The sequence below is a fragment of the Cellulomonas sp. P4_H4 genome (genome assembly GCF_056400865.1).
In genome coordinates this window covers 1-57,671 of sequence record NZ_JBFUKL010000006.1, presented here as the reverse complement: position 1 = coordinate 57,671, position 57,671 = coordinate 1, and the positions used below count along the sequence as shown (strand labels likewise).

Annotated in this window: 44 protein-coding genes; 11 read left to right on the top strand and 33 right to left on the bottom strand. The window is 67.7% G+C overall.

Features of this window, described 5'->3' with window-relative positions; all coding sequences use genetic code 11:
* Nucleotides 1–67 precede the first annotated feature (67 nt).
* From AC1DPN_RS16515 to AC1DPN_RS16465, 11 genes are all read right to left on the bottom strand, one after another.
* Nucleotides 68–1,243, bottom strand: a complete 1,176-nt coding sequence (locus AC1DPN_RS16515) for a hypothetical protein (RefSeq protein WP_477085863.1) — start codon at nucleotides 1,241–1,243, stop codon at nucleotides 68–70.
* Between the two features lie 171 nt (nucleotides 1,244–1,414).
* The gene (locus tag AC1DPN_RS16510) at nucleotides 1,415–3,355 is read right to left on the bottom strand and encodes a DUF262 domain-containing protein (RefSeq protein ID WP_477085862.1); all 1,941 of its coding nucleotides are present in this window, start codon (nucleotides 3,353–3,355) and stop codon (nucleotides 1,415–1,417) included.
* Nucleotides 3,352–4,665: a DUF262 domain-containing protein gene (locus tag AC1DPN_RS16505; protein WP_477085861.1), complete on the bottom strand. Its 1,314-nt coding sequence runs from the start codon at nucleotides 4,663–4,665 to the stop codon at nucleotides 3,352–3,354. The genes AC1DPN_RS16510 and AC1DPN_RS16505 overlap by 4 nt, the downstream gene beginning before the upstream one ends.
* 1,300 nt (nucleotides 4,666–5,965) lie before the next feature.
* Nucleotides 5,966–6,937 carry an ArdC-like ssDNA-binding domain-containing protein gene (locus AC1DPN_RS16500; RefSeq protein ID WP_477085860.1) on the bottom strand — a complete coding sequence of 324 codons (972 nt, stop codon included), beginning with the start codon at nucleotides 6,935–6,937 and terminating at the stop codon, nucleotides 5,966–5,968.
* A gap of 2 nt (nucleotides 6,938–6,939) precedes the next feature.
* Nucleotides 6,940–8,154 (bottom strand): transglycosylase SLT domain-containing protein, encoded by a 1,215-nt coding sequence (locus AC1DPN_RS16495; RefSeq protein WP_477085859.1) that lies wholly within the window; start codon nucleotides 8,152–8,154, stop codon nucleotides 6,940–6,942.
* A complete protein-coding gene (locus AC1DPN_RS16490) occupies nucleotides 8,151–9,908 on the bottom strand; it encodes a type IV secretory system conjugative DNA transfer family protein (RefSeq protein ID WP_477085858.1) in 1,758 nt (585 codons plus the stop codon). Before AC1DPN_RS16490 ends, AC1DPN_RS16495 begins: the two co-directional genes overlap by 4 nt.
* A gap of 44 nt (nucleotides 9,909–9,952) precedes the next feature.
* Nucleotides 9,953–11,044 carry a DnaB-like helicase N-terminal domain-containing protein gene (locus AC1DPN_RS16485; protein ID WP_477085857.1) on the bottom strand — a complete coding sequence of 364 codons (1,092 nt, stop codon included), beginning with the start codon at nucleotides 11,042–11,044 and terminating at the stop codon, nucleotides 9,953–9,955.
* Nucleotides 11,041–12,357, bottom strand: coding sequence for an ATP-binding protein (locus tag AC1DPN_RS16480; protein ID WP_477085856.1), 1,317 nt, complete (start codon nucleotides 12,355–12,357; stop codon nucleotides 11,041–11,043). Before AC1DPN_RS16480 ends, AC1DPN_RS16485 begins: the two co-directional genes overlap by 4 nt.
* Nucleotides 12,354–13,775: an SCO6880 family protein gene (locus tag AC1DPN_RS16475; protein WP_477085855.1), complete on the bottom strand. Its 1,422-nt coding sequence runs from the start codon at nucleotides 13,773–13,775 to the stop codon at nucleotides 12,354–12,356. The genes AC1DPN_RS16480 and AC1DPN_RS16475 overlap by 4 nt, the downstream gene beginning before the upstream one ends.
* The gene (locus AC1DPN_RS16470; protein ID WP_477085854.1) at nucleotides 13,772–14,902 is read right to left on the bottom strand and encodes a hypothetical protein; all 1,131 of its coding nucleotides are present in this window, start codon (nucleotides 14,900–14,902) and stop codon (nucleotides 13,772–13,774) included. The genes AC1DPN_RS16475 and AC1DPN_RS16470 overlap by 4 nt, the downstream gene beginning before the upstream one ends.
* Nucleotide 14,903: 1 nt before the next feature.
* On the bottom strand, nucleotides 14,904–15,212 hold the full coding sequence (locus AC1DPN_RS16465; protein ID WP_477085853.1) for a DUF6112 family protein: 309 nt from the start codon (nucleotides 15,210–15,212) through the stop codon (nucleotides 14,904–14,906).
* Nucleotides 15,213–16,426: 1,214 nt separating this feature from the next.
* Between AC1DPN_RS16465 and AC1DPN_RS16460 the strand changes: the two genes are divergently transcribed.
* The 3 genes from AC1DPN_RS16460 (at nucleotide 16,427) to AC1DPN_RS16450 (ending at nucleotide 19,968) form a co-directional block, all read left to right on the top strand.
* A complete protein-coding gene (locus AC1DPN_RS16460) occupies nucleotides 16,427–17,590 on the top strand; it encodes a TRAFAC clade GTPase domain-containing protein (protein WP_477085852.1) in 1,164 nt (387 codons plus the stop codon).
* Nucleotides 17,591–18,130: 540 nt separating this feature from the next.
* The gene (locus AC1DPN_RS16455) at nucleotides 18,131–18,751 is read left to right on the top strand and encodes a hypothetical protein (RefSeq protein ID WP_477085851.1); all 621 of its coding nucleotides are present in this window, start codon (nucleotides 18,131–18,133) and stop codon (nucleotides 18,749–18,751) included.
* Nucleotides 18,752–18,828: 77 nt separating this feature from the next.
* Nucleotides 18,829–19,968, top strand: a complete 1,140-nt coding sequence (locus AC1DPN_RS16450; protein WP_477085850.1) for an SPFH domain-containing protein — start codon at nucleotides 18,829–18,831, stop codon at nucleotides 19,966–19,968.
* A gap of 185 nt (nucleotides 19,969–20,153) precedes the next feature.
* Here AC1DPN_RS16450 and AC1DPN_RS16445 read toward each other — a convergent pair whose 3' ends face one another.
* From AC1DPN_RS16445 to AC1DPN_RS16385, 13 genes are all read right to left on the bottom strand, one after another.
* A complete protein-coding gene (locus AC1DPN_RS16445) occupies nucleotides 20,154–23,105 on the bottom strand; it encodes a LysM peptidoglycan-binding domain-containing protein (RefSeq protein ID WP_477085849.1) in 2,952 nt (983 codons plus the stop codon).
* Nucleotides 23,102–23,557, bottom strand: coding sequence for a pilus assembly protein TadG-related protein (locus AC1DPN_RS16440; RefSeq protein ID WP_477085848.1), 456 nt, complete (start codon nucleotides 23,555–23,557; stop codon nucleotides 23,102–23,104). Before AC1DPN_RS16440 ends, AC1DPN_RS16445 begins: the two co-directional genes overlap by 4 nt.
* Complete coding sequence (locus AC1DPN_RS16435; RefSeq protein ID WP_477085847.1) at nucleotides 23,554–23,982, bottom strand: TadE/TadG family type IV pilus assembly protein; 429 nt, start codon at nucleotides 23,980–23,982, stop codon at nucleotides 23,554–23,556. Before AC1DPN_RS16435 ends, AC1DPN_RS16440 begins: the two co-directional genes overlap by 4 nt.
* The gene (locus AC1DPN_RS16430; protein WP_477085846.1) at nucleotides 23,979–24,377 is read right to left on the bottom strand and encodes a TadE/TadG family type IV pilus assembly protein; all 399 of its coding nucleotides are present in this window, start codon (nucleotides 24,375–24,377) and stop codon (nucleotides 23,979–23,981) included. The genes AC1DPN_RS16435 and AC1DPN_RS16430 overlap by 4 nt, the downstream gene beginning before the upstream one ends.
* Before the next feature lie 2 nt (nucleotides 24,378–24,379).
* Nucleotides 24,380–24,580 (bottom strand): hypothetical protein, encoded by a 201-nt coding sequence (locus tag AC1DPN_RS16425; RefSeq protein ID WP_477085845.1) that lies wholly within the window; start codon nucleotides 24,578–24,580, stop codon nucleotides 24,380–24,382.
* A gap of 28 nt (nucleotides 24,581–24,608) precedes the next feature.
* Entirely contained in the window at nucleotides 24,609–25,505 is an 897-nt protein-coding gene (locus tag AC1DPN_RS16420) for a type II secretion system F family protein (protein ID WP_477085844.1), read from the bottom strand.
* Complete coding sequence (locus AC1DPN_RS16415) at nucleotides 25,502–26,362, bottom strand: type II secretion system F family protein (RefSeq protein WP_477085843.1); 861 nt, start codon at nucleotides 26,360–26,362, stop codon at nucleotides 25,502–25,504. Before AC1DPN_RS16415 ends, AC1DPN_RS16420 begins: the two co-directional genes overlap by 4 nt.
* Nucleotides 26,359–27,714 carry a CpaF family protein gene (locus AC1DPN_RS16410; protein WP_477085842.1) on the bottom strand — a complete coding sequence of 452 codons (1,356 nt, stop codon included), beginning with the start codon at nucleotides 27,712–27,714 and terminating at the stop codon, nucleotides 26,359–26,361. Before AC1DPN_RS16410 ends, AC1DPN_RS16415 begins: the two co-directional genes overlap by 4 nt.
* 101 nt (nucleotides 27,715–27,815) lie before the next feature.
* Complete coding sequence (locus AC1DPN_RS16405) at nucleotides 27,816–28,418, bottom strand: hypothetical protein (RefSeq protein WP_477085841.1); 603 nt, start codon at nucleotides 28,416–28,418, stop codon at nucleotides 27,816–27,818.
* A 161-nt stretch (nucleotides 28,419–28,579) separates the two neighbouring features.
* Nucleotides 28,580–29,260, bottom strand: a complete 681-nt coding sequence (locus AC1DPN_RS16400) for an SAF domain-containing protein (RefSeq protein ID WP_477085840.1) — start codon at nucleotides 29,258–29,260, stop codon at nucleotides 28,580–28,582.
* A gap of 37 nt (nucleotides 29,261–29,297) precedes the next feature.
* The gene (locus tag AC1DPN_RS16395; protein WP_477085839.1) at nucleotides 29,298–30,011 is read right to left on the bottom strand and encodes a hypothetical protein; all 714 of its coding nucleotides are present in this window, start codon (nucleotides 30,009–30,011) and stop codon (nucleotides 29,298–29,300) included.
* 173 nt (nucleotides 30,012–30,184) lie between these two features.
* Complete coding sequence (locus tag AC1DPN_RS16390; protein WP_477085838.1) at nucleotides 30,185–30,775, bottom strand: hypothetical protein; 591 nt, start codon at nucleotides 30,773–30,775, stop codon at nucleotides 30,185–30,187.
* 204 nt (nucleotides 30,776–30,979) lie between these two features.
* Nucleotides 30,980–31,774, bottom strand: coding sequence for a hypothetical protein (locus tag AC1DPN_RS16385; protein ID WP_477085837.1), 795 nt, complete (start codon nucleotides 31,772–31,774; stop codon nucleotides 30,980–30,982).
* Nucleotides 31,775–32,555: 781 nt separating this feature from the next.
* On the opposite strand from AC1DPN_RS16385, the gene AC1DPN_RS16380 reads away from it, so the two are divergent.
* The gene (locus tag AC1DPN_RS16380; protein WP_477085836.1) at nucleotides 32,556–32,858 is read left to right on the top strand and encodes a helix-turn-helix domain-containing protein; all 303 of its coding nucleotides are present in this window, start codon (nucleotides 32,556–32,558) and stop codon (nucleotides 32,856–32,858) included.
* Between the two features lie 786 nt (nucleotides 32,859–33,644).
* Here the strand turns inward: AC1DPN_RS16380 and AC1DPN_RS16375 are convergent.
* The 3 genes from AC1DPN_RS16375 to AC1DPN_RS16365 all read right to left on the bottom strand — a co-directional run bounded on the left by AC1DPN_RS16375 (nucleotide 33,645) and on the right by AC1DPN_RS16365 (nucleotide 36,925).
* Entirely contained in the window at nucleotides 33,645–34,631 is a 987-nt protein-coding gene (locus AC1DPN_RS16375; protein WP_477085835.1) for a hypothetical protein, read from the bottom strand.
* Between the two features lie 395 nt (nucleotides 34,632–35,026).
* Nucleotides 35,027–36,328, bottom strand: coding sequence for a vWA domain-containing protein (locus tag AC1DPN_RS16370; RefSeq protein WP_477085834.1), 1,302 nt, complete (start codon nucleotides 36,326–36,328; stop codon nucleotides 35,027–35,029).
* A gap of 69 nt (nucleotides 36,329–36,397) precedes the next feature.
* Complete coding sequence (locus AC1DPN_RS16365) at nucleotides 36,398–36,925, bottom strand: protein-tyrosine phosphatase family protein (protein WP_477085833.1); 528 nt, start codon at nucleotides 36,923–36,925, stop codon at nucleotides 36,398–36,400.
* A gap of 158 nt (nucleotides 36,926–37,083) precedes the next feature.
* On the opposite strand from AC1DPN_RS16365, the gene AC1DPN_RS16360 reads away from it, so the two are divergent.
* Nucleotides 37,084–37,644, top strand: a complete 561-nt coding sequence (locus AC1DPN_RS16360) for an RNA polymerase sigma factor (protein WP_477085832.1) — start codon at nucleotides 37,084–37,086, stop codon at nucleotides 37,642–37,644.
* A gap of 124 nt (nucleotides 37,645–37,768) precedes the next feature.
* Here AC1DPN_RS16360 and AC1DPN_RS16355 read toward each other — a convergent pair whose 3' ends face one another.
* Nucleotides 37,769–39,439 (bottom strand): nuclease-related domain-containing DEAD/DEAH box helicase, encoded by a 1,671-nt coding sequence (locus tag AC1DPN_RS16355; protein WP_477085831.1) that lies wholly within the window; start codon nucleotides 39,437–39,439, stop codon nucleotides 37,769–37,771.
* Nucleotides 39,440–40,134: 695 nt separating this feature from the next.
* On the opposite strand from AC1DPN_RS16355, the gene AC1DPN_RS16350 reads away from it, so the two are divergent.
* Both AC1DPN_RS16350 and AC1DPN_RS16345 read left to right on the top strand, forming a co-directional pair.
* Nucleotides 40,135–41,103 (top strand): protein NO VEIN domain-containing protein, encoded by a 969-nt coding sequence (locus AC1DPN_RS16350; RefSeq protein WP_477085830.1) that lies wholly within the window; start codon nucleotides 40,135–40,137, stop codon nucleotides 41,101–41,103.
* 586 nt (nucleotides 41,104–41,689) lie between these two features.
* A complete protein-coding gene (locus AC1DPN_RS16345) occupies nucleotides 41,690–42,874 on the top strand; it encodes a competence protein CoiA family protein (protein WP_477085829.1) in 1,185 nt (394 codons plus the stop codon).
* A gap of 63 nt (nucleotides 42,875–42,937) precedes the next feature.
* Here AC1DPN_RS16345 and AC1DPN_RS16340 read toward each other — a convergent pair whose 3' ends face one another.
* Nucleotides 42,938–44,905, bottom strand: a complete 1,968-nt coding sequence (locus AC1DPN_RS16340) for an ATP-dependent helicase (RefSeq protein WP_477085828.1) — start codon at nucleotides 44,903–44,905, stop codon at nucleotides 42,938–42,940.
* A gap of 142 nt (nucleotides 44,906–45,047) precedes the next feature.
* Nucleotides 45,048–47,495, bottom strand: a complete 2,448-nt coding sequence (locus AC1DPN_RS16335; RefSeq protein ID WP_477085827.1) for an AAA domain-containing protein — start codon at nucleotides 47,493–47,495, stop codon at nucleotides 45,048–45,050.
* Nucleotides 47,496–48,191: 696 nt separating this feature from the next.
* Here AC1DPN_RS16335 and AC1DPN_RS16330 point away from each other — a divergent pair.
* On the top strand, nucleotides 48,192–50,282 hold the full coding sequence (locus AC1DPN_RS16330) for a DUF262 domain-containing protein (protein ID WP_477085826.1): 2,091 nt from the start codon (nucleotides 48,192–48,194) through the stop codon (nucleotides 50,280–50,282).
* A gap of 7 nt (nucleotides 50,283–50,289) precedes the next feature.
* Here AC1DPN_RS16330 and AC1DPN_RS16325 read toward each other — a convergent pair whose 3' ends face one another.
* The gene (locus AC1DPN_RS16325) at nucleotides 50,290–52,104 is read right to left on the bottom strand and encodes a nuclease-related domain-containing protein (RefSeq protein WP_477085825.1); all 1,815 of its coding nucleotides are present in this window, start codon (nucleotides 52,102–52,104) and stop codon (nucleotides 50,290–50,292) included.
* 4 nt (nucleotides 52,105–52,108) lie between these two features.
* Nucleotides 52,109–54,079: a DEAD/DEAH box helicase gene (locus tag AC1DPN_RS16320; RefSeq protein ID WP_477085824.1), complete on the bottom strand. Its 1,971-nt coding sequence runs from the start codon at nucleotides 54,077–54,079 to the stop codon at nucleotides 52,109–52,111.
* A gap of 662 nt (nucleotides 54,080–54,741) precedes the next feature.
* Between AC1DPN_RS16320 and AC1DPN_RS16315 the strand changes: the two genes are divergently transcribed.
* The 3 genes from AC1DPN_RS16315 (at nucleotide 54,742) to AC1DPN_RS16305 (ending at nucleotide 57,147) form a co-directional block, all read left to right on the top strand.
* On the top strand, nucleotides 54,742–55,581 hold the full coding sequence (locus AC1DPN_RS16315; protein WP_477085823.1) for an NYN domain-containing protein: 840 nt from the start codon (nucleotides 54,742–54,744) through the stop codon (nucleotides 55,579–55,581).
* Nucleotides 55,582–55,716: 135 nt separating this feature from the next.
* Entirely contained in the window at nucleotides 55,717–56,370 is a 654-nt protein-coding gene (locus AC1DPN_RS16310) for a hypothetical protein (protein WP_477085822.1), read from the top strand.
* Nucleotides 56,371–56,709: 339 nt separating this feature from the next.
* The gene (locus tag AC1DPN_RS16305) at nucleotides 56,710–57,147 is read left to right on the top strand and encodes a hypothetical protein (RefSeq protein ID WP_477085821.1); all 438 of its coding nucleotides are present in this window, start codon (nucleotides 56,710–56,712) and stop codon (nucleotides 57,145–57,147) included.
* Nucleotides 57,148–57,185: 38 nt separating this feature from the next.
* Here the strand turns inward: AC1DPN_RS16305 and AC1DPN_RS16300 are convergent.
* Nucleotides 57,186–57,671 (bottom strand): pentapeptide repeat-containing protein (locus AC1DPN_RS16300; RefSeq protein WP_477085820.1); only part of this gene is annotated, 486 nt, incomplete at its 5' end.

Genomic DNA, 57,671 nt, shown 5'->3' with positions numbered 1-57,671 from the left:
TGGTCAAGTCCCTTGGCGAGCCAGGTCTACGTCGTGATTGGTATGACCACGCGCCGAGTGCGGTAAATCATGACGGTGGCTTGGGCGTGAGCGGGTTGCCGTTCGAATCGAGCATGACGCGGAGGTAGAGGGCGTTGTCGGGCCTGGTGTTGCCGAGGCCGTCGGCGTCCCAGGCTGCGATCTCGTGGGCGGGTGCCTTGACGTCGACGTGCCCTGCGTTGATGTAGACCCGTCGGTCGCCGGCGAGGCGGACGACTTTGCCGCGGCCTGGATAGGGAGCGTCGGGTTCCTCGAGGGCGAGCCGGAGAAGGGCACACACGGCGCGGAGCGTTCCAACTTCGGACTGACGGACCTGAGACATGGGCGTCGACGACGCCGCGACGGGCAACCGCGGCGCGGCGTCGGCTGGAGGCGCGGGCACGGGCTGCGGGTTACTCGGCGTGGCTGCGTCGGCGGCCCCCGCCGTCAGCGCGAGCGTCGGGCGGGCAACCTCATCGCGGTCGCCGCCTCCCAGCGGTGAGACTCCGAGGCGTACCAGCTCGTCGCGGAGCGAGGCGATGACATCACGCCAGACGCCGTGGCGGGCGTAGTACTTCGAGAGGTGACCGACCATGAGGAGAGGGGTGTCGCGTCCGAGCGCGGCGACGTGGGCGCGCGCGGAGCGAAACATGCAGGCGTCGGATGCCCCGTTCGGCTTGAAGAGTTCCGGCGGCTGCGCATTCACGACGAGGGAGCCCCGCACGCAGTGTTCGACAACAAATGCGTCGAACGCCGTCGAGCCGATGATGAGGATCGCCACCGGGTCGACAGCGCGCAGGATCTCGGCAAGTACGGGTCCACTCTCGTGCGCCGCGGCACGCGTCGTGAGGTTGAGATCCGAGGAACGTCGCGAGCGCCGGAAGATGACGTTCGTAGCCGGGATGCGCCGGATGACGTCGTCGGACGAAGTCTGGAGTACCTCCACAAGCGTGTCATAGGCGCGGCCGGCGAGCTTGTACGCATTGCCGTAGCTGCGGAAGTCGACGTAGTCGTGCTCCCAATTCTCGTAGAACGACTCCGAGGCGTTCAGGTCAGTACCGTCGGTCTCTCCGCCCGGGTTAAACCCAATGACAAGAAGCGGTGCGGGGGCAATCGCCGAGTAGAAGATCTTGTAGAAGCGGCGGTCGGTGAGCCCCGACGCCGCCCGGAACTCAGTATCGAGGCGCGCCATGCGGTCGACGTCGGGCGGGTTCATGGTCTCCATCCTTGGATCATCACTGTGCGGACCGCAGCCGCGACTCAGGGTACGAGTCGCGTCCGACATCACGCTGCTCATACACCCTCCTCGCACGCAAGCCACAGCACCGTGCCGACGGCGTTCACCCCGAGGGTCTTCATCGCCCGCGCCCTGCGAGCAGCCACGCCTCTGCCGCAGCTAGCGAACTGGCGGTTGGGTTCTCATGGCGATGTCGGCGCGTAGCGTCGCAACCACATCGTCGTGGTGGCGCTGCACCTGCGCGTCGCCCCATCCTTCAAGGCGCGTGATCTCGGCCATGAGGTGGAGCTTGGGGCTCTGGGTCTCAATCGTGCTTCGGAAGTTCACGGCCTTCGCTAGCGGGAGGCTGTTGCTGAACTTCGAGTTCGTGCCGACGCTGACGAGGGCGAGGTTGCCGAGAAGGTTGAGGTTGATCGAGGACACGACCTCACCGACTTGCTGTTCGTCGGGGTGCTGGGGGTAGAAGTGCTCGATTGAGTTGCGGAAGGCGAACCGGAAACCGGGCCTTGGCTCCCGCTGGAGCAGGAGGTAGTCGAGGTAGGTGAACACGATCCGCGCTAGGCCAAAGCCGGTCGGCTCCTCTCCACTGAACGCCACATCGACTTTCTCGCGGGCGTGCCCCTGGAGGAGCTCGACGACTTGCGGTCCTGACACGGTTCCGAGTTGGCGCTCGGCCAGCAGCCGCAGGAGTTGGGTGATCCAGTGCATCGTGCGCGGCGAGGTGTAGGTGACCCGCAGCATCGACTCGAGGAGTAGAACGTCGCTCGTCGTCGAATCCTCTTCACCGTCGTCTTCGACCGCTGCTCTGACGGTTGAGAAGGAGTGGACGTAGCGGGGCGTGACTTTTCCGTTGGAGACCCCACGGATCAATTTCTGGAGCGACCAGTCACCTTCGGTGTCGCTCGCCGTGTACTGCCGCTTGACGACGAAGGCATCGAACAGGTTCCTGCACCGAAGGAGCTGGAACGCGAAGTCCTGGACCCATGCCGACTTGTCACCGCGGACGGCCTGGTCGAACCGTTTGACGAGGCGCTTGTCGTCGAGTTTGCCCTCATCCTCGCCACTATCGCGGTCGACGATCTTCAGGACGTGAAGCAGGAGCGCGGGGAACTCGATCGTCGAACGAAAGCGGACGTTGTCGTCGTCCTGGCCCGGCTCCGGCGTCCCATCTGCCGCGTAGGTCGCCAAGACCGCCTCGATCGTCAGCGACGTCCCGGTACTGCCGAGTGTCGCGTTACTGGGTTGGTCTCTCCCGCGCAACTCGACGAGCTGGTCGAACGTGGTCGGGACGAGCCAACTCCAGTCTGCCCCGAAGGCGGCTTGCCGCAGCTCGGTCCGCCCGCGGGTCAGTGACATCTGGACGTAGGAGTCCATTTCGGAACACGCGTCCCAGATCCACGCGAAGCATGCTCGCTGCGCTTCGTCTGGTAGGTGACTCATCAGGCGTGCTTTGACGATGTCGACTTGCCGGAGCTGCTGCCCGCGAGTGTTCATGATTTCGAAGTACCGGTTGAGATCGGTTCCTGCGGGCAGTGATGCCCGCACGACGGTGACCTTCGTGCGCAGGTAGTCGGCGAAGACGTCGCGGGCTGGCGCGTCACGCAGGATGGCGTGCTGGTCCATGAACTGGCGGATGACATTGAGTCCTTGGTGGATCCCCGCGTCCTCCCCGCTCGGCCCATCGGCGGCCGGCGTCGCGTGTCGTCGCGAGGACCCGACCGTGATGTGCCGCAGGGCCTCGGTTGCTCGGGGTCGCGACTCGAACCGAAGCCGCTCTTTGTGCGCGGTGTAGGTTCGCGCCTCGGTGTCGGCCAGGACCGTCAGGAGCAGATACAGCGTCGTCAGTCGCTGCTGCCCATCGATCACCTCAAAGTCGGGAGTAGTGGAGGACCCGCGCTCGGTGACGATGAGGTTGCCGAGGAAGTAGCCAGCTTCTTTCTCGTCGATCGCGTCCTGGATGTCGCTGATGAGTTGCTCGATCTGCTCGGCCTGCCACGAGTAGTTCCGCTGGTAGACCGGCACGGTGTAGATAGCACCGTCGTCGTCGAAGAGTTCACCGATGGTCCGGAGGCGCGGATCGAGCTGATCTGTTGTCGTCATGCTCCAGGGCCTCTCAGGATCGCGGCGAGCTTCGCCTCGTGGTTGTCCTGCCGTCCCGCGGCCGGCGCAGCCAGTTGGTGCACGACGCGTACCGACCCGGCGTTACGCAGCAGCACGAAGGCCGACGAAGGCTTGTATGCGCGGTTGTCGACGGACCGGAACTGCACCCGCAGCATCTGTGTGCGCAGCGAGTACGCCCACGCGAAAAGGCGGTCGCTGACCTCCGGCAGGTCGTCGTCCCCGAATTTGTTTGTGCAGTACAGCACCGCGGCGAGGTACAACTCGGCGACGTAGCGGTACCGGCCCCGTGAAGGTCGTTCTTCCAGGAGGTCTTGCTCCTCGAGCATGTCGAGGTCATAGACGGCGAAGTCGCCGCGGTCGCCATCGAACGCCTCGCGCGCCAGCCTCTTCACCTCGGCCAGCATGAAGGTGACCATCTCGAAGAACTGGCGTCCGGCCATCGGCGGCGCATCCAACTGGAACCGGCTGCGCCCCACCTGCCTGACGTCGGCGTCGGATGTTGCGGCACCCCACGCACTGAGCATCGGGATCGCCGCCTGGGCAGCGAGGTGGTATCGAGCACTCGGCGTAGAGGCGCGCCTTGGCGAGATGCCCTTCCATAGGTCGATGTCGCCCACGGTGAAGCCGGGCGCACTCTCGCCCCGCGTCCACCGCGCGATGCGATACAGGTACACCGAGAACAGCCTGGCGAGCTCGCGGTCCCCAACCGACTCCCACGCTTCCACGACCGCAGCCTTCGCCGTGGCGCTCTCCTCCCGCATCTCGCGCAGGTGGTGCGCCTTGAGCAGGTCGTGCGGTGCTAATGGCATGCCGCGGTAGTTCTGCGAGTCGAACACCCGAAAGGCTTCGTCGACGTCGTCGGTCACGATCCGAACGACCTGACACCGCAGGCGTACGAAGTCGAGGAGCTGGCTCCACTCGTCACGCAGAGGCTCGAGTCGTCTACGCAGTGCACCCCAGACACGTACGACCGGCTGATCGGCATCGCTCACGATAATGAACGGGTCGCCCTGATCGATGATCGCCAGGATCATCCGCAACGTCAGCAACCGTTGCTGGCCGTCCACCACGTCGAACCGATCGCCCGACTCGTGCAGGATCACGGCACCCAGCACGTAGGGCAGATGCCGTCGCTCAGGATCATCGAGCGCTTCGGTGATGTCGTCCACCAACCGCAACGCTGTCGCTTGTTCCCAGCTGTACGGGCGCTGGTAATGCGGAATCTGCAAGTTCTGCGCTAGCAGATCGCCTACGTTCACGGCGCTAACTCCGCGCTCCTCGATCGCCAAAGCTCACCTCCGGAGGTGGATCTGATTCGTAGCCGCAGCTCTGGTTCGAGGATGCCGCTTGCCGGCGCTCGTTATCGACCAAACCGCCACGGTATTCCTTGCCGATGGGGAGCCCGTCCGTCTCGAACTGACTACGCCCCGCATCCGGGGGCGGAACGACTGTGGCTGCCCGTGTCGCCTGCTGCGCATTCTGGACAAACGAGGTGGAGCGTCCGCCTCCGACGGTAGCGCCGTGACATAGAGCAAGTAGGACAGCGCCTCGGTGCCGCGCAGTTGTCCTCTGCCCTTCTGAGGCCGCCCTGTGCTTGTCCTGGTCGGCGTCGTCATGCAGCGCCCAGTAGTCGGGTCATGATCAGGAAGGAGAACGGCTGAAGCCTCGGGTCGAGCGGTCAGGTTCGCGTTGTACACGCCCGCGCCGGGCTTATGTCAACGACGGCTGAAACCTGAGCAGGATCGACGGGTCGTCCGGGGCAGTGTCGCGTGGAATCGACAGGGGCGTCCGGGACGAGTTCCTGAACTGGGATGCCCAGCGCAAGACGGCGGCGGCACCGGTCCGCCTACTGGGCCACATTGAGTAGTCCGCTGAAGCACCGGGACGACTTCCAGCAGTAACCTGTGGATGCTCTGTGAGGTCGGAGTGACGCAGACCGCCCAACGCCGCAGGTCCCATTACCGCCAGACGGCCGGGCATGTCACGCTCCCGAGCATGAGATCGCCTTGGTCGGTCGCGCCGATCGCCGACGAGAACTACCTCGCGCCCGGCTGGCCGGCCTCGAAGAGAAGCGGCCCGTGTTCGACGAACTCGCGACGAACACCCGAAACCTGCTCGCCCAGCGAATGTCGGAGGGAGCGGCCATCGCGAAGGCAGCTTCCCGGGGGAGGCCACGGCGAAAGAGGTTGGTGACGCGCAGCGAGATCTGAACGCGGCCAACTCGCTCAATGAGGGTGCAATCAGAGCCGTCTTGGCGTTCGAGAAACTCGGAGGCCCAGATCCGGCAAGGTATCGCCCAGCACGTCGCCGAGCGCCAAACCGACGCCAGTGTTCGCGCCGCACGATCCGCAAACGTCGCAGCCTGAGCCGTCGTCATCGCAACGCTGGGCACCGTCATCGCTGCCGCGATCAGCCGACCACCTGACGTCAACGTCGATGTACCCGCACCCCACCGTCATCGCTCCAGCTCCAGTCGTGACGGTCATCGCGCCGTTGCCGACCGTTCCGTGAAAGCCTCACGCGATTGGCGACCCTGGCTGGTCCCGGATAATGACTACTACCGACGTCGTCGCATCGAGGACTTCACGCTCAGCGGGGCTGCTGTGCGAAGCTGACTCCACTCGTGAGGTCTGGTTGTGTGTCGTACGCCGGTACAACACTGGCTGGCGCGGCCCAGTCGCCCGTGGCGTCGGGGACGCCTATGGCGCGGGCCACGGTGAGGACTTGGGTGGCGGACTCGCGCAGTCTCTCCGGGTGACCGTTGGACCAGCCGGCCAGGTACGGCAGGGAGTACTTCATCGTGTCGAGTCCGGCGCTGGCGGCGACGAGGTAGGCGATTGACTCTGCTTCGACTTCGGCTTGTCCGTGGCAATACTCGCTGCTTGCGTAGTGGGTGAATCGGTGCTCGTGGTCGGCTCGGATGTGCCCGAGCTCGTGGGCGAGGGTCTTGGCCGCCTGGGCTGGTTCGACGTCGTCTCGGACATATATCGTCCGCGAGCGATATGAGGCGTAGCCGTTGACGCCAGGCGCGCATCGGCCTCGCTTCAAGGCATAGGACTCTGCGGCGGCGAGTGTGGCGAGGTGGTCCCACAGGTGGTTGGGTGCGTCACCAGTCAGCAAGTGTGGTTCTACCTCCGGCAAGGGTGCACCGTCGGTCTGGCTGATGTCGAAGACATGGGCGACCCGGAAGCCGCGTAGCTCGCGCGTCGTGATCGACGCGCCCTCGACGGGGTTGCCGGGCATTGATGAGCTGCGCGCGCGGGTGGCGGCGGTGTCGTCGCGGGTGGATCGGTACGTGCAGGGGGCCAGGATGGCGATGCCGTGTTCGCCCTTGTTGACGTGGCGGCCCAGGGTGTTCCAGGTGCGGATGCCTGCGACTCGGGTGGCGTCGGGCCGTTGCGCTGCGATGAGCAGCACGTTGGATGGTGAGTAGGTCGGAAAGCGGGCTGCCGCAGTCAGCATGGCTCGCCATTGCTCGGAGTGGACCAGGTTGGCGACGGCTGCGACGAGCTGGTCGTGCAGCGCGGCCAGGCGTTCGTCGGATGCGGTGCGATCGGTCATGGTCAACGTCCTGAGGGTGCGGGGTGGGTTGTTCCGGCGGGGAGCAGGGCTCCTTTGCAGATGGGGTCGGACCAGCCGAGGTAGCCGTGGCCGTGCAGGTACATCGCGGACAGGCGGGCGAAGCTGATCAGGTAGACACCGCCGTGGTTTCCGGTGGCGGAGTCGAAGACCCCGTTGGCGGTGAGCAGGATCTTGCTGGGGTCGCACCCGGGGTCGGCTTGCACGACCACGGAGGCGTGACCGAACGGTCGTCCGCTGTTCCAGAACGTGAACGCGCCCAGCGGTGGGCAGGCGTCTGCGGGGTGGGCGTATCCGGTGGCGACCATCTGGGTCCAGTGCGCCTTCGCGGATGGGAATCCGGATCCCACGTACCCGTACGCGCGGCATGCGAGCCGGTCGCAGAGTTGGTGCCATCCGGAGGTGACTCCGACGTAGGCCATGGCGTTGTTCACTGCGGCGGCAACGTCGGTCGATGTGCCGGCCGGGACAGCAACCTGGCCGTCGCCGAGGTCCGGTAGGCAGCCGCGCGTGGCCGGCAGGCCGGACGATGGGGATGGCGCCGACGGGTCGGGGTTTGCGGTCTCGGGCTGGGCGCCGGAGGTGTCGTCGCCCGTCCAGGCCGTCCCGCGCTGGTCGACGTCGATGATGAACTGGGCGGTCATGGCGGGGATGCTCGGGTAGGTGCGCAGTCGGGATTCACCGGCGTTGTGGGCGATGACCAGGGCATCCAGGATGGGGATGCTCGAGGAGGCCCAGTCGGGGTGTCGAGCGCGGATTTGCCGGACGCCGTCGAGTCGGGCGCACAGGTACCGGCCGCCGACAGCGGCATGAGTCTTCGGATCTTCGATATCCGGGGTGCCGTTGTGGTCGAGGTCGGCGTCCCAGGGGTGCCCGTAGTGGGTCTGCCAGATGGCAGCGTTCATCTGTAGGAGGCCCCAAGTGCCGCCGTTGGAGTCGTTGGCGTGGGCGTCGGGGCGGAACCCTGACTCCTGGGCGATGACTGCAGCGATCCACGGCTCGGGCAGGTCGGGGCACGCGGCCTTGGTCTCGGCAATCCAGGTCCGGGCGACGGCCGGGATGGGGGCATCTTGGGCCAAGGGTCCGCCAGCGGATGTGGCGATGCAGGCATTGGCCGCGCCACCCACGGCGACGGCGGTCAGGATCGCGACAGCAGGCATGGCCAGGAAGCCGAGCGCGCCGAGTGCGAGCTTGATCATGCGGGCACCGCCGACCCGGTGGCGGTCGCGTGCTCGACGGCGCATTGGTCGGCTCGAAGGTCGTTGGCATCGCGTCGTGCGGTCCAGGCAGCCAGGTCGATGACGGTGGGTTTGGTTTGCCGCAGCAGCAGGACGCCGGTGCCGAACGGCAGGGTGCGCAGCACCGAGGCGGGCATTACCGGGACCGTGCGCACGGACGTCGAGGAGGAGTGGTCTCCGGCGCGGCCACGGCTTCGGGTTTCAGTGAGCTCATCGATCTCGCCCACGAGGCGGGCGACGTCGTCCAGGTCGCGGTACTTGGCCAGGCCGCCCAGGACGAGCTTGACGGTGGCGGCGTCCCAGATGGCGTCGGCTGCGTGTTCACCCCAGCGGGCGCGGGCCTGAGCCAAGGACTGCAAGACCGCCAGGGTCGTGATCCCGGAACCTCCGCCTTCGGCCATCAGGGAGGGCAGTGAGGGCAGCGGGGTGAGGTTGGCGATCTCGTCGAGGGCCAGCAGCAGCGGCGGGTCGAGACGTGCACCGGGGGAGCGGGCTGCCAGCGCACGGGCGGTCTCGGTGATGTCTTCGACGAACGCGGCCACCAGTGGTGCGCAGGACCCCGACGCAACAGCGGAGGCCAGTAGGTACAGCGTTCCGGACTCGTGCAGGAACGCGACGGGGTCGAAGGTCTCGCCGGGTTTGGGGTCGACCGCGGCCAGGACGTCCGGGTCGGCCAGGGCTGCGAGCGATTGGCGGACGCCGAGCCAGATGGAGTCGCGGGTGCGCGGGTCGGAGTGTATGGAGGCCTCCAGGGCATCCGCCCAGCCGTCGGCAGCGGCCGGGCTGCGGTTCAGGATGGTGATGGCGTCTTCGGCCAGGGCCGGGTTCAGCGACCACCGGTACAGATCCACGGCCCGGCGGTGATCCAGGGCGGCGGCGTGCAGTAGGCATCGCAGAGCGGTCTCGGTCTGTCCGGCCCAGAAGTCGGAGTCCGAGACGGTGCGCCCGAACCCGGCGCCGGCGGCCAGGCCGCGGGCACGGACCAACGCAGTGCGGGGGGTCTCACAGCCGCGTACGGGTGACCAGGTCAGCCCACCGGGCAGACCGGCCAGGCGTTGCGGGTCGAAGATCGCGACCGGCCCGCGGGCTCGACGTGCCCGCATCGTGACCGCGAGGGTGTCGGGGCGGGTAGAGGTCGCCACGACCGGGCCGGGGGCGTCGAGCACCCACGGGATGACGACGTGCAGGCCCTTGCCCATTCGGGGTGGCCCGACCAGCAGGGCCGAGTCTTCGACCGTGCACCACAGGTCGGCCCCGCGTAGTCGCCCGAGCCGGTAGCCGACTTCGTGGGGTCCGGCGGAGCGATCCAACGAGGGTCGGACGACGTGGGCGCGGGCCCGAAGGCTGCGATGTCCGGCCACGGTGAACACGTCACGCGGCGCTGCCATCCCGGGCAGGTCCCGAAGCGCACGAGCGCTGGTTGCGTCGGGTCGTGTGAGGCGCCGCGACGCCCACCAGATGCCTGCCGTCGCGGCTGCGATCGCGGCGATGGCCATCGCCGTCCCAGCCCAGTACGCGACAGGCCCGGGCATCTCCGATGGTTGCGGCCAGACCGAGGCAGGGTCGTGCGGGTGGGTTGCGGCGCGCAACGCGGTCAGCAGCCCGGCCTCGGGCAAGTCGCGCGCGGTCAGGGCGCACGCGAGCGCTGCACCGCACCACAGCACGCCGGCGAATATCAGAACGGCTGCCCCGGCGGTGAAGGCCCATGTCGTCATGTCGGGTGCACCGGTGGGGCCGGGTCGTGGTCGGTGTGAGCTGTTCATCGGGAGACCGCGTCGATCTGTGGGGCAGGCTGGAGCGGAATGGCGGCGGTGTGGGCCGGTTGGATCGGCATGGCCGTGGCGGTGCGGGTCAGAGCTCCGGTGAGCAGGTGGCCGGTGTCGACGAGGTCGCTGACCAGGACGCCGGGGTTGTTCGCACCGGCGAACAGCTGGGCGGCACCGGCGTCGGCGAGGTGGCGTACCTGGTCGCCGGCGACGGCCTGGATCGCTGGTCCGAGCTGCCTGGACCAGCCCTCGTCGACGGCGGCGCGCAGGTCGTGCAGGCCGGGGACGGGCTGTTCGTGATGGGCGTGGACGCGGGTCGCCCAGGCGATCGTCACGACGTCGACGTGTTGCCCGAGCTCGACCTGGTCGAGCAGGGTGCCGTAGACGAGGCGCCATCCAGGGTCGGTGATCCGAGTCGGCGGCAGCCACTCGGCGACCGCCGGCGCCCGGTCAGGTTGAGCGATCAGGGCCCCGATCAGTGCGGTGACGTTGCGACGTTCGCTGGCGGCGTCGCGTCCGGGGTGGGCGCTCAGATACTTGTCGGCACCCGATCGGGCCTCGGTCGTCGGCAGTGAGGCTCGCAGGGCGAGAGGGACGACGACCTCGTCGTGCGGTTGGCCCGTGGCTTTGGCCCAGCGTGCGTCGGCGCAGTCCAGGGCGGCCTCCACGATGGCGCAGGTGGCGGTGATCGGGCGGGACATCCGGTCGGCGGCGCACTGGACGGCGGCCGCCCGCAACAGGACACTCGTGCCGGCGATCTCGCGGCGCAGGCCACCGTCGGCAACCATGCGCGCGTAGGTGACCGCATCGGGGTTGGGTGGGGTGACATGCAGCAGGTCCGCCAGTCGCGGCAGATTCGCTCGTCGGACCCCGAGGCGTTCCACGAGCGCGTCCGCCAGGTGGTGGGGGTCGATCGATTGGCGGGCGACTCGGCGCTCGAGCAAGGCGGTGAAGACCTGGGCGTGCCAGGTGTCGGCGAAGTCGCTGGCCCGCAACCAACGCTGGATCTCCGCCAGGGCGTTCGGGTGCAGCAGGAGCGCGCCGAGTGTGGCTTGCTCGGCGAGCCGCTGAATGTCGTCGTTCACCCGGACCACCCGCCCAGCTGGTTGGTGTCGTCTCGCATGGCGGCGTCCGTGTCGACCACCTGCGCTTCGAGGGGGTGCAGGAGGTGGTGCACCACGTGGGTGCGGCGCGGCATCTTCCACAACCCGGTGCCCCGCGGCAGGACTGGGAGCAGGTCCTGCTCCGGTCTGGTCAGCCCGAGCAGAGCTGCGGTGCCGGCCAACTGGTCGGCCTCCTGGCGGTAGATCACGCGGGTCGAGCAGTCGGCCAACAACCCCTCGGCCAAGGCGCGGGCCTCCGAGCCGCGATGCCCGATGGCGTCCAGGTCGGACAACCGGTGCAACACCATGAGGTTGGCGATGCCGTGCGCGCGCGACAGCTTCCACTGCGACTGCATGCGCCGCACCAAAGGAACGTGCCGCAAGACGCGCCAGGCCTCGTCGTAGACGACCCACCGCGGCAGGGTGCTCCCTGCGAGTGCGCCCTCGAGCCAGGCTGACCCGCACGTCATGGCCAGCGCGAGGGCGTCCTCGTCGGACCCCAACAGGGACAGATCGAGCACGACCATCGGTGCGCTCGGATTCAGCCGTTCGGTAGTCGGCCCGTCGAACAGGCCGGCCAGGTCGCCACGGACCAGGCGCCGCAGCCCATGGCTGATCTCACGGCCGTCGTCGGCTCGGTCATCGACCCGGACATGGTCGTCGTGCGAGGCCCGCACGTCCGGAGTCACCAGGGCCTCGAGCACGTCGGCGAGCGTCGGTGCGGGCCGCTGACGTTCGGCCATAGACAAGGCGGCGTCCAGCGCACCGTGTTCGGCGGCGCCGAGCTCGTGATGCAGCGTCAACGCCGCCACCGCAGCCAGCAGACGGACCCGAGGACCGTGTGGTTCCGTGCCGGCGGTGACGTCCAACGGGTTCAGCCGGGTGGTCTGGCCGGGCCCGAGTCGCAGCACGGTGCCGCCAACAGCCTGCGCGACCGGTGCCCACTCGCCCTTCGGGTCGCCCGGCACGTACACGGTGCGCCCTGCCCTGATCGAACGCATCGCGATCGACTTGGCCAGCGAGGACTTGCCCTGCCCGATGACCCCCGCCAGCAGCACGTTCGGGTTGGTCAGCTCCCCGGACCCGTACAGCGCCCACGGGTCGAAGCAGAACGGCGCACCCGTCAGCGCATCCAACCCGACCGGCACCCCCAGGTCGCACGGCCCGGCCGTCAGGAACGGGTACGCGCCAGCGAGCGTCGCCGAAGACGCCCGGTGCGCCGGTAGCCGCAGCCGAGGCCCGGCCAGATAGCGCCCCGGGCGGGTGCGCAGCCGGGTGTCGACGCCGCCCTTCACAGGACACCTCGCGCGAGTGGGATCATCGCCGCCAGGTGCGCATGGCCTTGCTGGCCGACCAGGCGTCGCACATCGCACATCGCCTGCGCCGCGGCGCTCTCCATCGCCGACGTCCGCTCGTCCAGGGTCGCGACGTCGGGGGCGGAGACCGTGATCAGGCCGGTGAACCGCAGGTCACCGTGCCCGGCGACCAGCTCGGATTCGCGCCGGTCCAGATCCGCGACTTCGGCCCGGGTCGCCTCGGACTCGATCTGCCCGATCCGTGCGCGTTGCGCTGCATCGGCCACATGCTCGGCCTTGGCCCGTCGGATCTCCCGCAACGCCTTGCCAGTCCCCACCGGCTCGGCGATCACGGTCAGCGTCCGCGCGCTGGCCTCACCCAGCAGCAGAGGCTGCAGGAACGCGGGGTGCACCTCCTGGCGTGGCCACTCCGCAATCCAGTAGGTCGCGTGCACGGCGGTGTCGGTGTGCAACCGCGACCACTGCTCACGGATCCCGACCGGCCCCACCAACCCGCTGGCGCAAGTGAAGTCCGCGCGACCGGCGGCATCGGGGTCGTACGCGGACCGCACCACGCCCGCTAGGTCGGTCCGGTCGAGCCAGCCATCCGTCGCAACGCCGGCGGCAGCTAGCGACGCCGCGACCGACTCGAGCTGCCTTGCGACCACCGCGACATCGGCGTCCGAAAGGCGGCGGCGAGTGTGCGGCAGGCGAACGGCTACGGCGAGCAGGGTGTCGCGGACATGCGGACGCCAGAACCCGGCGTCGAGGATGCCCGCGAGTGCAGTGGCGAGTTCGCCGGTCGGTGCACCGCAGTGCTGGCGCCACCACGCCCGCGCCGGAGCCAGCCCGCCCGGTGTCGTGCGCACCAGCAACTGCACCCGCACGAGCGACGGCTGCTCGCACACCCCAGCTAGAACTCGACCCCACCCGGCGACCTTGTGCTCCTGCGACCCCGAGTCGTCCAGCACAAATCCCGAGCCGAACGTCCGCACGACAGCGGTGACCGTCCCGGCCCGGCGGTCGACCATCAGCACGCTACCCAGGCCCTCGCACACCACCAGATCCACCGGGTTCGCCATGCCCGGCAGCCGCAGCCGTTCCCGCGGGCTCCTGGGCGAGGCGACCGCGGTCGTGGCACTGATGAGTTGGCGCACCCTCCACTGCGCCAGGAGCGGCACCCAGCTCGCCACCGAACGACCACCGAAGCTCACGGTGCCCGCGATGAGCAGGAGGACCCACACGGGGGCGGCCGCCAGCAGTCCGTCCGCACCTGCCGAGTAGACGGCGGCGACCGCGACGACGGCGGCGCCCGATACCAGGGTGAGCTGTGCGGCGGTCAGGCCAAGCAGCACGCCGCGACGCTCCAATCGGCCGAACCGTGCCGTCGGACCGTTCGCGTCGATCGGCGCGCTCACGTGACCTCACCACCCGGTGTCGCTCGACCGGGGCCCGGCACCCGAGGCGGCAACGGGCTCGGTGGCCGTGAGGCCCCGGACGCGGCCTTAGCGGTGGTCGCGGACCGCGCGGCGGCCCCGACGCCGCCGGTCACGCTGGTCATCACGGCCTGTTGGGCGGCGTAGCGGGTCGTGTTCGCCGAGCTGCGAGCGACCTTGCTCAGTGGGTTCGCCGCCACGTTGGCGTGCATTATCCCGGCGGCTTCCATCCCGGACCAGTGCACAAACCGCCATGTCAGCCACGGCGCCCAGACCGCGATCGCCAGCAGCAAGATTCCGATCAGCGCATCCGAGAGTCCAGCCACACCCGAAGCGCGCGTCGTCGATGCCGGCTCTCCGGGAGTGGTCGGGCCGATACCGGTGAACGCCGACGCGCCGACGACGAACGCGACGACGATCACGATCTTGGAGAACACCAAGGCGGCGACGATCTCGATCCACCGCCGCGTCCAGACCCGAGTCTGGTCCCACGCCGATCCGGCGAACGCGATCGGCGCGAACACCGCCACCAGCACGAGGGCCGCCTTGCGGAACAGCAGCACGCCCCACATCAAGACGAACCCGAGCATGAGCGCGAGCCCGATCAGGATTTGCAGGGCCGGTGAGATCGACGCGAGCGCCGAGAACTCGAAGAACTGCGCCGCGGCGGCCGTCACCGTCAGTCCGGCCGCCGTCGCGATGTACTCGCAGATCCCATCAACCGCGGTCAACGCGAGCTGCGTGCCGCCCAACGCCAGCGCTGCACCGAGCATTGCCTTGCCGACCCCGAGCACCCCGCGCAGCAGCCCGCCCGGCTCCCGGCGTAGCACCGAGGTCAGCACCTGGACCACAAACAGACCCACCACGACCGGCAGCGCAATCGCCGCGATGACCGCCACATTGCTGCGGAACCAACCGACACCCAAGTCCACCGACGTGCTCGAGTCCAGCGCAGCCAGGGACAACTGACCGACCTGCTCTGCGCCGGCCAAGAATGCGGAACCGAGCCCCCCGAGCATGTAGTCCGACGCCGCGCCCTGAACCGAGCCGGCGGTCTCGCATGCGATGGCCACTGGGCCGAGGCAGGCATCGAGCGTGGCGACCGGCATCTCAGATCGACCCGCCGAGCCCAGAGAAGAACGCCACGATCGCGTTCGCTCCACCAATCAGCAGTGCGCCGCCTGCCGCCACCAGAACGCCCGTCTTACCGCCCGACGCGGCGCCGTAGTTGCCCTGCTGGCGGCCCACGGCCCACACGATGACCGAGATCACGAGGCCGGCGACGCACGCCACTAGACCCCACGTCAGCAGGGCCCCGACGATCTGCTTGATCACAGCTAGTCCCGGCAGGCCGTCCTGATTCGCGGTGATGCCCGGATCTTCGGAGATGAGCCGACTCAACTCGACGGCATGACGCATGGCGACCTCCGAACTCCGTTTGCGTCGACGATGTGCCGACGGCTTCGGGAGTAGGTGCGCCAGGAAGTGCGTAACACGCGAGCACAACTAGGAACTCGGTGCGAACGGGAACCGATGCGCCGGCCAGTGATCCCGGATGGTGTTCCGGCGGCATTGTCGCGGCAGGCAAGCGACCCACGGACCACTGTCGTGGAGTTGCGCGGGGTTTGCTCGCACCGCGCCGCCGGGAGCTACCGGCGGCGCGGTGCGAGCCTCGCCGCACACCGCCGATCCGGCTTACCTCCTGCCACCCTGTCCGGGTAGGCCACCTGACACGGTACGGATGGACGTCGAGCCACGCTCAGGACGCGGGCCACCGCGAAAGGTCGGTGCAGCCGGTGAGGGAGCCGGCGGTGGTGCCTGAACGGGCGGGCGCCGCTGACGGATGGACGAGATGACGGCGAGCTCCTGGTGTGTGACACGAACACCGGTGAGCTGCTCGAACTGGTCCACCGCCACGGTCCAGGGCACACCGGTGCCGAGGATCCGGCGCGCGATGAGACCACCGGGTTCTCCGCGCTCCGAAGCGCGCTTCTCAAGTTCGAGCATCCGCTCCTTGTCCGCGCGGGCTTTCCCCTTGCGGGGCGCCTTGGGGTCGGTGGCTGCAGCAGCGTTGGTGCCTCGCTCGTCAACCTCGTGGCTCGAGGACGGCTCGGTTTGCGGGATGCTCGCGGCTTTGCGGCGAGCGCTGCGCGCGCTCGGCCGCTGTGGATCGACCTGCGGTTGCTTGGGTGGGGTGGGCGGCACGATCTCGGCTGGTTTGGGACTGGTGCCCGACCATTCGCACTGCTGCCCGGTCTTGCGAACCACGTGCCTCACGAGTGTCCCCGCGCTCAAAGCCACGATGCGGCCGCACCCCAGGCAGCGGCCCTGGGTGCCGGCCGGGCGACGCCCGGGTTTGCCCATACCCTGATCATCAGCCTTGGCCGGGGTCATGCTCAAGAACCGCGTTTGCTCGAGGGACGTCGCAAGCGTCCATGCGCGCCGACTGACTCCCGTAAGTCGCGCGCGCTTTGCAGTCGGCGCTCCGAGCTGCACGATGCCCACGTCGGTCCCGCTCATGTGTTGGCGTTCGGTGCCGATCTACAGAGTGTCGGTACCGGCCCGCAACACACGACCGCGCCGCCAGCGACTCCGTCGAGGTCGGCAAGCGTCCGGCCCGGCAGAAGGGACCCATGATGTCTAAGTCGACTCTTCGTGTGAGAGAACAGAGCATTGCAGTCTTCGGCGGCAGCGGTAGCGGCAAAACCGTTCTGGTCTCGTCGTTCTTCGGGGCAACGCAAGAGCCAGCGTTCGACAAGGACAGCCTCTTCGATCTCATCGCCGATGACACCAGCCAGGGCAACCATCTTCGCCAGAACTATCTGGGTATGAAGAAGAGCGCACTCGCGCCGGAGCCGACGCGGTTTGCAGCGACGTCCTATACCTTCAACGTGAAATTGAAGGCGGGCGACGACGCCAGGGCGGCGAAAGGTCGACAGTTTGACGAGTTGCGGCTGGTGTGGCACGACTACCCAGGCGAGTGGTTCGACGAGGAACCCAGCAGCCTTTCTGAAGCTGCGCGTCGCCTCGAGGCTTTCCGAAACCTGCTGCGGTCCGATGTCGCAGTCATCCTTGTTGATGGCCAGAAACTTCTGGATTACGCAGGCGAGGAGGAGAAGTACCTGAAGTCGATGCTCTGGAATCTGCGGGACGGCATTCGGAGACTGAAAGGCCGCCTTCTTGACGGCGGCGAGCCACTCGTTGAATTCCCACGGATCTGGATTCTCGCGCTCTCTAAGGCCGATCTGCACCCTGACCTCGACGCCCGAGGGTTTCAGGACCTCGTTGTCGAGAAGGCCGCCGGCGATATCAGTTCGCTACACGCCGAGCTCAAGACTATGGTCAAGCTCCCCGAGGCGCTTTCACTCGGTGAGGACTTCATGCTGCTCTCCTCCGCCAAGTTCGAGCCCGGCAGGATCGAGGTGAGCGAACGGAAGGGCGTCGACCTCCTCCTGCCCGTGGCGTGCATCCTGCCACTTGAGCGGCTTGTCCAGTGGGCTGGGAGGTTCGAGATCCCCCGGAAGTTGCTGGACAAGCTTGTGGACAATGCCGATGTCATTGGGCGCGTCCTCGTCGGTGCGGGACTCTGGATTCGGAGGATCCCTGTCGTTGGCCCATTCCTGGCACTCGCCCTGCCATTCATCGCAGAGGGGATCAAGGACGGCGCGCCAGCTGTTAAGGAGAGGAACCGACAGGCGAGGTTGAGCCACGACTACCTCACGGCTGTACTGACTCAGTTCAAGATGGACCTCGACCAGGGTGTGAAGGACGGACTTCTCGTCAAGAGCCGCAAGTGAACCTCATCTGGGCTACACGTGGGCGGATCTGGGGCTTTCGATTCCTCCTCGACGGCGGATGCGCCGACCCCCTGCCGACATACGACAGCGCGTTCGCGGGCACAGAGGGTGAACGGAGCGTTTTCCGACAGACCGGGTCACTTGTAGCCGTCCGATTCGCCGATCCGGACAATCGCCGCGACAACTCTGGCCGCCTCATCCCGCACGACCTCGTTGTGCTCGCACCACTGGCACGGGACATCCAAACGGTCGAGGACGCGCAGGGGTTCCTCTGGCCGCTCCTTGCGAATGGGTTCGCGCAGTTGTGGGAACGAGCACGGCCCCCCTCACCGATGGACGTTCAGCGCGCCCTTCGACGGAATCCTGGGGCGGTGTCACGATGACGTTCACTGGTTCACCGAGTGGTGATCGCGACTCGCTGACCCCGCACGACAGTCCACCTGCGTCATCGCCCCGCCCCAAGGCTCAACTCTCGCTTCGCAATGCCGATTCTTCGTACAGTGGCGGCGGTGCAAGTCCAGGCGCGCGGACCACGGACCGATGCTGCAGATGAACGCGAGGTGCACGAACATGTCGGGGCTTCTGTCCAGAATCCCACTCAAGATGCTGAAGCCCTTTGCCGCAGGGTTGGCCTACGTCGCGATGATGGCTGTCGCGTTCGGCGCTATCGCCGTGGGGGCGTCTTCGGAGGTGGAGGACACGACGACGTCAGGTCACCTGTGGTGGAAGAAGACCACGGAGAACGTCCATGCCGATACCGAGCGACTGACGGGCGTGCTCGTCGGGATCGGCCTGCTCGCCGTGGCCGTCCTGTGCGCCGGTCTCGCCCTGAAGCTGATCACGATGCAGGGTGGCCTGAAGAAGTACCCCCCGATCCTCGTGGGTGTTGAGTCGATGAGGATCCAGAAGATCGCGGACATCACCGGCGCCCGCACGGCGAAGGTCTATCGGGACCTCGAATCCTTGATCAACTCGGGAACTATCAAGGACTTCTACATCGACTATGAGTCAGAACAGGTCTTCAGTACGAGGTATATCCCCAAGCGCTCACACAAGACGGTTGTCACGTGTTCTGGCTGCGGTGGCAACAACGAGTTGATCGTCGGCATCACGAAGCACTGCAGTTTCTGCGGGGAACCGTTGGTCCTGAACGCTCGGTGACCAAGACTGGCAAACTCAAGGGGCGGACAGCGACTCGCGACCGGACTCCACCATGAATGATCGAAGGTAGGGACCAGATGGGACTGATCAGCGCGGCCGCCGCGGCCGTCGGCGGCACACTCGCAGATCAGTGGGTCGACTTCTTCACCGCGCCCGCCTTCGACGAGCAGACCTTGGTTGCCCCCGGGATCTTCCGAGAGCGCAACAACGGTCGAGGGTCGAACACGCGTGGATCGACGAACATCGTGACTGACGGCTCGCGTGTCGCGGTCCCTGAGAACACCGCCGTGATCATCACCGATGGTGGCGGCATCGTGAGTGTGTCGACGGAGCCTGGATACTTCGTGTTCCGCAACGACGGGCAGCCGTCGCTCTTCACCGGCTCGGGGCTGTCCAAGTCCCTCATCGCCCAGTCGTGGGAGCGGTTCAAGTTTGGTGGACAGCCCGGCCAGCAACAGCTCGTCTACTACGTCAACCTGCGCGAGCTCCGGAATCAGAAGTTTGGTACGCCGGGCCCGCTGCCATACAAAGACTTCTCCCTCGTCTCCCCGGGATCCGCACAAGCGCCGGTCCTGCGCCTCAAGGCCCGCGGCCAGTACACCATCCGGATCGTCGATCCGATCCGCTTCTTCCGCAACTTCCTGCCGGCGAACGTCCGGTCATACACGCTGGCTGACAACGCAGCGGCCGCCCAACTGACCCAAGAGTTCATCACTGCGTTCCAAGCTGCGCTGCAATCGTTGTCACGGACGACCGAGATTGCGTCGCTCCAATCGCACGGCCCGGAGCTTGCGGCCGCCCTGAGGAGCGAGGGCGGTCCGGACGGCTCGTGGATCCAGCGGTTCGGCCTCGAGGTCGTTGGGGTAAGCATCGCGGCCATCGAGTACGACCAGGCGTCGCGTGAACTCATGGACAAGTACAACAAGGGACTGCTGCTCGGCGGTGGCATCGGAAACTCCTACGCCCAAGCCACAGTCGCCGATTCGGCCATGGCAATGGCCGAGGGCGGCGGAGGGGCCACAGGGATGATGGGCTTGGCCATGGGCCTGGGCGCCATGGGCGGAACCATCTCGGGACTCACGCAGCCGACGGCTCCGGCGGCACCAACAGCCGACCCCGTAGCTGTGCTGAGCCAGCTCAAGACGATGTTGGACCAGGGGCTCATCACCCAAGAGCAGTATGCGGCGAAGCAGCAAGAAGTACTCGGCAGGATGTGAAGTCACCGATCGCGGCCGTGAGGGGGCGTAAGGCCCGCGCGGACGCTCGGGAGGCGACAAGGCCCCACGACAGCGTTTCCACTGGTCACGGGCCTCTCTTGTCTGAGTCGCCTTAGACAATCGAACTCGTGACCTTCTCATTCGAGTGAGATGCGCCGACAGAAACCGCTGGTTGGATACCACCGTCACAGGTCGAGGTCCGGGTCCAGTGCCTCGAGTCGCACTTGGAACCTGTGGCGAAGCCGCTGGTACTCAGTCTCATCGCCGCGTGCTGCGGCGGCGGCCAGCGCGTCGTGTTGCAGGAGGGCCGAGTGCGGCTCCACATCGAGGCCGTGGGCTGCGACTTGGATGGCGTCCGCGTAGCGGCCGGCTTCGTGGTGGGTGCGGGCCAGGAGGTGGGCGGCGTCCGTGATGGCGCTGATCATGTTCTGGATGTCGCTCTCGGCCCAAGCGTAGTTTGCGTCGTCGATGCCGAAGAAGGGTCGATTTCGTACGAGTTCTAGGGCGGAGGTGAGATTCTCCACCCGCTCGTCCTCGGACTCCAACGCCGCTTCGGTCAGGGTCTGGAAGATTGCCCAGTCGGTGACGACGTCATCGGTGACCCTCAGTGGTTCTCCGCGTCGGATGGGGGGCAGGGCGTCGTCGCCGATGAGTTGTCGGGTGCGGTAGACGAAGGTGTTGCGGGTGCCGGTGACTTCGCGTTTGCCGGGCCAGAAGATTTCGTCGAGTTCGTGCCCGCTCGCGGAGCGTCGTAGGGCGAGGTAGACGAGCAGTTCAGTGGCGCGTTGTGGTGGCGTCGAGTTTGGTTTGGTTAGACCGTCGATCTGGATAGGGCCGAGGACGTTGACGCGGATCCGTCCCTCGTGGGCTCCACGAACCGCCGCTCGAGTCTGTGTCGCGGTGCGCATGGTCTGTGCGATCTGTTTGGCGCTGGTCGAGTGTTGGGCCGACGAGTCCTGGTTCTGGATTGAGCCCAGTGGTGCGACGACCGGTGGTTGGGCGGTCTGCAGGAGGGATTTCACGTGCTCGAGGTCAGCCTCGCTGAGTCGTTGCGCCTGGACGGCGAGGTCGAGGGAGTCGAGTGTAGTTGCGCCGTCCGGGCTGACAGTGAGCGTCCATCCCTCAGCCGGTTCACGCGTGATCAGGACGGACCCGGTCCAGGGTTCGCAAGGTGGCGCGGTGCTCGGTGAGCGTTCGAGGTAGACGACCGGGAGCCAGGTGTCCTCGAGGATGCGATCGGAGCGGGCTTCGAGAGTGTCGGCCAGTCCGGCGTCATCAAGGGCCTGGGCGATCGCGTGGGTGCGGACGGTTCGTGGGCGAGTGTGGTCGGGTGCGCTGTGCATGCGGGCGGGTTCGAAGGCCTCGGCGATGTCGGCGAAGGATCCGTCGGCGACAAGGGCGATGCGCCCTGTCAGGTCACTCGTCACGACTTCGACGGCCAGGGCGCGCAGTACGTCGTCTGCCGCATGGTCGTTGCCCACGATGCAGAGGGTGCCGGCGGCTTCCAGGTTGAGCAGGACGGTGGCGTCGGCGGTGTGGCCCAGGGGGACGAGTGCGGGGTACGGCTCGGAGCGACCGAGGTCCTCGATCAGTTCGTCGGCGGTGAGGTCGCTCGTCGCGGCCGTCCACCGGTCGCGATCCCCGGTGAAGGGCGGCACGGGCTCGGTGTGGTCGTCCAGCAGGTGCAGGGTGAGTGTTTGCTCGTCGAGGCTGACGGCTGCGATCCGGGGCAGGTCGCGTTCGGCGGTGTAGCAGCGGGTGTCGATGTTCTGCAGCGCGTTCTTGAGCTGGGTCGCGGTCAGGGGTGTGGCCGCCCGACGTAGTTCTCGCTCGACGGCGGCGGCTTCTGTGCCGGACTCGGGCATGGGGATCGATTCGCCGACGCGTCGTGCGCGGTGTTGCAGGTGGCGGCGGCGACTGAGCTCACCGACCACACCCGCGGCCGCCAGAGCGGTCAGACCGACGAACAGCGGTGCGTGGCTCCCGATGTCCGTAGTACTGCCGTCGGCGCTCGAGGCTGAGGCCGCCTCGGAAGCGGGCTGCGTACGCGGGGAGGCGCTGGGCGGGGCTGCTGCCGGTTCCGCGATGTCGCTGGTCGGTCGTTGCGTGGGTGTTGCGTGTTGCGGAGCAGGGACGGGTTCTGGCTGTGCGACATCGAGAGCGGGGGGTTCGAGAACGGTGGTGTCGTTCGTCGGCAGGTCGAGTCGCCACCCGGGGTCGAGCACATTCGGGTTGGTGAGCGCGGAGCCGTCGGGCTGGGGCTGGCCAGCGTTGATGGCGTAGATCTCGGTGTAGCGCGCGCCGTCGCCCAGGTGTTCGTCGGCGAGCTTCCACAGGCTGTCGCCGGGTTCGACCACGACCTCATCGGGAGGTTCCGGCGAGAGCGCGCTGGGATCTGAGGGCGTGGAGGAGGGTGCGAGGTCGGTGGCGTCTGCGGGGAGCAGAAGGGTCCAGCCGGGGTAGATCCAGTGGGAGTCGTTCAGGGCGCGCCCGTCGGGTTGGGTCCGGCCGAGGTTCAGGGTGCTGATCTCGCTAAACCGGGCGCCGTCGCCCAAGTGCTGCTCGGCGATGTCCCACAACGTGTCGCCGCGTTGGACGAGCGTGGTGGGCAGCGGCGGTGCTGTGGTGGGTGCGGTCAGCGGTGTGGGTGCCGGTGGGGCGGCGTGGCGTGCAGCCGGCGCCGCGGCGGCTGGAGGGTCGGAGGCTGCGGGCGTGGCCGTGACGGATGCCGCCGCTGCGGGAGTCGGGTTGGCGACGGTGGAGGACACCGCGAGCAGGATCCCTGCCGAGGCGACGAGCCGGGCGGCCGCCCACTGTGCTGACCCCAGCAGTGGGATTGATGGTGTGGAGACGCGACGCAGCCCGGCGACGACCTCGACCACGACGCTGGTGGTGAAGGCCGCCCACGCGACCCATCCGATCAGCGCGAGTGTGGCGAGCAGCAGCGAACCGTCATCGGGTGAGGACAGGACCGTCCCGATCTGGTTCCACTTCGGAAGGTCGTCGGGCAGGTACATCGGCGCCAACGCGACCATTGCCACCGGTGCGCCGACGCCGAACGCGAGCAGCGCGAGCAAAGCAGCGAGCGCGTGTATGACCTCAGTGCTGCGGTGAGTGCGGTGCAGGGTCGTTGTCATGTGCCACCTCCGGTGATGCCTTCGACGAGGTTCGCTTCGGCGTGCCCGGTGACCGTCAGGGCGCTGATGCCGATCAGGGACAGGAACGCGGTGGGTTGGGTGTCGGTGACGTCGACCTCGAGTCGGGTGCGGTCGTCGCTGATCGTGACGGTGCCGGTATGCCCGGCCTGGCGCAGGTAGGAGGTGGCTGCCACAACGGCCGTGCTGCGGTCGACGCGGGTGCCGGAGCCGGCGATGCCGCCTGGCACATCGAGGGCTTGACCACCGGCTCGCGCGGCTTCTGCGGCGACCGCATCTGCGCGTTGAGTGGCGCGCAGTTTGGCCCCGCCGTCGGCGACAAGTCCGACCAGCAGCAGGAGCCCGAGCACGCTGATAGCGAGAAAGACCGTGACCGAGCCAGCCTCCGGGTCTTTCGCGGCGGCGGTGCGCAGGTGGCGCGTGTGCGTGGTCATCGGGTGCGGTACCTGTCCAGCGGTGAGGTTGCGTGGGCGGTGATCGTGCGGACGCCGGGCAGGCCGGGGATGGCCAGGTCGGCCATGCTCACGGTGCAGGTCACGGTGGCCGTAACAGTCCCGTCTTGTCCGACGCGTGCGGAGAATCCGGCGGTGTCGATGGTGACGGTGGTGGCCGCGCAGGACGTCGTGGCGAGTTCGCGGGCCGCGGCAGTTTGCGCGGCGGTGCGGGCTGCGTTGGGGGTGCGGGCCAGTGAAGCGTCCCTGGCGGCGGAGCGGGCGGCTTGCTCGACGGCGCTGGCGGAGGTCTGGACGCGTCCAGCCAGCACGAGGGCGCCGAGCAGCAGGATCAGTGCGGGGGTCAAGATGGCCAGCTCGACGGTGATGGACCCGCGATCGCCGCCGGGGCGCAGTCGCGTTCTCATGGGGCCTCCGTGGTGGTAAACCGTTCGAGCGGCCCGTCGGCGGACTGGGAGATCTCGATGCCCGGTGCACCGGGCAGGACGGACAGGGAGCGCCCGGTGACGACGACTTGCACGGTCTGGGGATCGGGTGTGGTGGCGACGACGGTGGTGCCGGTGAGGGTGTCGGCACCGTGGTCGCGGACGAACGCGAGCGCGGTGTCGTGGCCGGCTTGCGGGCTCGACCCGTAGGCGCGGGCCACGGCGACGCCTTCCTGGGCTGCGGCCAGGGCCAAGGAGCGGGCGTGGAACCACAGGCCGTACTGCACGAGTGCGGTCACCACGAGAAGCAGGGCCGGGAAGAGGATGACCAACTCGATGCTGGCCGACCCGTCCTCCCGCCGGTGCGGGGTGGGCATGGTCAGGTGATCTGGTCGACGCGGCGCTGGACGGCGGCCGCGATGGCCACGACGAGGACCCCGGCGACCCCGATCAGTCCCAGGATGATGATGACGAGCTCAAGGGTGGAGGCCCCGACCTCGTCGTGCACACGCTCGCGGATGCGGTGACGGGCGGTGATCAGGTAGCTGTTCAGGATGGCCAGGATCACGAGGGTGTTCATGGCGAGTGCTCCCTTCGCGTGTTGGGTTTCAGCTGAGCAGGATCCGCACGAAGGCGGGGTAGCCGAGCAGGGCCATGAAGCACAGGCCGAGCAGGGAGACGGGGACGACCATGTGTTCGGAGGAGGCGTTCGCCCTGGCAGTTGAGGTGGCGAGCAGCTGGGTGCGTAGCGACGCGGCTCGGGCGCGCAGCGTGGCGTAGATCGCGGCGCCGTCGTGGCCGGCGATGCGCATGATGTCGGCCAGGTCCCCAAGCTCGGTGACTCCGGTGGATGCGGCCAGGTCGGACAGACCGGTCCAGGAGGGTTGTCCGGCGAGCTCGGCGTGTAGGAGGGCGTCGCGGATTCGGGCGAACTCAGCCGATCCTCCGATTGCTGCGGCCCGGTCGAGGGCTTCGGTTGGTCCGGCGTCGGCGAGGCGTTCCATCGCGACCAGCTCAAGGAACACGCACGTCGCAGCGCGCATCGACGCCCGAGCTGCGCTTGCCTGGGTGCGCAGCGTCAAGTCCGGCAGCCAGAAGAACATCGCGCCCAGGACGAGCCCGGCCACGGTGGGGATGGCGAACGGGAGCGGGACGCCAGCGACGAGCATGAGGGCGGACATCAGGGCGGGGAACGTGAGCCCGAGCAGGCCGTAGCCGATTTTGCGGGCTGCCAGGTCTTCGGGCTGCTGGTCGAGCATGTGCAGGTCCGCGGCGTATCGGCGCAAGCCGAAGCTGCTGACAGCCTGAGGCAGCACGGATCTCCGGACCTCGTCCCACCGCCCCGCCGGCGGTACCGGGATTGCGGGCCGCGGTGCTGCTGAGGTGGGCAGGAGGCGGTCGATGGTCGCCGCGAGGTCCGGTCGGGCTGGGGCGAGGCCGGCGAGGGTGACGACGACTCCGGCTCCGACGAGCGCGCCGACGAGCAGCACGGTCCCCAGCGTCATGGCGCACCCCCGGTGGTGGGTGAGGTCAAGAAGCGCGGCTCGGGCGAGGTCAGGGTCAGCGCTCGGATCCACAGCAGGCATCCGGCAAACGCAGCCGCGATCCCGGCCAGCACCAACTGACCGAGCCCATCGCCGTAGGGCTGCAAATAGGCGCCGTTGAGCATGAGCAAAGTCGCGACGCCCAGGGTGATCAGCGTGACCAGACGGGCTGTGGAGCGCGGTCGGGCACGTTCGGCTTCGACCCTGCGCCGGACCGCGACATCGTCGGCCACCGAGCCGGCAACTGCTGTGAGGACGCCCGAAAGGCCAGGGCCCCGCCGTCGGGAGGCCAGCAGCAAAGACGCGACGACGAAGTCACCAGCGGCGTCGTCCAGGTCGTCGGCGAATGCGCGCAGCGCTTGCTCGGTGGGCCATCGCGCCGAAAGGCGTGCCGCGAGTGCGCCCACCTCGGTGGTCAACGGTGCGGGGCAAGTGGAGAGGGACGCGAGGATGCCTTGTTCGAGGCCGACACCCGTGGCCAAGACGTCAGCCAGCCGCCGCGTCCATTCCTCGATGGCCTCGACCCGGTTGATGGCCGTGGCGGCGACCTTGGCCGAACCCAGCAGGTACGGCAGTCCGACGACGGCCACCACCACGACCAACGCGGCTACCGGCCACCGCGTGATCGCCAACGCCAACAGCCCTGACGCCGCGGCCACGACCCACCGCCAGCGGCCCCACCACCCGACCGCCGGCCGCCGCATGCCCACACGCGTCGGACGTTCGGGGCGCGGTTCGGTGCGGCGCAGACCGGCCACCGTCACGAGCAGTCCGGCGACGACCAGGGCACCCACCAGAGCCGCCAGGAGCGCGGTCATGGTTGGCCCCCAACGACGGGTTCGGCCCAGGTACCGGCTCGACGGTCCAGCAGGCTCGAATCGAACCCGGCGCGCACGAGCTCGGGCAGGCACTGCGGACGGTGCAGGGGAATGGCCCGTCCGTCGCTGCCGGGCCCGAACACGGTTGTCGTTGCGGGACGGTTGGTTTCGCCCAGGCCGACGATCTCGACGACCTGGGACACGAACCGGCGCCGCGCGCCTCCGGTCGTGGTGTGGTCGAAGAGCTCGATGTGCACGAACAGGTCGACCGACCCGGCGAGCAGCCGGTAGGCGAACGCGTCGGTCATCGAGACGCCGGCGGACAGGCAGAGGGTCACGATGCGGTCGACGGCATGCTGGGCCGAGCGTGAGTGCAGGGTGCACAGGGACCCGTCGCCGGTCGACATGGCCTCGAGCATCGGTAGCACCTCGGGGCCGCGGACCTCACCGACGATGATCCGGCGCAGGTTCAGCCGCAGCGCGTCGACCACGAGGTCCGACAACGTGATCTCGCCGGCCCGTCGCCCGGTCACGTCCTTCTCTGCGGAGCCTTCGCGTGCTTCGAGGGCGACAACGCGGGGGTGGCGGTGGGGTAAGTCGTGCAGGTGCAGCTCGTACTCCTTCTCGATCGTGGCGAACCGCTCCATAGGGGCAAACTCGTTGGCCAACGCCCTGATCAGGGTCGTCTTGCCGGCGTTCTGTAGCCCGGTCACCACGATGTTCTTCCCGGCCCGAACGGCAGCCCGCAGGAACTCGGCGAGGACGGTGTCGAGCGTCCCCAGGTCGATCAGGTCGTCCAGGTCGACGTCACGGACGCGGTGGCGGCGGATCACTACGTGCGGCTTCGGGGTGGTCCACGCGACGGCAGCGAGCCGGGACCCGTCCTCGAGCCGCAGGTGCAACGCCGGGTGGGCCGAGGAGAACGTGCGTTCAGCATTTCCGGTCCGTGCGGCGAGCAGCTGCAGGATCTCGATCAGCTCGGCGTCGGACTCCGCGATGGGCGGCATCCGCTGGTCGTGTCCGTCGGCGTAGGACACCCAGACGTTGTCGTGCCCGTCGACCTCGATGTTCTCTACCGCGGGGTCCTCGATCAGTGGCTGCAACCGGCCGAGCCCGAACAGCGCGGCCATTACGGCCCGCGAGGTCACCATCTCCACCTCGAGCGGCCAGGGGTCCTGCCCGCGACGCACCCGGTCGCGACCCCGCTCGGCCAGTTCGGCCGCGACCAGCGAGCGTGCCAGCTCGCGGCGGGCATCGGGGGAGTCGACGGTCTGCTTCTGCAACCGCTCGGCCAGACGCTCGGCGACCAGCCGTCGCACGTCGTGCACCACGGCGACATCCGGCGTCGGCATCACGGGCCCGACGCCGTTGGCAAGACGGGTGGAGGTTGCACCAATGCCGTGAGTGCTAGCCGGCATCGTGGGGTCAGTCCAAATGGTCTCCTCGATGCCGGTCACGACGTCACCGCCAGGTTCGGGCTGGGAGCCAGCTGCGCGAGACGTTCGACAACGGCACGTGCCGTGCGCAACAGCGGGGACCGGTCGAATCGCCAGCCCAGTGCCCCACCCGTCTCGAACCGCGACGCGGCCCAGACATCCAGCGCCATCGGCAGTACATCCGTCACACCGAGCGCGGTCGTGGTCTCGCTGGGTGAGTAGCCATCGCCGATCACCAACGCCACCGGCCCCGTCCGGCTCGCCCGCTCTGCTCGCAGCCTTCGCACTGCGGCGGCCGCCGGCACGAGGGAGGCGAGGTCGCTACGAGACGTCACGGCCGCGATGTCGGCCGCGTCCAGCAGGGGAGCCGCTTCGGACCGATGCCCGAGCCGGCCGAGATCGACCACCACGTCGACCCCGAGGCCGCCCAGCTCGTGGCTGGTCTGGGCCAGCGCCGCCCAGGTCGGGGCCAGAGGACGTGCCTGCACCGTGTCGGCCAGACCGGGCAGGATCATGCGCGCCGAGTCAGGGTCGATCGCGACCGCGCACTCGATCACCTGCTCGACGGACAGCGGCGCCCGTTGCGCGGCCAGGGCCAACACCCCGCTCGTGTCCGGCACACCGGACCGCAGGTACCCGGTCAGCAGCCCGGAGCCCGCCGGGTCGGCATCTACCAAGAGCACCCGCCGGTCTCGGTGCACGACGCGCCACATCCAGGTCAGCGCGAGCGCCGTCGTCGTGACCCCTGGCGCCCCATGGGCCGAGCACAACGCCACGACGCTCACTTCGACCCCTGCGGCGGAAGGACCACGAGGGCGAACCGTCCCGTCGCCGCGCGCGTCGCCAAGACTGGGCCGTCCTCGGCCTTCGTGACCACGTCCGCCACGACCATGCCGTTGATGTCCGGTGCACCGACTCGAACCACCGTCGCTGAGAATGACTGCGGGGTGCCTTGGAAGGGGTCTTCACCCTGTGCAGGTGCATCCACCACGAGCACCCGGTCGCCGCCGGCCAGGCCACCGGCAGGGACGCGCTCAGCGCTCAGTGGCAGTGGCACGAGCACCTCGTCGGCGCCCACGACGCCGTCCGATGTCAGGTCTGCACGGGCGAGCAGTGCCCCCTTGGGCAGAGACGTCGCCGCGACCTGACCCACGAGGTCGCGCGCATCTGCGGCAGGGATCGTGGCGACACTGGGGTCGACCGCGACCGCGGTCGTCGTGAGGTCGGTCGCGCTGATAGGTGTGCCGTAGGCGACGTCCTTGGCCATCACGACGACGTGTGTGCGATGGCCACTGCTGGACACCAACCACACCGCGGCCAGTGCCCCGATCACCACCATGACGATCCCGGCGATCACGAGCATCGGCCGTCGCCGACCCCGCGGGGGCGCGATGCTCGGCGCATGAATCGCCGCGCGGGCAGGCGCACCGTTCAGCGTGGCCTTCTGACTCGTTGCCGTCATGGCAACCTCCCCTGCAGGCGGGCAAGCCGCCGGGTGACTACTCCTGGGTGATGAGCACCTGCATCTCACCGATGCGCACGCTCGCCGTGGCCCGCCGCGTGACTGTCAGCGCGCCCGAAGCGCCACCGCCCGTCCACGTCACGTCCCACGTCGTCGTCGCGGTGACCGGGAACGCCTCATTGGCCTGCCCGGCGGAAGACTGCTCGTAGATGTGCTGGCACGTCGGTGACGTGACACCACCGGTGTAGTACGGCGTTCCCGGGTTCTTGCACGTCTCGGTGCGTCCGTCGCCCATGTCCCAGGTGATCTGCCGCGCCTGCGCCGAAGCGGTCACAGATAGCCCCGGAACCGCCGCCGTCGCGGAGTTCGGACCCCACGTCGTCGGCCCCACCTCGGTCCACAACCACAGCGGCAGGCCGACCAGGCCCATTTCGTCGCCCTCGATCGTCATCCGGATCGCGGGTCCGGTGAGCGTCATTCTGGCCAGCGCCTGCTGCGCTAGCTGCGCCGGCGTCACGCCGGTCCCTCCATAGCCCGGCGGGTCAGTCGGAGCCCAAACCCACCCATCGGTGCCGCCGGGATGAGTTGCCGCGCACGAGACCGCGTAGATGGCGCCGTCGGGGTAGTGCCCGCCCCAGATCACGTCGGTGTCCGGCGGCTGCTGTTCGAGCTTTCGCCAGTAGCAGTCGTCCCTGTCGTTGAACCAGCCGAGCGGCCCTTGGCACGGGACGACTCGGCCGGTGCTGGACACGGTGCACTCTCGTACGACCACGTCGTGCCCAGTGCTGTCTGGGGGCGGGGCCGGCTGACCCGGCTGATCAACCTCGATGATGCAGAACGTCGTGTTCGGTGCACACGTCACGCCCGCCGGCATGAGGGCGACACTCATGCTGGCGATTACTGCGGCAACTCCGATGACGGCCGTCAGCATGGCGCTTCGCGATCGACGTTGGACGTTCGAATCGTCCAGTGGTCCACGTAGTAGTAAGCCGTCGACGTCGTCAGCAGCCTCACAGCCTGTCCGGGTACTGCGGCCGATTCCCCACTCGCGGTGTAGATGGGCTGCCACCCTGTTCCGTCGACGCAGTCGACGATGGTGGCCGATCCACTGTCGCCTGTCACCACGTCGGAGACGGTCGGACTCAGGATGGGTCGGCCGGTAACCGAGACGCCAGAGTCGCGGAACGTGAAGACGCTCGACGCGACGTCCGCGAACGCCTTGTCGACCGCGAAGGTCTGGAGTTCTGGGCCGGGGTCCTTCGTCGGATCGGCGAAGGCCGCCACCTTCGCGTCCCAGTAGCCCTGGTAGGCCTCGAGAATCGCAGCTTCGGCCTGCGAGATAGTCGGGTCGATCGTGGGCGTGGGGCTGGGCGTCGGAGACGGCGTGGCCGTTCGCGAGACCGACGGACTCGGTGTGGGCGCCGGCGCCGGGTCGGTGCACGCGGCGAGAAGAGCCGCGACGATGATCAGTGCTGTGGCCGCCGCGGCCCCCTTGGTGATCTGTCGACTTCTCATCGGCAAACACCCGCCCCTGCGCGGAACCCGCAAGCGCGGGGACCGCTCGACGACAGCGTCAGAACGCCCATTCCATACCCGAACCAGTGAACCGCGAAAGTCCTAGCGGTCAGGTGATTCGTGACTTGATCGTCTTCCATGCCCATAGGTGTGCCACAGAGTGCGTAACACGCGAGCAAGGTTCGGCGAATCTGTGGACAGTGCTCAACTCGCATGGCGCTGTGGACACGCGTTGCTGAGTTCCGTCTCGGCGCGACGTGCTGCGAGGACCGGGGAGCGGTCTGAACGGCGGCGGGTGGCCATCAACGCTGTTCGCACGATCGGGGAGTCGATCACCGACGGCCCTTCGGCGACGATCCGCGCCAGCACGCCGGGCCAGTCGCTCGTTCCGCGCAGTGCGATGGTCAGTCGACGCGCTTGCCACGGTGGGATGTCGAGCGCGGTTGCCATGAGCCGCCAGCCCGGGAACTGCGTGCGGTCATCGAGCCTCGGAGCTGGCGGATCGAGCACCGCCGCGAGGATCGCCGTCGCCTCCGTGTCGCTCCACCCGACGAGGCAGAGGGCGCTGCGTGCAGCGTCCGTAAACCCAGTCGCCTCGGGTGGTTCGCCGAGATACAGGTCGCAGCTCTCCGGCTCCCAGCCGACCTCCAGGAGCGCATCGAGACTCACGGCCGGCCCGATCGCGTCGTCACGCGAGGCGACCTCGAGCTTCCATCCGCGACGGTCGTTCGTCGCGAACCGTGCTGCGACGATCTCCCCGAGCAGCTGTCGCCGGGCGACCTGTCCGAGCACACCCCAGGGTGAGGCGACGGTGCGGAACGCAGGCTTGGTCAGTTCCATCCACATGGCCTGCCACGCTGTGGCCTCTGCCTGCGATGCGGCAGCTCCGCGGAGGCCGACGCTGATGGCGAGTGGCCGCACGACGCGTTCGCGCAGGTACGTCAGGAGCACCGTGGCCGTCGGGCTGTCCCAGCCCTCGCTGTCGATCGCGTCGAGCATCCTCAGTAGGGTCGCGCGGTCCCGAACGATGCGGGTGTCGTCTTCGGGTCCGCCGTCGCGCGCAGGATTCGGTGTCGTCTTCATGCTCGCCTCCGGTGCCGTGGGTCAACGGCACCGAGGCTGCTCAGACGCGATAGACGGATCGATCACACGATCGCGCACACTGCGATGTGATCCGGTTGTCTATCGATCACGACAATCGATCACACGGGCGCAGAGATCGATCACACGCGCTGAGCGGCGTCGCACTCGCGAGGCGGGGGAGCGACGGCGGCGCAGGGCAGCTACCGACGTGAGACGGCTGAGGCCCAGACCCACACATGGCCCTCGCGACCGCCAGCATCCAAGTAGCGGACCCGGACTGCGCGACTTGTCCAGGCGACGGCGATTCCGTCGACCTCGAGGTCGCGGCCTCGGCCGTCGACGATCCATGCCCGTATCGGCAGCGGCGTCTCAGGCTCAACCACCGCCGCGATCCGGACCGATGTGGGCACATCTCGGGCGGCGTCTCGAAGAGGGACGCGCTCAAGAGGCAAGGATCACCATCCCGGTCGAACACATGTTCGATAGCGTACCTCCGCCAGGGGTGGGCCCGGTTCGAACCGCACGCCACCAACGCGTTCGGCGCCTCGTCGACGTGAGGGGCCGCGAACACCAACTGCTGTGAGTCGAGCCGGGTGTGATCGATCGGTCTATCGATGCCGCGGATCGTCGTGAGGGTCACGCTCATCCCGCTGCCGTCGGCCGACGGCAGCATCGCGACGAGGAGGGGAGCCGCGACATGTCCGCCGATTACAGCACTCTCACGCCTGAAGAGGTTGCAGAGCGGCTCGGCGCATCCCCGTGGTGGGTGCGTGAGCAGGCGCGGCGCGGCCGAGTCCCGCATCTCCGACTGGGTCGCGGCAGGATCCGTTTCCTGCCCGAGCACATCGAACTTCTTGTTCGGATGGTGACGGTGCAGGGCCACGGGACTAGCGACGAACCACCAGCCCCGAGACCAGTCGACATTCGGGCACTTGGTGCGACTTCGAGGTCCGTCGTGGCACATCAGCGTCGACCACATGTGTCGGGCGACGCGCTTTGAGCTCGTCAGAGCCGGACGATCGCCGGGCTACGTGTCGTTTGGCCGGCGTCTCTTGCTGCGGTCGCGCGACCTTGTCAACGCCTATCGCATCGAAGTCTCCAGCTCGCGACCCTCACAGAGGCCCCAGTTCCAGGTCGGCACCTACGATCTCGTCCATGTCTTTGGATGGCACCCTCTTCGGGGATGACGACGAACTGTTCTCGACGTCAGTGGGACCCGTGCCGGCCCCGCCACCAGGTGTTCCTGATTGGCTCGTAGCCCAACTTCGACGATCACTTGACGCATGCGGAGTGGACGAGATGGCCGAACGGCAACGGTTGGTCGAAAGCCTGGTTGGACGGCCATTGCTCTCCCTGCGTGATCTGACCACGTCGGAGGCACAAGACCTTCTGTCGGATTTGCATCGGCGGGCGTCGTCGTCGAGCAAGCAAGAGAGTCACGGCTCCAGTTGGGACAGCCGCGACGAGGACACTTGGATCGACCGGCTGTAGTTGCCGAGGACCGCCACCTAGCCAGCCCGTTCGAGGGCGGCCGCTGCCGGCTCCGTAGACGCCCTATCGACCCACTTCGTCGCCATGCCCAACCGACGCCGGGCGGCGTTGCACGGACAAACCTCGCCGTGCTCACGGGCTGCTGCTGTGCTGGGTTGGACACGATGGATGCCCCCCAAAACATTTGGGTCTCGATGCCACTGCCCCCGGACGACCGAGGCTTGCTGGTCCGTCGCCCCTCGAACCTGTACGCACCGACGGGATCCCCGTTCAAGAGCGGGCCACAATCGCCCGCTCAATGACCCCCGAGCACGTGTATGCCACGTCCGCGAAGGACTTCAGCGAGCCACCGCTCTGCGTAGAGCGATACCGCACCAAGGAGGGGCGGGAAGTCTGGCACGAGGTCGGGCCGCAGGTCGCCAATCACGAGACCGGGCTTGCTGAGGGCAGCTGCGCGCATGTCGCCGTCGATGTGCTTCTGACGACGGACGAGTGGGTGGTGCCAACTTTCGCCGACATACACGGCGTTCGCGAGTCCCGGGCCGGTGACGTCAAAGACGTACACCTGGCGAAGTTCTTCGGAACGGGCACAAGCGAGTCCCGTGTCGAGGTCACGGCGAGTCGCAAGAAGCTTGTCCGACGCCGGCAGTCGAACCGGTCCATGCGCGTCGCAGAGGACGAACGCTGTATTGCGGCGTGCAACGGCGTCGGCATGCTGCCAGTCAAACCACACGAGCGGGCGACTGCACCGTGGGCAAGCCGCTCCGAGTTCTCCGCCCTGTACCCAACCGCTCTCTCGAGCGCTAGCCCATGTAGGCGTGACCGATGCGTCGAGACCGCTGTGCCTAATAGCCTCGGCCAGTCGGCCGCCGCCGACTATCGAACCTTCCGATTCACGCTCGGGCAGACCGCTGCGGTCCGACGTCATGACGTCGACGCCACGCGATGTCGACCTCCACGCGGCGCCGAGATTCTCGTTGTGCACCGCGGCCCAGGCACTCTTGCGGGTCATTCCGAATACCGCAATCGCCGTGAACGTCGACCTGTTGATGGCTAGGCGCGCCTCAGCGGTGGGGCCACCATCCGCTAATTCGGCGAGCAGTGAGTCGCTAAGTCCCTCCCGCCCGACAAACAACGGATCCCGGGGCAACACGGTCGTGCGTTGTCCAAGTTCGGCCTGGTTGACCCACGTGCGCGACTGACGCACCTCGACGCGAGCGCCGCCGAGGGCCAGTCGCTCGGGCATGGTGAGAGGCGCGGGACGAGGGTTGCTCTTCGGCATGGCGGACCTTTCGTCTTGGCAGTTTGATCGGCGGCAGCGGCTTCGGTCGTGAGGCCGGCGCCGCCATGCTGGCTGGGGCAGGCGCTGGCGGAACGCGACGTACGGTCGTTGTGCGGCCGAAGAGACCGCCCTGCCCTTCACATCGGCGTGAATCGGGTGGTCGGTAGAGGAAACTCTTCGGTGGCAGTCGAAGAGGACCACCCGATGGCGCCGGGTCGCCCGCGGCGACGCATGGCGGCCCGTCGACAGTGGGTAGTCAGCTTCCCCACGCGCACGACGAATGACCGTCCATGCGCTCGGCGGCATTGCTCTGCGCGGTCCCGACGGTCCTCACGCGTCGAGCAGCTCCGCCGGGATGGTCGCCCGGCGGAGCGACGCGTGAGGTCTCGGTTCGGTCAGTGCTCAGAGGACGGGTCGGTGGCGCTACTGTCGATCTCGCCGCCCTGGACCCGGCCCGCGTACCTGGACTTGTGGGCGTGGTCGGCGTTCAGCCGTTTGCTCGTGTACTCGGACCCGCGGCGATCGAGCACCTCTCGTGTCGTGCCGAGCCAGCTCAACTCGTCCGCCTCGCGTTTCGAAAGTGACTCAGGCGTCGCATCGGCAAAGGCGCTCATAGCGTCGTCAAGGAAGGCTCGCGCGCCCGCAAGGTCACCGCGGTTGAGGGCACCCTCGGCCTCCTTCTTGGCTCGCTGCGTGGCCAGGAACAGCTTCTCCCGTTCGACGATCGGGGCGGGCACGCGTCCCTTGGCGACGTCCGCCGGCACGACGTTCACCGAGATCGGGATCGTCACGGTGTGCTCCTCGAGCGTGGGGATCACCACCCAGGTCAGCGTGACCGTGGCGACCTGAGCGAGGCCGAGTGCCGCCATCGCCGGGACGGCGAAGGTCAGGACGACCCGGCGGGTCTCGGCGGCGTAGAAGTCACCGAGCTCGACCAGGACGCCGTCCTCGACCGCGGTCGAGGGCAGGTCGTTGAGCACCGAGACGGACCGGACGTCCGCTGTGGGTGCCACGTGCAGGCTCGCGGCCTGCGCGGTCTTCGACAGGAGCCCGTCGATCTCGGCTGCGACCGCGGCGGCTGCGGCGTCGGCGTGCTCGGCGAAGGCGTGGTTGCCCGATCCGCCCCGGGCGACGGCGGCGAGCAGGGTCTCGTCGTAGCCCAGGCCGATGCCGATGGTCGAGGTGGTGATTGCCTGCTGGGCCGCCTTGCGGGCGACCCCACCGAGTGCGTCGGGGTCGGTGACGCCGGCGTTGGCGTGACCGTCGGAGAGCAGCACGATCGTGGCGCCCGTCTCCGTGCACACGCGTCGGGCTTCCTGCAGGCCGCGCAGGTATCCGGACGACAGGTCGGTCGAGCCTCCGGTGTCGAGGGCGGCGATGCGGTGGCGGATCTCGTCGCGCCCGCCGGCGCTGACAGTCCCCGCCGGGACCACGACCTGCGCCTGGTCATCGAACGCGACCAAGCCGAACCGGTCGGTGTCGGCGAGCCGGTCCACCAGGCGCAGCAGCGCGCCCTGGGCGTGCTCCAGGCGGCCACCGCCCATCGAGCCGGAGCGGTCTAGGACGACCACGACCGTGTGCTCGGCACGGGTGTCCTCGGCGGCGGGGGTCGGCGCGACGAGCTCAAGCAGGACAGTGACGGTGTCGTCGGCCTCGAGGGCGACGACATCCACATCGAGATGGGCGGACAGATGCATGGGTGCTCCTGGGGAGTGCGAAGTGACGGGAGATGACGTGCCTGGCGCGGACGTGCGGGGCGGATCCCGTCACCCGGGGACCACGTCCAGCCCGAGCGCGGCCGGCGCACGGTCGATCAGCCAGTCGACGAAGTCGGGGTTGAACAGCGCGTACGCGGAGCGACGCTCACGGACCAGACGGATCGCGTCCTGCGCGGTGCGGCCGGAGAGCATCAGCACGAGGACCGCGACGAGCCCGGAGCGGTTGAGGCCCGCCTGGCACCTGATCAGCACGCGGTCGCCCGACGACCAGCGTTCGTGCGCCCACCGGGCCGCAGCGACGACCCGGGTCATGTCGGCCAGGTCGGGGTGTGCGTCGGGGAACCCGTACCGCAGCTCCTCGACCCCCCAGCTGCACGGCAGCGCCCAGGCGAACAGCGTGACGACGGCGTCGAAACCGCTCGCGTCGTCGCCCTGACGCAACTCGGTGGCCGTGTCGATCCACGCTTCATCATCGGTGCCGCCCTGGAACAGACCGGGCGCGATCATCGTCACGAGCTCGGTCGGCAGCAGGCTCTTGTCAACCCAGGACGGTGCGTACAGCGCAGTGTCGGTCATGTCGCTCTCCTCTCGTGGGCGACCGCTCGGTCGCTCACACTGAGTACGACGTGACGGAGGCCAAACCATGAACACCGCTGCAAAAACTGGTGTGATGGTCGGGCCAAGAACAGTTCTACCGGCAACCACTGACACGACAAGGGACGGAGTTAGCCGCCGTGACCCGCCCCGACGACGCCATGCTGCGCGAGGCCGCGACGATCGCGACCCGCGTCGCTCGGCGCTACCTGATGACAGACCGACGCGGCGAGGCGGTAGCCCCGGACGACATCGCGCAGGACGTCCTCATCGCCTTCCTGCGCCAGGATGTCGACAACCTAGAGAACTGGCGCGCCTGGGTGAACCACGTCGCCCGCAACCGCGCCATTGATGTTGTGCGTGCAGGCAGGGATGCGAGCGGTCTGCCCGACGACAACGGGACGTCTGCGCCACCGAGGGCGTTGCGCGAACTCGGAGGCAGCGCGGCCGGCATCTGGAGCTCGGTGCAACGGGACCTCTTGGCGACGCTGTCCGACCGTGATCGAGAGATGCTGCTCGCCCACGCAGACGGTGCGTCCAACGCGGACCTCGCGCGCGACTTCGGCCTCGCCGACGCCGCGTCCGTCGCTACGACGCTCACCCGAATCCGACGCAAGCTGCGAGTCGCCTTCCCCGATCGGGCGGACGTCCTCGAGCTGCTCGGCCCCACGCCGCGGGTCTACGACATCGACAACCGCTGAGTCGCGGCACACTCGCAGTCGAGACCCCACCTGCCGAGCTGTAGGTGCGCGGCGACTGATCCCGGAAGCCGGCTTTTCGATCATCGACGGGACGTCCACCCCTGACGGTCCCGCGGAACTGGGTTCACCCCGCGCCGGTCACGTCGGTGGACCACGGTTCGGCGTCAGCCAGGCGCTTGCGGGTCGACTCTCCTCCGAGTCGTTCAATCGTGTCGCGCGGCCCGACGACCACCAGGAGCGTGCGGGCGCGCGACATGCCGGTGTAGAGCAAGGACCGCGCACGTTCCTCCTCGCGGAAGCCGTTGACCGCGAGGACCACGGCGCTGCGTTCCAGGCCCTTGAACCCGAGGACGTGCCCGTAGAAGACGTCCTCCTCGGCGAAGAACGCGTCCCAGTACCCGTCGTGGCCGGACGCCGTGAACTCGACCTGGAGGGGGTGTCGGCGGCCGGTGGCGAGCAGGGCGATCTGGCCGGGGTTCCAGCCTTCGGCCAGGAGCTGCTCGACCATGTCGTCGGCGGCCCCGATCGCGTCTTCCGGCGGAACGTCGACGATCCGAATCGGTGACCCGTCCCATCCCCTCGGACGGGTGATGCCGTCGCGCAACGACCCGCAGAGCTGCGCGATCTGCTTGGTGGAGCGAAGGTTCTCGTCCAGCACGACGGGGTCGACGCTGATCGGTGCGACGCCGTCGCGTGCAAAGACGCGTTGGGCCTCGTCGAGGAAGACGTAGAGCCGGCCCTGGTCCGGATCGCGGAGGCACTGCAGCAGCGACTGCCACCACTCCTCGCCGAAGTCCTGTGCCTCGTCGACGACGACGGTGTCGAACAGGTCCTGGCGCGGGCGCGACGCAGCGAGGCGGCCCAGGTGCGCGGGCAGCTCGGACTCCCAGTAGGCGCTGTTGTCGTCGGAACCCGTCGGTGCGCCCCAGCGGATCGGAAGGTCGTGGAAGAGGCCGACGAAAGTCGGCCGTTCAGCCGGTCGCCAGGTCTGGGTGACGCGAACGAGGTACCGGGCGAGACCACGCGAGTAGCAAAGGAGCGCGACGCGGTCGCCGTCCTTGGCGCGGCGCCGCGCCTGTTCGAGCGCGAGCCAGGTCTTGCCGGTGCCGGCACCGCCGACGACCTGGAAGCGCCGGAACGTGCGTAGGGCGTCGAGGAGACGCGCCTGGTCCCTGGTGAGCTGGTCGAGGTGGTCCTCGTGCTCGAAGGCGCGCGAGAGAGCGTCCACCTGCGAAGGGAACGAGCCCGTGAGGTAGGTGACCAGGGCTTCGAGCGCCCCGGCGTCGAGTCCGGCATGACCGGTGCCGTGGTCTTCGATCGCACGCTTGATCAGGAACGCGACGTGCGTGAGGTCGTCGCGGTCGATGAGCATCGCGCGGGGTAGGTCGGGTGCATTCAAGGTCCGGGAGACCGGCGTGTGTGGGAGTGCGACGATGTGCGCGATGCGTGCGTGCGCCGCTCCGAGGCCGTGTTGGAGGAGAAGTCCGGTCAGGACGTGACGGGCCTCCTGGACCTGGTGCACTGGGTCGAATGCGTGCTGGGCATCGCGCGAACCCTGCCACCAGTGACCATCCCTGCGGGTGACGTGGCCGCCCTTGACCTCGATGGCGGCCAGCCCCACGCCGGGCCACGCGACGAGCACATCGATCTCGCGCTCGGTGGCTCCGTCCTGCAAACCGACGTTCGAAAAGACCACCGCGTCGTCGGGCAACTGGTCTCGCAGCGCCTCCCAGACCGCGCGCTCGGCGACGCCGCCGTCCCTGAAGTCCGGGTCCGTGGGCAGCAGGCGTGGCATGGCGACTGTCTATCGCATCGCCGCGACGGGGAAGCCTCGCATCGCCGCGACTGCGGGTGAACTGGTCGCGGGCTCACAGGTCGTCGCCCGTCCAGCCAGGTTCCAGCTCTAGGCGCTGCGGGGCCACCTCCCCGACGAGGTCAGAGAAGCCTTCGTGAACGCCGCTCGACGGGTCTTCTGACCCTGGGGGTTCACTTTCCGGCATGCATCTTCTGGTTGAGGCCGACTCGAGTCGGCTCGTCGGCACGAGCCCGTGGGCGGTTCAGCAGATCTTCCCGGCGTGGTCCTTGGCGTTGGAGCTGCTCGTGGTGCGACCAAGGTCGCCGCCCCGGCCGGCCGGCTCATCGCGTTCCAACACGTCAGCAACCCCGGAAAGCAGCCGAGGTGGTTCGTGTGGGCCAAGGACGACCGTCGCGTGTTGAAGGGGATCTACGCGCCTAGACCGGAATGGTTGAGGGCGGGTTCCGAAGTCCCTCTTGGATGACGGCGGCTGGCGAAGCGACTGAGTTCTCGAGGTCGTCGTCGCCTCACTGGCATGGGATTCCTGTCCCCGATGCTCGCATCGGACGGGCGCTTGTCGTCGTCGGCGGAGATCAGCGAGTGATTTGCCCACAACGCATCGCCGCAGCGATGGGAAGCTTCCGACTATGGCTCTCAATACGTGGTGGGATGCGGACGCCGGTCAGAGGTACTGGATGGAGATCGCCACCGGCGAAACGGGCGAGCTCCTCCAAGCGCCGAAGTTTCCGGGTGCGACGTGGTCTTACGACCTGGTCGGTCAAGTGCGGCTCGGTGATCGAGTACTGCACTGGCGATCCGGTGTGGGTCGCGGATTCGTCGGATGGAGCGAAGTCGTCGGCGACGTGCGCGTCGTTCCGCAATACACGTGGCAGCCGCGGGGCACCGCCGGCCGCGCGCTGCCCGGCCCTCGAACGACTGAGGGATGGGTGGCTCCGCTCGGTGGGCTGCACCCGTTCCCAACGACGCTCACGTCGGACGACATCCAACGGCTAAGCGCGAAGATCTTTGAACTAGATCGCGCTCTCGACCGGTCGCACGGAGAGCCGACGTATTTCCCGTTCTATCTCTACGGGGGTAGGCAGGTGCGGGCTCAGCAGGGTTATCTCGTGAAGTTCCCTGTCGAGCTCTTCGACGTGATCCCCGGACTCGACGCGGCACGAGAGCGTGTCGTGCCAGATCCAGATGATGAGCTACCCGAGGACGGACAGCCGCGAAGGAAACCCGCTCCGCGTGGGCGCGTAACGCGCGTACAAGATCCTGTGCTCCGTCTCGCCATAGAGCGTCGTTCCGTGGACGTGGCGAAGGCTCACTACTTCGGCCTTGGTGCGCGCGAAGAGGACGTCGTCGAGCTTGGCAAGCCCTACGACCTGCGCGTCCAGTTGGACGGCGTCGAACGCCACGTTGAGGTCAAGGGGAGCTCGATGCTCGTCTCCACTGTCGAGCTCACCATCAACGAAGTCGAACACGGGCGCGCTCACGGCGCCTGCGATCTCGTCGTCGTCGACGGGATCGAGTGGAAGCGTCAGGAAGACGGATCCGTCAACGCCACGGGTGGGACGTTGCGTGCGTGGACCGACTGGACGCCGAGCGACGACGACCTGAGCGCCCGAAAGTTCGCCTACAACCTGCCGCCCCTGGACTAACGATCGGAGGCATGTTGGAGATGGGTCGGGGGAGGCAAGCGACGCGGCTGTAGTTCTAGGGACCGTCGCGCTTCTCCGCATGGTTGGAGCCGATTGCGTTCGTCATGCGAAAGCTCGCTCCATTGCTCGATCGCATCCTGGGCAGAAAAGCCGGATGTCGGGCACGCCACCGAAGAACGTGTCGACGAGCGCCCGTGTTCGACCACACTGACGGCTCGTCTGACTGTCGACCGGGTTGCGCGACGGTCGGCGGTCTCGTGCGCAGGCGCCAATCGACCGAGCGACCTGCGCGCAGCTCCTGACAGGAGCGGCGCGCAGGTCCTGTCTTCTTCGCGCCTGGAGCGCCCACTGACGGCGGCGGGCGGGCGTGCAACGGTCGCGAGACCGTACGTTCAGTCACTATCGCTCGCGGCGAGCCGCCGCACTCGCTCGACGCTCCACGTATATCGAGACGACTGGTAATCGTGGCAAAGCGCAGTCAGATGGTTTGTGGCTGCGCTGGTCAGCGAGATCATGCGCTCAGCCAGTACGACGTCCGAGTGAACGGCTGTCGGGGCCGTCAGTCCCGTGTGAGACGGTGCCGCCCATGACGAACGTGCTGTACCCGGTTGCCCGCGCGGGGGATGAGCTCGTATGGGCTACCGAACTGGCGCGTCACCAGCTGCGGCCGGGAGGCATTTCCTGTGTCGGCTGCAGCCAACCGGTGTCGCTACGCGCCGGAAAGAAGGTTCGGCCTCATTTCGGGCATCGGCCCGGGGCGGTCTGTGCCGCGCCGGAGACTGTGCTGCACTCGACCGCGGTGCGGGTCATCGCTACCGCGCTCTCGGAAGCGATATCAGCCGGTAGCCCATACCCCGTCCAATGGTGGTGCGGAACCTGCGCCAGCAGGAACGACGGCAATCTTGCCCGCGGCGAGGGCAGAACTGTCACGGTCGATTCGGCCTTGCCTGGGGTCCGATATCGGCCGGACGTCGCCGTGCTTGCTGCCGGACGCCCGGTCGTCGCGGTCGAGGTCATCGTCACGCACGACGTCGAGGACGCGACGGCCACGTACTACGACCAGGCGGGCATCGCGGTGATCCGAGTCTGGCCAACCTGGGAGGACTTATCGTCGCTGCGTTCAGGCTTCGTGCTTGAGCAGGGGGCTCCAAAGTTCACCACGGCGGGCGCCGTCCGATGCGCATCGCTTACGCACGTCGAACCGATCGCGCCATGCGGGACGTGTTCGCAAACTGCGGACGTGTTCCGGCTGGAGGTGGTCCGGGAACGTCTGGACTGCTGGAAATGCGATAGGGACGTGCCCATTCTCGAGTTGTCCCGAGTGGCAGACGGCGCGTCATTCAGTGCCTCTGACCAGGAGGTAGCCGGCGTGACCACAATCCTGAACGGCACTGGGGTGAAGCTCGCGGACTCGTTCAGCAAGACGGTCGGCCGGCGCTACCTCATGCACCACTGCCCGGCGTGCAACGCAAAGATTGGCGACTTCTACGCGTACGGGGCCGGCGGGCTAGTGCTGGCGGGCGAGAAGGTGCGGTTCGCGTCTCGGTGCCCGGACGGGCACTGGACCCGAACGGTGGCGGTGTCGGTCGAGGAGACTCGCAGCCCGTTCGAACGCTGGGAAGTACCGATGCCGAGGGGCGGCGAGGTCGGCACCGACGCGCGGGCCCATGCCAGACTTGGGACGGCCGGGTCTGCGCGGTTCGTCGGTACTGACGGGATCTCGGTACGACAGGCGGTCTCGCGGATGTTCAGCGGGGGTCTCTACGGGTAGGTCTTGCGGGTCCGGGCGACTCTCGAACCGTGGCGCCGCACACCCATGAAGCTCCTCCCCAAATCACAACCCGGTGAGCTTGTTATCTGGACGCACGGTCTTCTTGCCGCTGGCACCGAAGTTGATCGTCACGTTGCCACCGCTGACGGCGACGACCCGACCCATTCCGAACTTGTCGTGCGTGACGCGCTGCCCCGTTGCGAAGCGTGCCGCGCGGGCGGGGTCCCCACTGCGGGCAGCAGCCATGCCGACTCTTGTGCGCGTCTCGCGCACTCGAGGAGTCGGCGACGGCCCGGGTCGCGGCGGGAGCAACTCGGAGAGGAACGGAGAAGGGCGACTGGAGCGGCCCCCGGGTCGTCCTGCGGCCCACGTGAGTACCAAGTGCCGCTTGGCGCGCGTGGCAGCGACGTAGGCGAGACGCCGCTCCTCGGCTAGCTGAGCTGACGTCGTCGCATAAACGGACGGTAGAGAGCCTTCGGTGGCGCGCGCGATGAGGCATGCCTCCCACTCAAGACCCTTGGCCTTGTGGATCGTGGTGACCATGACCGCGCCGCGGCCGCGCGGGACGTGGTCCTCGGCGGCCCGTCGGTCCAGGTCTGTCGACAGGGTCCGCGACGTGCGTCTCAGTTGCTCCGGCAAGGACTGGACCAGGGTGCGCAATGTGTCCAGGGCGTCCCACCGTTCGCGGGCCGCGCCGGTGCCGTCCGGTGGGCGGCTCGCATCGAATCCGACTCGAGTCAAGGTGCGTTCGAGAACGCCAAGCGCGTCGTCGTCGGGCGCCTGGTTCGCGTGCTCACGAAGCAGCGCGAGCACTTGGCTGATCTCGCGGCGGTCGAAGTACGCGGACCCGTCACCACCAATGACGGGGATGCCGGCGTCCCGGAGCGCCGCGGTGATCTTCACAGCCTGGACGTTGAACCTGTGCAGGATCGCGATCTCAGCGGCGGGCACACCCTGCCGCAACCATCGACGGACCGTGTCGACAATCCTCCCGTCTTCATCATCTTCGTCGTCGCACCGAACTACGACCGGAACCGGGCCGTCCCCGAGCATCCCCACTAGCGGCGGGCCGACCGCCTCCGGTGTGCCCGACATCAGACGGTTCGCGGCGTCGACCACCGGGGTAGTCGAGCGGTAGTCCTTGACCAAGTCCACCGTGACTGCGTGGGGAAACCTGATGGTGAAGTCGCGGATTAGCGACGTCTCTGAGCCCTTGAAGGCGTAGATCGCCTGCCGGGCGTCACCGACGACGGCGACGTTGTCGCGTGAGCCCAGCCACGCGTCGAGCAGCCGTTGCTGCGCCTGGTCGGTGTCCTGGTACTCGTCGACCACAAAGGCGATGTACTGGTTGCGGACCGTTGTGGCGACCCGGTCGTCTTGCTCGATCATCCGGGCGCAGAACGTGAGCAGATCAGCGAAGTCCAGCACCCCGTTGTCTCGCTTCGCGGTGGTGTACCTCTTGATCGCATCGGCAACGACGGCGATGTCCATCCCGGGCCGCCGGCCGGCGGCCTTCGCCTGGCGCAGGTACTGCTCGGCGGTCAGGTCGCGTGCAGCAGCCCACGCGAGCTCGGTCCCGAGGTCGGTGACCAGCGCCGCATCCACGTTCTTGCCAGGCGTAGCGAGCGTCGCACCAAGCGCCGCGCGGAGGTACCGGTAGTAGGTGCCCTTCCCGTTTGCGTCAAGGAGCACCGGCCCGTCTCCTGGCAGGTCTGTCGCCCGCCAGAAGTAGCGCAACTGACGGAGCGCTGCGGCGTGGAAGGTGCGCGCCTGGACGTTGCCGACCCCGAGGCGGTCGAGCCGATCGCGCATCTCTCCTGCGGCCTTGTTCGAGTGAGTCACGGCGAGCAACAGGTTCGCTGGCACGGCGTTCGTGAGGTGCTGGTAGGCGATCCGATGCGTGACAGTCCGAGTCTTTCCCGTTCCGGCGCCCGCCATGATCCGGAGCGGACCGGTTGGGGCAAGAACCGCATCGGCCTGTTGTTCATCTAGGCCCGCGAGAACCCGATCCGCTGCGGCGTTGCCGGGCACATCCCCTCCACCCACTTGTGAAAATAGTTCGACTGCACATCGTGCCGTGCGGCACCCACGCACCGACCGGTGAGGGCCAGCGACGCCCATGCCGGTCTCATGACCGGTCGCGGTTGTCCGCTTGGATTGAGCAGTTGGCTCTTCACGCGAAGGCTCGCTCCATTGCTCGATCGCACACCGGGCAGAAGAGCCGGACGTCGGGCACGCCGCCGAAGAACGTGTCGACGAGCGCTCGTGTCCGACCGCACTGACGGCACTCGTCAGACTGCCGACCGGGTTGCGCGACGGTCGGCGGTTTGGTGCGTAGCAGCGAAACCGTTTCGGAGGCAAAGGAGCGGAGCGCGGTGCGGATGCCCCGGACCGCGCGAGCGAACGGCACACGGTCAAAAGTCCACAGCACGGTCTCGTCGACAACGACGGCATCGAGCTCCATGGGGGAGCGAAGGTCGACCTCGTACCCGACGATCCGCAACTCTTCGGCGTGCAGCGACCAGTTGCGCCACGATTGGCCAGCAGAGATACCCGCCGTGACGCGCCGGAGAACGCCAGAGGGGACGTCGTGGCGCAGCGCACGGACCTCGTCAACGACGGCTTCGTCGAGGTGACTGAGATAGAACGCGACTGATGTCGACGATTGAGTGAGGTCGGATGCGACGCGCTCGGCGATGTCTGACGACAGGATCTCGAACCGTGGGTCGTCCACGGCCTGCAGATGATCCATGAAGTTGTCGGATGCGTGGTGCGAAACGGCCGCGAGTGCCTCCTTCGGCCTCCCGGCTGGCATCTTTCTGATGAGGTCGCGCACAGCGCCTGCGACGACCAGTTGGTCTTTGGCCCGACTGAACGCCACGTTCATTAGCCGACTCGTGTCATCGTTTACATCGGTGCCCTGGAACCATCGACCGACCTGTTGGACCGCCCGCGCTTCGGTGACGTCGAAGTAGACGGAACTGGCTTCGTCGCCCTGGGCGCGATGCACGGTCGAGCCAATTGGTTCCCGTAGCGCCGTGCCAGCAAGATCATGAGCGACCTTCTGCAGAAGCGCGGATTGCGCTCGGTACGGACTTACGGCCAGGAGGGACTGGCGGGTGATGGGCCGATCGCGTTCGGCGGCGAGAACGAGGCCCGCGAAGAGCTGGGCGCTGACGGGGTTGAACTGGCTTCCGCGCTTCGCTCGGAACGACCGTGCGAACGAGATGTTCAATGCGGCGACGACGGGAAGGTCGCTGAAGAATGCTGCGCTCGTTCGGGTGAGTACGTCCGGGGCGGTCTGCAGCTGGATTTCGGGGTAGAAGGAGGCGTCGACGAGTCTCGCTACGGCTTGGGTCATGCGGTGCTGGACCGTCAGGGCAACGAGGCCGGGAGCTGAGGGTGAGGCGGCGTTTCTTGCGGTGGACGCGTGCTCGAACAGGCTCCGGCCAAGGAACTTCTCAGCGCGGGCGGTTTCTGCGACGACTATCGGTGGGAGTTGCCTGAAGTCGCCCGCGATGAGTGCGTGCGTTCGCGCGAGCCCGAGGCAAAGCCAAGCTGTCGGGATCGACACCATCGAGGCTTCGTCGATCACGACCGCTTCGAAGGTACGTTCGAGACGCCCGCAGGCCGCGCGGTGTGCGGTCGTGCCTAGGACCTGTGCCTCGCGCAAGACGGCGGACTCGAGGTGCCGGATGGACAGCCGGAGTGACTCGGCGGCGTCCTCGAGCTCGACGAGTCGTTGGTCCCAGCGCTTCACGTCGTCGCGTTGGTGCTGTGGGTCGAGGAGAGAGCGCTTCTCGCGGCACTGTTCTATCGCCTGACGCACGCGAACCAGATCGCTCGTGTGGGTCGACCCCTGGGCGGTGAGTGTGCCGGCGACCGTCAGGAGGGCGCTGTGTGCGTCCGAGATCGCAGATGAGTAGCTGCCAGACCGGACAATGACACCGGGGCTCAAGAGTTCCCGCGCCTTCAGAGCGTCAGCGGCCCGAATTAGAGCAAGGTCGACGGCCGCATTGGTGTGGCTCACCACGAGGACGCTTAGTCCGGCTTTGACGAGCTCCACAACCGTGTGAGCGACAGTCGTCGTCTTCCCGGTCCCTGGCGGACCCCACAGGAACGTCGTTCCTGGAGTGAGCGCGGTCGAGACAGCCTGGGCTTGGCGATCGTTCAGTGTGCCGAGTGACTGCGGTGCCTGAACTTGGGCGGGCTGATTGAGGAGGTTGTCGGCGCGTGCGCCGTCGAACCACTCATCGGCCGCGATGGCGTCCAGTCGTCGGCGGAGCTGCCGGACGAGTGCTGCGTTGTCGACTTCGAGCCTGCACACGACTCCGACGACCGAGATCGACGCGCGGACGAGTAGGACAAGCGACGTGCGACGGAGCTCGAGTATCTCCGCTTGGTATTGCTGCCTACCGACGAAGAGGTCGGCCTCTTGCCCTTCCTCGACCCCCTCGACGTCGACAGACGGAAATTCGACGATGGCGTGCCCGGCGCTCCGATTGCGGTCGATACCGTCGACGAGTACGAATCGGCGACGCTGGGTGGCGACGGCCGCGACCTCGTCGTCGAGCGCCTGTCGCATCCCGTCGAGGTCGCCCAAAAGGCTTAGGTCGCGCATTCGCAACTGCCGTGACGGTAGCGGGCGTTGCAATGGCCACAGAGGAGGCCATCAAGCGCTTCGGGAGAAAGCAGCGTCGCGACTCTTGAGGTCACCGAGCGGTCGGCCAGCTGCTCAGTGAGTGAACGAGTGTCGGGGCGTACAAGCGCTGGGACCCGTCCAGGTGGCGGTGACGCCACCGGAGGGGGGAGGCGTTCGAGCCTGATGCGTGCGGTCGGAGTGGGCAGCCCCGGATTGAGGTTCGGCTGAGCCGGTTCTCGGCCGGATTCACGCTTCCGAAGGTCTCTTTGTCGATCTCTTGGCTCTGGCTCTTTCCGACGAACGACGAATCCTGTAGCCGCCCGGGCTACGTCGGACATGCCCGCGATGATCTGTGCGTACTCGTCCTCCGAGTGGTCGCCCCAGCCTCGCGCGGCCATCACGCCGCGCAGCTCCGTGAGGTTGTGGGGGCGCTCGCGCAGAATGATCCGGATGGCCGTGGCGGCACTGCTCGGCAGCGGCATGTTCATGGCGCGTGGAACGTGCAGAGCGGCCCCTTCAGGCCACCGGCGATCGCGCCTACCTCCTCCACACGTATCGTCGTGCGAAAGGACAGACTGAAGCGTCAGCCGACGACAATCGCGGATCGACACGCAGGAATTGCGCGAGCGTGCTCGTTCGACTCCTGTCGCGGGTCGAGGATCTAGTGTCTGACCTGTGGAAGCACACCCGCGGCCGTTGAAGTCCGTATTCCGAACCGACGTCCGCCTGACTGTTCCGCTGTTCCAACGCGCGTACGTTTGGAACGTCGCCGACCAGTGGCTGCCCTTGTGGCAAGACATCGTGACGACCGAGCGACGCTTTGCGGATGGCGACCTCACGCCGCACTTCCTTGGTGCCGTGGTCCTGCAGCAGAAGCCATCCGGGCTGGGAAGTCTGGAGGTTCGTGAGGTCATTGATGGTCAGCAACGACTGACGACGCTTCAGCTCTTCATTGCCGCAGTGCGCGACTTGGCTGAGCACCGGTACGACGATGCTCGGCTGGCTCGTCGGCTGACGAAGCTGGTGGAAAACGACCGGGACCTCGTTGAGAAGTCCGAAGATGCACTCAAGCTCTGGCCAACCAACCGCGACCGCGACGCCTATCGGGCGGTCCTCGACGGTGCACACGTCGACACGGTCTACGGGACGAAGCCTGCTCGGCCCGTTCAGGCGTACGCCTGGTTCCGCGAGCACATTGCAGACTGGGTCGAGTCGCGGCGTCCTAGGAGCCCGAGCGAGTCGCTGGGCAGCCTGACGGACGTGATCACCGATGGCTTGATCACCGTGGTCATCGACCTCACAGCCGACGACGATGCGCAGGTCATCTTTGAGACCCTCAACGCCCGCGGGACGCCCCTGCTGGCATCGGACCTGATCAAGAACCTTCTGTTCCGGACGCTCGAGACCGCCAGGCGGCCCGTCGAGTCGCTGTACCAGCGCCTTTGGAGCCCGCTGGAAGCGAGCGTGTGGGAGGAGAGCGTCCGGCAAGGGCGGCTCAAGCGTCCGCGGCTCGACGCGTTCATGAACTACTTCCTGATGACGTTCCTGCAAGAAGAGGTGCTCGCCCACGATCTGTTCTCGACGGCCAGGCGCTATGTGCGCGGTGACGCGGACAGGGCGACCGAGATGCTCGAGGCGATCAGCGGGTATGCCGAGGTGTACTTGGCAATCGAGACAGGCACTGCGGGCACGGTGGAGGAGCAGGCGATGCTCGCCCGGCTGCGCATCGCCGACTCGCAGACGGTGACGCCGCTGTTGCTCTGGTTGTTCTCGCACACCCGCGGCGCCGAGCGGTCTGGGGCGCTGAGAGCGCTCGAGTCGTTCATCGTCCGGCGCTCGATCTGCGGATGGTCGACAGCAAACTACAACCGCATCTTCCTTGAGCTTGTGCGTCGGCTCGGCGCGGGTGAGCGACCGGTCGACGACGTCGTCGAGCGGTACCTCGCGTCGATGACGTCGGGCTCCGGGTATTGGCCGACCGACTCCGACGTTGCCGACGAGCTCGCCGGTCGCCAGATCTACCTGCGGATGAACCGGGAGCCTCTCCGGTTGCTACTGGAGACCCTCGAGGCGTCATCGAGTAGCCGCCTCACCGAACCACTCGCCGATCGCAGGCTCTCGATCGAACACCTGCTGCCGCGGAGCTGGGAAACGAACTGGGCGTTGCCTGACGGCAGCACAGCGCTCGAGGCGCAGGCCCTGCGGGACGCCCGAAACGGCATTCTCCACACGATCGGCAATCTCACACTCGTTACCGGCTCGCTGAATAGCACGCTCTCGAACGCGCCGTGGGGGATCAAGCGCGGGCACCTGCTGGAGCACTCTGCACTGACGCTCAACCGCAGCCTGCCTGGCCACTGGGACGTCGACGAGATCCGGGCTCGCACCGCCACCCTGAGCCGCGTGATCTGCGCCGTATGGCCACGCCCGGAAGTCGAGGGCGAGTCGATGGGCGTCGTGCCCCGGGACGAGCGCGCCACGGCCGATGAGCTCGCCGGCTCGGTCGACTGGTCGGCGAACGGCGTGGCCAAGTCTTCGTCGCGCGGCGACATCGCTGCGCACATCGACTTCGCTTTCGCCGGGATGCCGAGCGGCACGTTCCTGACGATCCTTGAGATCAGCAAGGTGGTCTCGCCCGCCTACCCAGATCGCTCGCCCTCCCAGGGGGCGATCTCCGCGCGGCTCTTCCCGCAAGGCCGGGAGTCAACGCTGGCTGGGGTGCGTCCAGATCGGCAGGGCGGCGTGCGAGGCGCTACGAAGGTGTAGGGGGCGCTTAGCGGGCTGACTCCAGCTGCCGTCTGATCCCTTCGTGAGAAGTCATGCGCCCCGCGGAGCGGTCCAGCACTTGTTCTGCGGGATACCACTCATGCGGGGAGACGTGTCCGACGACGAACCACGGCGAGCTCGCGTCCCGACGAGACAAGACGGTGCCGTCACCGGCGATGCGGATCCGTCCGCCGTCGGGACGACCGGCGCGGAGTCGCTGGTTGACTTCCTCGGCGGCTGAGCGCCCGATGACCTGACTCAGGAACAGCCCGGACCGCCGATCGAGCACGTCGGGCACCCTGACGAGCAGCGAGTACGCCGGGCCGAGGGTGTCTCCGTCCCACAACGCCCCGACCTCGGTGGTCGGGTTGCCCATCAACTGGGGTGCGCGGGGTGTGCCCTCTCGCAGGTCGGTGACTAGCTGCTCGAGCCGCAGGGCGAGCATCAGGTCGCGCCCGAGCGACCGGCTCAGATCGAGAACCTCGTCCAGGGTCCAGTCCAGCGTGTACGCGTCGTCGAGGCGTGCCAGCACGCGTTCGTGGAGGCGGGTAGCCCCGTCGAGCCGACCCGCCATCGCCTCGGTACGCGCGATGCCGAGCAGCGCCTCTGCTGGGACCGTGGGGTCGCTCGATGTCGTGCGAGCCTGCGGTGAAGGCTTCGGTGCGCGTCGCGGCACGGCGGGCCGCTTCTTGGGCGTCCTGACCGTGACGCTGTCGCCGTACGCGTTGAGCAGCTTCTGCACGAGGTCGGCCGGCAGAGCGGCAGGTACGTCGTCGTGAGTCGTCTCCCCACTGGACGGCTGCTCCGAGTGGTCGCCGGCTGGAATCTCGTCGGTGATCGGCGTGGTCCATCCGACCAGCGCTGCCTCCTCGTCGACAGAGGCAAGGACCTCGTGAGCGGCTCGCCGACGGATGACCACGTCGCCCACGGCTTCACCGCCGGCGACCGCCTCGAGGTCGTCCCACAGGGCGTCGGCGACCACACCGATCAGCGACTCGATGCTGAAAGCTGCGCGCACGGCGGCGACGCAGTCGTCGTCGACTCCCAGCTCGCGCAGCTCCACTTCGGTGAGCTCGTCGAAGACGGGGCGATCGTCGTCGACTAGCTGGACGGGATCGATGGGCTCGTCGGGCTTGACCGCCTCGATGGGTCCGCGCGGTCCGTCGAGATCGGTGCTCTCGACCGGTGTGCTCGGCGAGATCGGAGCTGGCGTGGCGGGCGAGTGTTGCTGACGTGGGGCCAAACCGCTCCTGTCGAGCAGTCGGAGCAGTGCATCGATGTCGGGCTTGATCAGATCGCCGAACCGGCCGCGGCTCTTGAGGAGCTCACTGAAGGGCGGTACGCCGGTCACGTCGAAGCCGTCGAGGCCATATACCTCGCTGGTGGTCGAGTCGGAGAGCTCGACTCTGGAGCCGCGACCGTGCATGACGACCACAGGCACGACGTAGGGAAGGCGGACGGTGTCGCGTCCGGGCAGCTTCTCGGACTCGAGCAGACCCTTGAGTCGCTTGGCTTTTTTGTCGGTCTCGTTCACCGGATTCGTTCGCACGTCTTCGCGACCGCCGCGCGGCCGCACCGACCACTTGTTGATCCGGCCGGTGACGTCGCCGTGCCAGCCCTTGAGCTCGATCAAGAACAGGCCTCGTGGCGCCAGCAGCATGACGTCGATCTCGTTGATGTGCCCCGATCTGTCCGGGAACGACAGGTTGGACCAGGCGTGCCACATCGCATCATCGGGAATCAGGCTTCGGACCGTATTGAGCGCTTCCGCTTCGGCGGGCGTCGCGGGGTCGGCGAGCGGGTGCCAGTTGCGTTCCAGCATGCCGTCACCGACTCCCTGCGTCGACGCGTTCGGCACGGATCCACTCGGCGAGAGCGATCGTCTCGTCGATGCGCTGGAGGAGGTCGGCGGCGGCGGTCGGGTCCGGGCGGTGAGGCCGTCGGGGCGCTGGTAGCGGTCGGGACACGCGGCGGACCGGTGCGGCTCGAACGGGAATCAGGTCCGTGAGCGTGGTCGGCTCGGCTGCTGCGAGCGGTGTGGGCGCGTCCCGGTCCCACGTCGGCGCCAGACCGCTCCAGATGTCGTCGATCGTGGTGTCGTCCCACTCACGGAACAGCACCACAGACGCGGCAGCATCCTCCACCTCGTCCATGAACTCGTCGCGACCGCCGGTCTCTGGGTCCTCGATCGAGTCCAGGGCGTACATGATTACGAACCGCGCGCTCCGGTTGTCGGTCTTCAGGCGGATCACTCGGCCGAGCCGCTGGATCATCTGCCGCCGGGAGCTGCTGGCGCCGAGCACGATGCCGAGATCGATGTCCGGGATGTCGACGCCCTCGTCGAGGATCTTGGGTGCCGCGAGCGCGTCCAGGGTTCCGTCGTCGAGCGCGTCGATGAGTTCCTGGCGTCGCGCGGGCGTCATGCCGTCTGAGTACACGGCGGCAGCGTTGAGGCCGCAGTCCATCAGGATGTCCGCGGCGGCGGTCGCGGTCTCCTTGCTCTGGGTGAACAGTACGCTCCCGCGGCTCTCGCCTATGACTTCCGCCAGCTCGCGCAGCGCGACCTGCTTGGCGTTCGTGTCGGCGAGCAGACGGCGCCGTTCTCGAGTGGAGGACTCGTACACCTTGACGGCGGCGGTCACGCGACCACCCATCGAGCGGAGTGCGCCGAGCTGCTGGTGGAGTTTCCCGGGTGACCCGCCTGCGGCGACGAGCTCCTTGCGCGCCTGGCTGATCTTCCGGCTGAGGGTCTCGTACTGCGTGCGCTCGTCTTCCTCGAGGGCGACGCCGAGGAAGACGAGGTCGAACGGGGCTACGACGTGCTCAGGCACGGCGCGGCTGTAGGTGTAGCGATGCACGATGCGGTTGAAGTACGGCAGTAGCAGCTCGTCGACGCCGTCGTCCCCCCGTTCCAGGGTGGCGGTCAGACCGAGCCGGTAGGGGTAGGCGAGGCGCAGGGCGGTGCTCCAGCCCTCGCCCCCGTATCGGTGGACCTCGTCGGCGACGAGCAGCGTCATTCCGGAGCCGAGCCCGGTCAGGTCGGTCGTCATCGCGCTGTTGACGACAGCGATCACGACGTCGGCACGTGCCGCGTCGCCGCGTCGGACCCCACCGACCTTCGCGATGACGGCCTCGGGGACGAACTGCTCGATCCGCTGCTCCCACTGCCGCTGCAGGAGCAGGCTCGGCACCAGAACGGTCGCCCGTTCCCCGCGGCGGATCCACTGGGCCACCGCCTCCAGCCCGAGATGCGTCTTGCCGGTACCCGTGACCGCCTCGCAGATCCCTACGCCGCCGGCGTCGTACCAGGCTGTCAACGCTTGCCTCTGCCACGGTCGGAGCTCCAGCGTCGGCACCGGGACGGAGAGCGGGTCCCGGTGCACCGGCGTAAACGTCGGCGGGCGGCTCGAATCGGTGGGCCTCGTTCGGGCGACGCGGTCGCGCTGAGCGGGGACGACGGCATCGATATCGGCCGTCAGCCGACGCGGCCCGGCATCTCTCTCGACCTTCGCCGAGGGGGCATCGACGGTGAAGCCGCGGCTGCGCAGCAGCTCGAGTGCCGCCTCCAGCGCGTCGCCCTCGCTCGTTTGCGAGGACCCAGCACGCAGCGCAGCGACTGCGTCCTGCCGCACGTCAAGATTCTGCCGGTCGGCGCGTCGGTGCGAGGCGCGATCGGTGCGGTTGAACGAGGCAGAAGCGTTGCCGACGAGCTGCCATCGGGGGACCCGGCCCTGGTCGTTCTCGAACCTCGGGTCGTTGTAGAGCAGCGGGTTAAGGGCGCGCTTATGGACGGCCAAGCCATCCCTGCGCAAGCGAGCCGCGATGCCCCGGGCAGACAGCCCAGGACTGCTCGCGAGCACGGCGACGAGACGCGTCTCCAGTTCCGACACTTTGCCTCCTCAATCGCAATCTGCCCATCGGTTGACGTGGTCTGCTTCTTAAGCAGTCGGCACGGGTCGGCGCGTGACACCTGCACTCGAAGGCGACACCGAGCGGCCCGGGAAGGCGCAGCGGAGGCGGCGCAACCGCCGCGGAGAGCGGTTCGGCCTCCGCACGTCGGGACATCCGAGGTCCATGCGGACAGAGATAGCTCCCGCAACAATGGCGGGGGCGTGGCGAGGTAGGGCTTCGGTTTCGCGAGCCCCGCGGAAACTGGAGTCTCCCGCGGCCGCGGGAGACGGGCGAGCGCCCGGACGAAGGACACATCGATGCCACCGCCGAACTTCCCCGACCTGTGGTCGGGTGCGTCCCGTCAACCGGGCTACCGCGTGGCGTTGGGCGGCTCGGGCGACATCGACCATCGCACGGGGAGGGTCGGGTGCGTCCAGCGTCCGGGACACGGGGTGGAGAGCGCGACCGTGTGCATGCGTGCACCGCTTCGAGCGACGCCCCTCGCGGAGGGTAGAGACAGAAATCGATACGCTGACCGCAAGTCAGCTTGCACTGCGGAGAGGGAATCATGCCGGAGATGTCCCGGGTCGCGGTCCTCATCGACTGCGACAACATCGGTCGCCAATGGGTGACGGCGATCCTCGCCGAGGCTGCAAAGCAAGGCACGCTAAGCGTGAAGCGTGGGTACGGCGACTGGACGAGCCAATACTTGGCGGGATGGAGACCGGAGCTTCCCCGCCACGCGATCCAGCCGATCCAGCAGTTCGCCTGGGTTACCGGCAAGAATTCGACGGACTCGGCCCTGATCATCGACGCGATGGACCTGCTGTACTCCGGCAACCTGGACGTGTTCTACCTCGTGTCCAGCGACAGCGACTTCACGCGCCTCGCGGTGCGACTGCGAGAATCGGGCAAAACCGTGTACGGCATCGGCGCCCGTCACGCGCCGGAGGCCTTCCGCAACGCATGCGACCGCTTCACCTACCTGGATGTGCTTCAGGTGCAGCATGACGAGAGGGTGCGGCAGGTGGGGTCTCAGGGCGGCGGTTTGGGTACGACCGCCGCGGCGCCTATGGCGCCTGAAGCTTCGCAGCTCGACGCGGTCGAGGCGGCCCTGTTCGCGACGGTCCAGCCCCTGCCGGTCGAGATGATCTTGGCCGGGGTGGACGCAGCCGCGCGCGACGATGGCTGGGCCTTGCTCGCAAACGTGGGTCACTACATCGTGAACACCGACCCGACTTTCGACTCGCGCAACTTCGGCTACGCGAAGCTTGGCCATCTCGCCGCCGAAGTGCCGGGCGTCGAGACTCAGTACAAGCCCGATGCGAACCAGGTGAACCAGCTCTGGGTCCGGCGCGCGCACGCTCCGGAGGACCTCGCGCTGCGCCCCGCCGGGCCGGGAATTTGAACACGAGCGCATGAGTCGACGACGGCCTAGTCGCAGGTCGTGAGGCTGTGGTGCTCTTAACGGGACCTTCTCGGGAGACGAAGTTCCCCACAAGGGCGCCCGAGATCGACGTGTCAGAGCGATGGGAATCGAAGCGTGGACGACGACACACGGCTGATCATCAATCGAAAGGCCAGGGTCTCGACGGAGGCCAGGGCGAGCCTTGCGCGGCACAAGCAGGTCCTGGAGCTTGACCGGCAGGGCATCAGCAGCAAGGAGATCGCCGAGCGATTCGGTGTCGGGAAGACTCAGATCTCCAACATGCGTGTGTCGATGACGGCTTGGGAGATGCTCGGTCTGGCTGACGAGGACGCCTGGGCCACGCTGGAGATCGGCAGCTTTGACCGGCCCGTGTCTGTGTTCGCCTTTGTGACGAGCCCTTACCGAGGAATCCGCCAGTCCTTCAAGACCGCGGAGTTCCAAGGCTTCTGCCGAGGCTTGAAGGGCAAGACGTCGGACGAGCGGATCTCGGCTCTCGTCGACTACGTCGAACGGCACACCACGCAGGAGCGCCGAGATCCGAGCACAGAGCCTGTGATCCTGAAGGACCTCAGGATCACGCGGTCCGAGGTCCTCGCAGTCACGGCGGCGGAGGTTCGCCGAGAGCTGGATCGGCTCACGGCGCCGATCGCGGAGCTCCTCGGCAGGATCGGTGCACGGCAGGGTGGAGTCGGATTGTCGGCAACCTGGTCGACCCCCGAGGGTGGGAAGGTCTCGGTGTCGATCCTGTCCGACCTGTCCGGCCCGTGAGGTAGTCGTGGGGAGCCAGCCCGGGCCGCGCGCGACCGAGCGTCGGTTGGGAGACTGGGCGACATGGCTGAAGCAGACGCCGAGCACGGGCGCACGCACCTCGAGCGTGAGGTCGCGGCGCGCTGCGTGCACACGACCGCGGAATCCGTCCGGACGACCTGCTCGTTCGCGCTCGCGGAGCGCCTGCTGGCGGTGAGTACTACGGTCGGTTTCTCATCGAGCTGCTCCAGAACGCCGCTGACGCCTGGCGCAACGACCCTCGCTCAGGTGACGCCCGATCGCGAGTCGCGGTGGTCCTCACCGCGGAGCCTGCGTTGATCGTCGCCAATCAAGGAACCGGTGCTGACCCCTGAGGTCGTCATCGAGTCGCTCGGACACATCGGCGCCTCGACCAAGTCTGAGGGCGAGGCCATCGGTCACAAGGGCATCGGCTTCAAGTCCGTCCTCGAGTTGACCTCACGACCCGAGGTGTACTCGGGCCTGCAGAATGACGAGCCCTCGCTCGCGGTGCGTTTCTCCCCGGACGAGACGCTCGCCCGCATCAAGGCGGTCAGCGAGCGCTGGGACGAGCTCGTCGCGGGGACGCAGAGCATCGATGCAGGCGACCCGCTCGCGCCGGTCCCGACCCTCCGATACCCGCTGTGGGTGGACGAGCTGCCCGACGAGATCGAGCGGCTCAAGGCATACCCGCAGGCTTCGATAAGGCGGTCCGGCTGCCCTTCGACCTGGACTTTCGCGGACCGTCGTGGGACGACGGAGGACGCTCGGGTCGCCTAGCTGGTGCCGCGCGCTTGGCGTGCTCTTCGATTTGCGACTCATGTCCACCGAACGTCGGTGGTCATCGCATCCCTAATGTTGGCACCCTTCAGGTTGACGCCCCGCAGGATCGCACCAATCAGGTTTGCGCCCGCGAGGTTGGCGTCGGTGAAGTCGGCGCCTTCGAGGTTCGCGCCAGCGAAGTTCACGTTCTGCAGTTTGGCGTCGGTGAAGTCGGCGCCTTCGAGGTTCGCGCCGGCGAGGGTGACCTTCCGCAGGTCGGCTCCGGCGAAGTTCAGGGTGGCGCCATCGAGGGTCGCGCCAGCGAAGTTCGCTCCTCGGGTGGCCATGATTGTTAGGGCTGGGGGTCCTTCGTCGCGGGTGTCGGACAGGGTCGTTCCCTCGAAGTGCGCGTTTCTGAGGTCGGTGTCTATGAGGGTGGCGTTGCCGAGCTTCGTGTTGGTGAAGATTGCTCCCCTGAGGGTGGCGCCTTCGAGGTTCGCGTCGGTGAGGTTGGCGTCGGTGAAGTCGGCGCCTTCGAGGTT

Excerpts from the sequence above, each read along its gene's own strand:
- AC1DPN_RS16445 (WP_477085849.1), bottom strand. The coding sequence starts at position 23,105 with ATGACAACGACCCTGCACCGCACTCACCGCAGCACTGAGGTCATACAC.
- AC1DPN_RS16450 (WP_477085850.1), top strand. The coding sequence starts at position 18,829 with ATGGGACTGATCAGCGCGGCCGCCGCGGCCGTCGGCGGCACACTCGCA.
- AC1DPN_RS16335 (WP_477085827.1), bottom strand. The coding sequence starts at position 47,495 with ATGCGCGACCTAAGCCTTTTGGGCGACCTCGACGGGATGCGACAGGCG.
- AC1DPN_RS16495 (WP_477085859.1), bottom strand. The coding sequence starts at position 8,154 with ATGATCAAGCTCGCACTCGGCGCGCTCGGCTTCCTGGCCATGCCTGCT.
- AC1DPN_RS16440 (WP_477085848.1), bottom strand. The coding sequence starts at position 23,557 with ATGACCACGCACACGCGCCACCTGCGCACCGCCGCCGCGAAAGACCCG.
- AC1DPN_RS16470 (WP_477085854.1), bottom strand. The coding sequence starts at position 14,902 with ATGCCGGTCGCCACGCTCGATGCCTGCCTCGGCCCAGTGGCCATCGCA.
- AC1DPN_RS16350 (WP_477085830.1), top strand. The coding sequence starts at position 40,135 with ATGGAGATCGCCACCGGCGAAACGGGCGAGCTCCTCCAAGCGCCGAAG.
- AC1DPN_RS16325 (WP_477085825.1), bottom strand. The coding sequence starts at position 52,104 with ATGCTGGAACGCAACTGGCACCCGCTCGCCGACCCCGCGACGCCCGCC.
- AC1DPN_RS16510 (WP_477085862.1), bottom strand. The coding sequence starts at position 3,355 with ATGACGACAACAGATCAGCTCGATCCGCGCCTCCGGACCATCGGTGAA.
- AC1DPN_RS16415 (WP_477085843.1), bottom strand. The coding sequence starts at position 26,362 with ATGACCGCGCTCCTGGCGGCTCTGGTGGGTGCCCTGGTCGTCGCCGGA.
- AC1DPN_RS16370 (WP_477085834.1), bottom strand. The coding sequence starts at position 36,328 with ATGCATCTGTCCGCCCATCTCGATGTGGATGTCGTCGCCCTCGAGGCC.
- AC1DPN_RS16460 (WP_477085852.1), top strand. The coding sequence starts at position 16,427 with ATGATGTCTAAGTCGACTCTTCGTGTGAGAGAACAGAGCATTGCAGTC.
- AC1DPN_RS16390 (WP_477085838.1), bottom strand. The coding sequence starts at position 30,775 with ATGAGAAGTCGACAGATCACCAAGGGGGCCGCGGCGGCCACAGCACTG.
- AC1DPN_RS16385 (WP_477085837.1), bottom strand. The coding sequence starts at position 31,774 with ATGCTCGACGCGATCGACAGCGAGGGCTGGGACAGCCCGACGGCCACG.
- AC1DPN_RS16375 (WP_477085835.1), bottom strand. The coding sequence starts at position 34,631 with ATGCCGAAGAGCAACCCTCGTCCCGCGCCTCTCACCATGCCCGAGCGA.
- AC1DPN_RS16410 (WP_477085842.1), bottom strand. The coding sequence starts at position 27,714 with ATGCCGACGCCGGATGTCGCCGTGGTGCACGACGTGCGACGGCTGGTC.
- AC1DPN_RS16430 (WP_477085846.1), bottom strand. The coding sequence starts at position 24,377 with ATGCCCACCCCGCACCGGCGGGAGGACGGGTCGGCCAGCATCGAGTTG.
- AC1DPN_RS16315 (WP_477085823.1), top strand. The coding sequence starts at position 54,742 with ATGCCGGAGATGTCCCGGGTCGCGGTCCTCATCGACTGCGACAACATC.
- AC1DPN_RS16420 (WP_477085844.1), bottom strand. The coding sequence starts at position 25,505 with ATGACGCTGGGGACCGTGCTGCTCGTCGGCGCGCTCGTCGGAGCCGGA.
- AC1DPN_RS16345 (WP_477085829.1), top strand. The coding sequence starts at position 41,690 with ATGACGAACGTGCTGTACCCGGTTGCCCGCGCGGGGGATGAGCTCGTA.
- AC1DPN_RS16425 (WP_477085845.1), bottom strand. The coding sequence starts at position 24,580 with ATGAACACCCTCGTGATCCTGGCCATCCTGAACAGCTACCTGATCACC.
- AC1DPN_RS16500 (WP_477085860.1), bottom strand. The coding sequence starts at position 6,937 with ATGACCGATCGCACCGCATCCGACGAACGCCTGGCCGCGCTGCACGAC.
- AC1DPN_RS16380 (WP_477085836.1), top strand. The coding sequence starts at position 32,556 with ATGTCCGCCGATTACAGCACTCTCACGCCTGAAGAGGTTGCAGAGCGG.
- AC1DPN_RS16400 (WP_477085840.1), bottom strand. The coding sequence starts at position 29,260 with ATGACGGCAACGAGTCAGAAGGCCACGCTGAACGGTGCGCCTGCCCGC.
- AC1DPN_RS16465 (WP_477085853.1), bottom strand. The coding sequence starts at position 15,212 with ATGCGTCATGCCGTCGAGTTGAGTCGGCTCATCTCCGAAGATCCGGGC.
- AC1DPN_RS16455 (WP_477085851.1), top strand. The coding sequence starts at position 18,131 with ATGCTGCAGATGAACGCGAGGTGCACGAACATGTCGGGGCTTCTGTCC.
- AC1DPN_RS16490 (WP_477085858.1), bottom strand. The coding sequence starts at position 9,908 with ATGACGACATGGGCCTTCACCGCCGGGGCAGCCGTTCTGATATTCGCC.
- AC1DPN_RS16365 (WP_477085833.1), bottom strand. The coding sequence starts at position 36,925 with ATGACCGACACTGCGCTGTACGCACCGTCCTGGGTTGACAAGAGCCTG.
- AC1DPN_RS16355 (WP_477085831.1), bottom strand. The coding sequence starts at position 39,439 with ATGCCACGCCTGCTGCCCACGGACCCGGACTTCAGGGACGGCGGCGTC.
- AC1DPN_RS16435 (WP_477085847.1), bottom strand. The coding sequence starts at position 23,982 with ATGAGAACGCGACTGCGCCCCGGCGGCGATCGCGGGTCCATCACCGTC.
- AC1DPN_RS16515 (WP_477085863.1), bottom strand. The coding sequence starts at position 1,243 with ATGGAGACCATGAACCCGCCCGACGTCGACCGCATGGCGCGCCTCGAT.